This is a genomic window from Polyangiaceae bacterium (assembly GCA_015075635.1).
Taxonomy (GTDB): Bacteria; Myxococcota_A; Polyangia; order Polyangiales; family Polyangiaceae; genus JADJKB01.
The window spans coordinates 2,687,601-2,743,532 of the sequence record JABTUA010000001.1 but is presented as its reverse complement, the minus strand read 5'-3'; the positions used below and the strand labels follow the sequence as shown (position 1 = coordinate 2,743,532).

The window sequence follows — 55,932 nt, the reverse complement described above, 5'->3', positions numbered from 1 at the left end:
GCCGGGTTCGGGTAGGCGAGCTCGACGCTGGGCCAATAGGCTGGGTTGCCGCTCGGATACTCGACGCGACCGAAGACCTTCTCCTGGTACGGCGCGGCGCCGCCCACCGCGGGGTTGTAGACGCCGCGGCTCGAGCTGTAGGTGGGATTGCTCGGGTTGTTCGAATAGGCCAGGCCGTTGTACGCCCAGACCGCGGTGTACCAGTTCTCGACGATGCTGGGCTGGTTGTCGCCGACGCACTTGGTCGCGCGCCACTTGCTCGCCAGGATCGAGGCCCCGGTCGCCATGTTGTACGTGGGCTCCGCCGCGACGCGCTTCTGGTCGAACGCCGGCGTCTCGCCCTTGTGCATGCCGCTCGTGACCTGCCCCACGCCGTAGCCGCAGTCGAAGGAGATGATGGTGCGGGACGGTCCGCCCACCTGATCGGCGGGCATGTCGGGCACGCAGAACTGGGTCCAGCCGCTCTCCGCCATGGCGATGGCCTTGAGCAGCTCGCAGGGGAAGCGCGCGGGGACGTCGTGCATGGCCTCGGGCTTGCCGCAGCCCTGGCCGATGTCGGCCACAGCGGGGCCTTGGTTGCCCCAGGCGGGCGGTCCCTTCGCGACGACGTCGAAGATGGCCTGCCACTGGGTCGGCGTCGGGTTGGTGCCGTTGACCGCCTCGACTCCGCAGTTGTAGGTGTTGTTCGAGCTCGAGAGCGTGTAGCTCGGGCAATACGCGCCGGCCGCGCTGGAGCAGAGCAGAGCGGCGAGGCCGAGCCCGAGAGGGGCGCGCTTCATGGCAAGAACCCCGCGATCTCGAGGCGCGCTCCAGCGGGAGCCGCCACGCGCGTGACGCGCCCGCCGTCCGCGCTGCTGACGAAGGCCTCGGCGAAGCTCGATGGGACGCGGTGGAGCAGCGCGACGTGGAGCCCGTCCGGGCTCACGCTGCGCACCTCGTCGAAGCCGGGACCGAGCGCACGGCTCGGGCCGGCGCCGCCGAGCACCACTGCTCCGCGCCCATCGTTGACCAGCACGCCGCCGCTGGGCCAGACGCTTGGGGTGATCCACATGCCGCCGGCGCGCGCGAGCTCCTGACGCGCGCCGGAGTCGAGGCTCAGCCGCTCGACCAGCCAGCCCGAGCCGTCGTGGTTCGTGTAGACGAGCGAGCGGGCGCTCCGGTCCACGGAGAAGTCGCGAGCCAACGCCGGGATCGGGCTCAGCAGCACCCGGACCGCGCCGCTCTCGACGTCCACCGCGACCAGGTCCGCCGCCTCGGGCGCCACTCGGTAGAGCAGGACCTCGCCGTCGAAGAGACCCGCGAGGTGGGTGATGTAGCCCTGGAAGGTGTGGATCTGGCGCAGCGCGCCGGTCTCCGGATCGAGCTCGTCGACGCTCAGCGAGTCGACGCGCTGTGCGCTCGGCAGCTCCGGACCGGGGGCTCCGCGCTGCACCAACACTCGCCCGGTCGGCAGCAGCAACGGACGGCTGGCGTGGTAGCAGCCCTTCGCGAGCACCTTGGGCTCGCGGCCGGGCTCGACGGTCAGCAGCCAGGCGCCGAAGGACGGGTCGCGACGGCGCTCCATGTCCGCCACGACCACCACGCGCTCGGTCCCCGGCACGAGCGCGCCGCGCACTTCGCCGTCCGGCGCATGGGCGAAGCGGACGGCGGCGGGCGCGGCGCCCGGCGCTCCGGGCAGCGCGAAATGGAGCGAGGTCTCGCTCGAGCCGGGCCGCGTCGAGAGCAGCGCCAGACGCGGCGGCGCCGGCTCGCTCGGCGAGAGCGCCTGCGCCCGCGTCGGCGCGCGCCCCGCGGTCGGGCTCTCGGCTTCGCAGGCGACGAGCGCGCAGACGAGGGACAGGCCGAGCGAAGCGAGCCGCACGATGGTTCGAAGATAGCACCCGCATCCCAGGCGAAGAAGCGGCTTTTCAGGAACGCCGCCCGTCACGCTAAGATGAGGCCTTCCGCCCGATGGCCTACCTCGCGGTCCTCGCCAAGCTCGACGCCGAGAGGAAGCGCACGCTCGGCGCGGTCGCGACGGTCACCCGGCTCGAGCTGGCTCCCTTCGAGAAGGTCGAGGCGGCGCTAACTTGGCTCGACGCGCACGAGCCCAAGGTGGTCGTGTTCGACGCCGGTGTGGTGCAAGCGGAGAAGCTCTGCCGCAAGGTGCGCTCGAAGAAGAACCTCGCGAGCGTTCCGATCATCGCGTTGGTACCCGAGCCCACGGACGCCTTGGTGGAGCGCCTGTACGCCCAGGGCGCGGACGACGTGGTCCCGAGCGCTCTCGGCGCCTCCCTGATCGCGCGGCTCAAGGCGCTGCCGGAGCGCGAGACGCTGTCGGCGGCGACGCACGGCATGGCCGTGGTGGCCGACAAGGATCACGCGCGCTGCGACATCATCGGTCGCGTGCTGATGAACGCCGGCTACGACGTCAAGTTCGCCCTCGACGACGTGGCGCTCCGCTATTACACGCAGCAGAACAAGCCGCGGGTCGTCGTGCTGAGCGCCGAGCTCGGGGAGCCCCGCCGATTCGTCGACGAGGCGCAGAGGAAGGCGCTGGACGCCGCCTGGGTGGTGATGGCGCCGCGGCGCGAGATCGTGAAGCACGCCGAGGCGCTCGAAGGCATCGAGCGGCTGACGGTGGTGGTCAACACCACGGCCCCCGAGAACGTGCTCTTCGCCTCGAACGAGCTGATGCGGCAGGGAGGACCGCCGAGCCGCGCCGACGAGCGCGTGCTCTACGGCACGATGGTCTGGTACAAGCCGGCGGGCGGGGACGCCGAGGACGTCGGCTTCACCTACAACATCAGCCTGGGCGGGCTCTACGTGCGCACGCTGTCGCCGCCCGACGAAGCGGAGGTCTGGCTCGAGCTGCGTCCGCCCCGCGGCAAGCGCCGCGTTCGCCTCGAGGGCAAGGTCGCGTGGCGGCGCTCGTACGATCCTGCGTCGGGCGCGCCCGTGCCGCCGGGCTTCGGCGTGTCGCTCACAGACGGGCTCGGTCCGAGCCTCGCGCTGTGGAAGGAGCAGGTGGACGCCTTCGTGCGCTCGACGCGACGCGGCCCCGCAGCCGTGGCGCGCTTGCTGGAGGACGCGCTGAGCGACCCACGCGCGAGCCGTCCGGAGCTCGATCGACCGAGCGAGTCCCACATCGCTGCGGTCCCGGTCTCGTTGCCTCCTTCGGCGATGGAGCTGCTTCCCGCGGCCGCGCCTCCGCTACCACCCGCGCGGGTCATCGACGAGGAGCCGCCGAGCCTGGGCCTGGAGACGCGCCGCGCGCCCTCCGTGCCGGAGCTGCCCAGGGTCGAGGTTCCGGTCGCGCCGAAGCCGCCGGCGCTGCCTGCGCCAGAGGCCGTCGCGGCGGAGCCGCTCCCCGTGCCGGAGCCGACTGCGCCTGCGCCCGCCGCAGCCCGCCCGCGACGACGCTCGCCGCTGCTCGGGCTCGGCCTGGGCGTGCTGCTCCTGGCGGGCGGCGCCACCGCCGCCATCGTGCTCGAGCTCGGCCCGTTCGCTCGGGCGAAGCCCGCGGGCTTCACCGTCCCCGCCCCGGCGGCATCAGTCACGCCGCCACCGGCGTCCGCGCCGCCACCGGCGTCCGCGCCGCCACCGGCGTCCGCGCCGCCGACCGTGTCCGCGCCGCTCCCCGAGGCTCCGAGCGCCGCCCCAGTCGCGAGCGCGCTGCCGCCCGTCGAGGGCACTGGCACAGGCGACGGCTCCGAGCTGAGCTGGGACGAGGGCTACCTCACGGTGCGCTCGCCGGCGGCCGTGGACGTGTACGCGACCGGCTTCAAGCTGGGCCCCACCAACCGCAAGAACAAGTCGAAGTGCGGGCTGCGCTTCGTGCGGCTCGGCGAGAAGGATCCCCCGCGCTGGCTCTCGAAGGGGCGCACCGTGGACGTGAAGTGCAAGAGCGTGACGGAGCTCGAGCTCACCCCCGAGTGAGCGCCGCGATGGTCCGCGCCATGTCCTCGGGGATCGGCGCCTCGAAGCGCACCTGCTCTTCGCTCCGCGGGTGCACGAAGCCGAGCTCACGAGCGTGCAGCATGAGGCGGGGTGCCTCGAGCACCGCGCCGGAGAGGCCGCGGCTGTAGACCCGCTCGCCCACCAGCGGGTGTCCGGCTTCGGCGAGGTGGATGCGGATCTGGTGCGTCCTGCCGGTCTCGAGCCGGCACTCGACCAACGTCGCGTTTCCGAAGCGCTCCAGCACAGAGACGTGCGTCACCGCCGGCTGCCCGAGCCTGGGGTTGTTTGTCGAGCCGCGCAGGCCGTCGCCGCGATCCTCGACCAGGCGCGAGCGGAAGCTCTGCCCCTCGAGCTGGCCGTGGACCAGCGCCACGTAGCGCCGAAACACGCTGTGGAACCTGAGCTGCTGCTTGAGGTGACGCTTCGCGGGCAGCGTGCGCGCGAACATGACCAGGCCGCTCGTCTCCTTGTCGAGCCGATGCACCACGCCGAGCGGTGGCAGCGCGCGCTGCTCCCTCCGGGAGAGCTCGGCTCGAACCAGGTCCACTAGCGTGTCGCGCTCGCCAGCGTCGAACGGCACGCTGCTGACGAGGGGCGGTTTGTCCACCACGACGACGTCCCGATCGGCGTGCACGATGCGGAACGCGCAGCGCGGCGCGGCCGCCGTCGCGCGGGCGGCGACGCGGAGCTCGACGACCTGCCCCGCGCGAACCCGCGCCGTCGGGTCGGTGACGCGCTGACCGTCCAGGCTGACCTTGCCGGTCTCGACGGCGCGCCGCACCCGGGACCAAGCGGCTCCGGGCAGCGCGTCGCGCACCACGCGGTCCAGACACGCGCCGTCGGAGCCTTCCGGGACCGCGAACGTGGCGTTCTGGAGCGGTTCTCGGGGTCTCTCCTTCACGGCTCGTCCGGCAGCGCACCGAACAGGCGGGCGGCGAGCTTCTTCTTGTGGTGGGGTGCGTCGCCGAAGCTCGCGCGGGTGGCCAGCAGGCGCTTGAAGAAGAAATGCACGTCGGCGTCCCAGGTGAAGCCGAAGCCTCCGTGGAGCTGCACTCCCTTCTTGACCGCGTGGGCGAGCACGTCGGAGGCGTGTGACTTGGCCATGCGCGCCGTGACCGCTCCGTCGTCGAGCCGCCCTTCGGCGAGCAGGCTCGCGGCGCCGTATGCCAGGCTGCGCCCCAGCTCGACCCCGATCATCAGGTCGACCAGCGGGTGCTTGACCGCCTGGAAGCTGCCGATGGCCCTGCCGAACTGCTGGCGGTCGCAGGAGTAGCTCCGGGTCATCTCCAGCACCCGATCGGCCGCCCCGAGCATCTCCGCAGAGACCAGCAGCGTGCCGAGCGCGCGGAGCTCTGCGAGCGCCGCGCGGGCGTCCTTCTCCAGGCGGTAGCGGACTGGGAGCTTCGCAGCGTGGAAAGCCAGACGCGCGGTGCGCCGCGTGCTGTCCAGCGCTACCTCCGCCTCCACGACGACCCCGGTCGTGGGCAGCGGCACCGCGTACAAGCCCAGGCCGCCACCGGGCTCCTTGGCGCTCACCACCACCAGGCCTGCTTGGCCGCCCCAGAGCACGTGGGACTTCTCGCCGGAGAGCAAGCACTGGTCGCCTTCGCGCTCGGCGCGCAGCGAAGCAGGCTCTCCATCGAAGCCGCCCCGCGGCTCGTCGAGGCCCAGGCTGCCGATGCGCGCGCCGCTCGCCAGCTCGGGGCAGAGCTCTCTGCGCTGCGCGTCGCTCCCGCCCGCGTCGAGCGCGAGCAGGGCGAGCAGTGTAGCGAAGTAGGGCGATGGCAGGAGCACGCGCCCCATCTCCTCGAGCAGCACGGTGAGGTGCACCGGGCCGAGGGCGTCCTTGCCCAGGCCGAGCCAGCCGAGCTCCGCGAGCTGGCGATACAGGTCGGGATCGTAGCCGACCGGGTCGTCCACCAGACGGCGCACGGCGCGGAGGTCGCTCTTCTCGGCCAGCAAGCGGCGCGCGCTCTGGCGCAAGAGCGCGTGCTCCTCGCCGTAGCTCATGTCGGTCGGCAGCGCCGGCAGGCGCAGGAGATGTTCGCTCGGCGGGGCCAGGGTCGGGTCGATGTCGGTCATGGCGCTCTTCACTTGCTCTTGGGCAGGCCGAGCACGCGCTCGCCGATGATGTTGCGCAGGATCTCGCTGGTCCCGCCGCCGATGGTCATGCCGAAGGAGTTCATGAACGCCCGGGGCCACTCGCCGCGATCCGGCGCGCGCGGGTCGTCCACTCCGAGCATCGCGTCGGGGCCGAGCATCTCACAGGCGAGCTCCGCGAGGCGCTGGTTCCACTCCGACGCCGCCAGCTTGTTCATCAACGGCAAGGCCAGCGGCCGCTCGCTCGTGAGGTCCGAGACGCCGCTGCGGAGGCCCGAAAGACCCATCGCCGAGGCTTCGATCCAGAGCTGGGCGATGCGCTCGCGGAAAACCGGATCGAGGGATACGGGCCGCCCGCTCCGCTGAGTGCGCTGAGCCAGAGCGACCAGCCGCTTGAGCTGCTCGAGCAGGGCCGACGCTCGCTCCCGCGAGCTCGATTCGGCGGCGCCGCGCTCGAACATCAGCGTGGTGAGCGCGATGTTCCAGCCCTGGCCCTCTTCGCCCAAAAGGCAGTCGGAGGGCATCGGAGCGCGCTCGAACAGCACCTGGTTGAAGCCGCCCTCGCGGGTCATCTTCAGGAGCGGTTGCACCGTGACGCCGGGCGCGTCCATCGGGAACAGGAAATACGAGAGCCCCGCGTATTTGTTCACGTCGGGATTCGTGCGTGCGAGCAGGATCATCCACTTGGCGAAGTGCGCCAGCGTGGTCCACACCTTGTGGCCGGTGACCTCCCAACCGGTGGCGGTCTTCACTGCGCGCGTGGTCAAGCTGGCCAGATCGCTGCCGGCGTTCGGCTCGCTGAAGCCCTGGCACCAGATCTCGTCCCCGCGCAGGAGCGGCCGGAGCAGCTTCGACTTCTGCGCCTCGGTCCCGAAGGTCAAGAGGGTCGGCGCGACCCAGGTCAGCGCCAGGAAGTTCACGAAGAACGGCGCCCGCGCGCGGCTGAGCTCCTGCTCGACGATGCTCTTCCTCTCGGGCTGGATGCCTCGCCCGCCGTACTCTTCGGGCACATCGAACCCCAGGTAGCCGGCGTCGTACACCTTCGCCTGCCAGTCACGGTGGTAGGCGAGTTGGTCGGCGTTCTCCACTTCGAGGAACGTCTGCGGCAGCTTGAAACCCGGCACCGCCGGGCGGTTTCTGGCGATCCAGCCCTGCACCTCGGCGCGGAAGCGCCCGAGCTCTTCGGAATCCGTCATCCGGCTGATCTTTACCTGAATTTCGCGCCGCGCCGGGGCTAGGCTGGACGGAGCAGGCTGGCTCGCGCAGATCGCAGTCGGCAAGAGTAGCGGCGAGCCACGAGAACGACCCGCGAGGCCGGGAGGAGCCTCCTCGTTGCGTAGGGAGGGTCGCCCCGCCTTCACGGGTCACGCCGGTGGGGCGAGCTCGAAAGGCGCGAGGATCCGACGAGATTTCCGGGGCGCCGCCGGGCACCACCCGAGGCTAAGATGCCCGGCGCGGCGGCACGACCGCGTAGAGCTCGGAGAAACCCACATGATCGAATGGGGCGAACAACACCTGGCCATCCGTGACTCCTTCCGGCGCTTCGTGGAGGCGGAGATCAAGCCGCGTCGCGAGGAGCTCGAGCACGGCGACACGCCACCCTACGAGGTGCTCCGGAAGATGTTCGCGACCTTCGGCCTCCGAGACATGTCGCTGATGCGCTACGAGGCCGAGCTGGCGAAGGCGGAGAAGAAGGGCGCTGCCGACGACGAGCCGCGGGAGGCCAAGCCGAACCCGATGGCCGGCGAGATGGCCGCGATGCAGATGATCCCGATCATCGAGCTGTCGCGCCACAGTCCCGGTATGGTCACGGCGCTCGGCGTCAGCGCGGGCCTGACCGCCGGCACCATCATGAGCCGCGGCACGCTCCGGCAGAAGGAGCGCTGGGCAAAGGACCTCCTGACCCTGGACAAGATCGGCGCCTGGGCCATCACCGAGCCAGGCTCCGGCTCGGACGCTTTCGGGGCGATGAAGGCCAGCGCTCGCCGCGTCGAAGGCGGCTACCTGTTGAACGGCAACAAGACCTTCATCACGAACGGGCCCTGGGCGGACACCATCGTCTTCATCTGCAAGCTCGACGAGGGCAACGATCCGCGGGATCGCAAGGTGCTTTCGTTCGTGCTGGAGAAGGGCATGAAAGGCCTCGAGCAGACCAAACCTTTGCGCAAGATGGGCATGCACTCGTCGCCGACCGGCGAGCTGTTCTTGAGCGACGTGTTCGTCGACAGCGAGCGGCTGCTGGGCGAGACGGAGGAGGTCTCCTACCGCACCGGCGCCAAGGACACCTTCAAGTCCGAGCGCACCGGCGTGGTGGCGATGGCCTTGGGCATCGTGCAGCAGTGCCTGGATCTGTCCGTGGAGTACGCCAAGACGCGCGTGCAGTTCGGGCGCCCGATCGGCGAGTTTCAGCTGATCCAGCTCAAGCTGGCCAAGATGGAGGTCGCGCGCATGAACATCCAGAACCTGGTGTTCCGCATCATCGAGCTGGCGGGCGCGGGCAAGGCGATGACGCTCGCGGAGGCCTCGGCTTGCAAGCTCTACTGCGCAGGGAGCGCGATGGAGGTTGCCCTGGAGGCCGTGCAGCTCTTCGGCGGCAACGGCTACATGTCGGAGTACCAGGTGGAGCAGCTCGCCCGTGACGCCAAGGTCTTGCAGATCTACGGCGGCACGGACGAGATCCAGATCTCACAGATCGCGCGCAGCTTGATGAGCTGAGCCGCTGCCCTATGCGCTGCCGCCCTTCTGGCACTCGGGCGCCGGAGCGGTGCATGCGCAAGGTTCGGTGGCGCAATAGCAGGGCGCGCCGCACGAGAACTTGGTGATGTCGGCCTCGATGTCATTGCCGCTCTTGGTGGTGGTGAGCGGGGACATCGACGTGCTGTTGTCAGTCGTCCAGTAGACGTTGCTGGACGAGGGCGGAGCCGACGGGAGCGCGAACTTGACGTGCGCCGGCTTCGAGAAGGTCAGGAGCGGCGGGTCGAACTTGTATACTGGCGACAGGAAGGCGCCGGTGCCGGCTTTCGCCACCGAGGTGATGGTGATGTCCGTGTCGGCGGCGAGGGCGCCGGCCGGGATCGTCAGCGTGACGAGCTCGAAGGTGATGCTGCCGCCGGCCGCGCCGATCTTCTGAGACTTGCTCTGACCCGAGCCTTGCTTGCCGCCGGCGCCGCCGGTGCCCGCGCCGCCGGTGCCCGCGCCGCCGGTGCCCGCGCCGCCAGTGCCGCTGCCAGCGGTCCCGCCGCTGGCCGAGCCAGCGCTGCCGCCGGTACCGCTGCCTGCCGCGCCGCCGGTACCGCTGCCCGCGGTGCCGCCGGTACCGCTGCCGCCGGTACCGCTGCCGCCGGTACCGCTGCCGCCGGTACCGCTGCCGCCGGTACCGCTGCCGCCGCTGCCGCCGCTGCCTCCGCCGTCGTCATCCGAACCGCAGCCGGGAACCAGACAAGCCGAGACCAACAAGCCCAATGCCAAAGATCGACGCATGAATTACCCCACAGGTTGCGCGGCGCAAATCGGCGTCCGCGTGACCGGAGAAGCTACCAGATCTCCGGGCCTAGCGCATGACGGACGTCAACACTCTGCGCGCTCGACGTCCTGGAACAGGCCGAGGCGCGTATCGAGCGCGACGTGGGTGTCGGCGGCGCCGAGCTCGACGATGCGCAGCGCCTCGGGCTCGTCGTGGCCCATCAGTACGAGCAGCGTGCCGGTCTTCGTCCGTAACGCGCCCCGCAGGTAGAAACCCGCGTGCTGTGCGACGGGGTGGTCGAGCTCGTCCACGATCAGCACGTCGCGGCGCTCTTCGCTGCAGCTCGGAGTGACGAAGCGGAGGACGTTGCGCTCCACGATCTCCTGGTCGACCTCGGGAAGCGCCCAGCGGTGCAGCCACACCTCGCTCTCGCCGAGCTGCCGGTCGGCGGTGCCCTGTGCTTCGTCAACGTGCGCGGGGTGGATCCACGCGGCGCTGGGGTCGTCGCCGTCGAGGGCGATCAGGAAGGAGTGGTCGTGGGTCAACGCCTCGCAGCCCTCGAGCTCGAATCCGGAGTGCTTCGGGCCGGGCAGGGAGGTGCCAGCGTACCCGCCGAAGTCCAGGCTCAAGCGCACGGCGCGGGTGGCGCGGGCGCTGCAGCGTCCCTCGGGGCCGACCAGAGTGAAGCGTCGTGAGATCTTCGCGCCGGTGGCGACCTGAAGCGCGAAGCCCCCGGGCAAGAGCTCGCGCTCGCCTTGCACCTCGACGCCCGAGAGCGGCGCGGAGAGCACGAACGCGCGCCTCCCGGTGGAGAGCACCGCGTGGGCGCCGGGCTTCGAGTCCGAAGCTGCTGCAGGCTTGGGCGTGCCCGCCGCCGAGAGCGGAGGCGCGGGCGCGACCTTCGCGGGCGCCGCCGGCGTCGAGGAGGCGCAGGCGCCGAGCAGGAGAGGGAGCACGACGATACACAGACGACTTGGACCGTTGGACATCGTCCAGGCCAGGAGCAAGCCACGTGCCGTGGGCATTTCCAGGAGCTTTCGCCGAAGAGCTCCGCCAAGGCGTGGCTCGCCGCCCACGCCTCAGGGTTTGCCTGTCTTCACCTTGGCGAGCTCCGCTTTCGCCGCGTCGAGGCGGCGCTTGGCGGTGATCATGCGCTGCGGTTTGGCGGCCTGACGCTTGGCCTGGGCTTCGTAGCCGGCCACGGCGTCTTCCAGAGCCTTTACCTGTCCCGCGTGGTCGCCCAGGCCCGCCAGGATGTCCGCCTTGATCTCCAAGAAGCGCAGCCGGCGTGGCCCCTCGGAGTGCTTGAGCGCGCGCTCCACCGCGGCCAGCGCCTCCGGGTACTTCTTCAGCGCGAGCAGCACCCCCGCCAGGCGCCCCGGCGGCTCGTAGGAGCTCGGCAGCTGCTTCTCGCGCTGCTCGAGCAGCTTGATGGCGTCGGCTGGTCGCCCCATCGCCAGGAAGGCGTTGGCCAGCGCCGCGTCGTAGGTCTGGGCGGCGGCAGGGGTAGGAGCTTCCTTCGAGGCCTGCTCGAGAATGGCCAGGCGGTCGACCAGCGCCTTCTGCACGCCTTGCTTGTCGCCGAAGCTCGAGAGCACGTCGGCCAAGACGTCGAGCGTGTCGGCTCGGTCGTCCGGGGTGGCCTCGGGGTGAGGGGACGCGGCGATGGCGCTGAGCCGCGCCTTGACCGCCTCCCGCGCGGCCTTGCGCTTCTGCGCGTCTTTGGCGTGCTCGGCGCAGTCGAGGAGCACGCGGGCGATGTCGGTGGGCTTCGCGGCCCCACGCACCTCGCCGAGGTGTTTGTTCCCGGCTTCCAAGCACTGGTCCGCCCGCCCGGCGTTGAACAGCGCGCTGACCCAGCCCGCGATGGCCTCGCTGCGCCTGGGCCAGTCCGCCGGCGCGCGCTCGACGGCCGTCTTGTAGTGCTTGGCCGCCTCGTCGTACGCGGAGCGCGACTGGGCGCTCTTGCCCGCGAGCAGCGCCGCGAGGGGGGATTTGGGGTCGAGCTTGTCGGCCCGGCGCGCGTCGCGGGCCGTGATGGCCTCGCGCACGAAGTCGTCCATCTCCTTGACCGAGCCGGACCCCGGCCAGTAGCCGAGCACGTCGCCCTTCTCGGGGTCGAGCACGAAGAACGTGGGCCAGACGTCGATGGCGTGTTTGTCGACGAACGCCGCGTTCTTCTCCTTCTCGGTGTCCAGCGCCACGAACACCACGTGCTCGCCCAGCGAGCGCAGGGCCGGCGAGTCGAGCACGTAGTGCTTCATGCTGATGCAGGTGTGGCACCACTCGGCCCAGGTATCGACGAAGACGAGCTTGCCTTCCTTCTTCGCGCGCTCGAGCGCGGCGGGGACGTCGTCCTCGATCCAGGTCAGGGGCGGGTGCGTGTCGGTCGCCACGGCGTCTGCCGCCGCCGTCGCGCCCGCATCGGGGGCGGTGCTCGCGACCGGTTCCGAGGTCGGCGCATTGGGCACCGACGGCGAGGGAGCCGGAGCACAGGAGCAGGCGGCGCAGGCCAAGAGCGCGACGAGACGCATCCTGCGGAGCGTAGTCCGGAGAGCGAGCGTCGTCGATCAGCGCGCGCTCGGCGCAGGCGCCGGCGCCCTGCTCGGGCCGCCGGACAGGCTGACGTACGCGACCGGCACCGCGGCGCCGATCAAGGCGATCACCGCGCCGCGCCCGATCAGGCCTTTCCTCCCCGGGATCATGAACAGCCCCGAGAGCGCCAGAAACAAGAGCAGGACCGCGTAGGCGTCGGCTATCAGCGTCCAGGCTTGCTTGCCCCGGTTCAAGTGCAGCCAGTTGGCGAGCCTGAGGAAGAAGCGCGGGCTCTGGCCCTCTTCGACGACCTTGCCGCTCCGTGTGTCCACGTGGAAGGTGCGCTGGTCGAACACCAGATCGAGCTGGCTGTCGTCGGCGCGGTACACCTCCCGCGGGGTCTCCGTCACGCCGAGCGACGCCAGCACCGAACGCGCGGCTTCGTCGTCGTCATCGGGGAGGGGCGTCGTCACCTGATGCGTGCGCTCCAACTGGCGAAAGCTCGGATCCCAGTCGGCGATGTGGTTCACCGCCAGGCCGCTCACGGCGTAGATGACCGTGAGCCCGATCACCAGGTAGCCGAAGTCACGGTGCAACGCCCGGAGCCACGGGCGCCAGCCCGGCTTTCGCTTCGGCTCGCTCAAGCGTGGCGCTCCTCTTTCCACGGGTCAGCGTGGTCGTGGTAACCGCGCTGCTCCCAGTAGCCTGGCTCGTTCCTGCGGGAGAAGCGGATCGCCGTGACCCACTTCGCGCTCTTCCAGAAGTACAGATCCGGGAGCACGATGCGCGCCGGCGCTCCGTGGGCGCGGGGCAGGGGTTTGTCCTCGAGTCGATGGGCGACCAGCACGCTGGGCGCGAGCGCGTCAGCGAGCCGCACGTTGGCGGTGTAGCCGTGGGCCGCCTCGAAGATCACGTAGCGCGCGCTCTTCTTCAGCTTGGCCTTGGCCGCCAGATCCTTCACCCGTGCGCCCTTGACCCGCACGCCGAGCGCGGACCAGCCGGTGACGCAGTGCACGTCCACGGCCAGATCGGCTTGGGGCAGCGCGAGGAGCGCGGCCATGTCCAAGCTGAAGGGGCTCTCTACCTCGCCGTAGACCTTCAGCCGGAAGGCGCCGGGGCTCGGATCGCCGGCGTCGCCGCCCATGGCCTTCCAGCGCTTGAGCACGCGCTGCCCCGGCGGCAAACGCGGGCGGCCGTCGGCGCGAGTCTGGGCGCGGGCCTGGCGCGTCAGATCGTCGGCCAGGAGCCAGACCCCGCCGCCCAGGGCCAGGACGGCGGTGCCGGTGACGGCGGTTCGGATCAGCTCGCGGCGGGACATCAGGGCCGCGAGCGCGGCGCGTTTCTCTGAGTCGAAGTCGGTCACGTAGCGGGGACTACGAGCGGCGGAGCCGGTCGGTTTCCTGCGTTCTTGCCCACCTTGTGGCATGCTCACCCCGCCCGCATGTGCCGCCTGTTCGGCTTCCGCAGCGTGATCCCGAGCCAAGTCCACCGCTCGCTGCTCGCCGCCGAGAACGCCCTCGGCAAACAGAGCAACCAGCACCCGGACGGCTGGGGAGTGGCCTTCTACGTGGACGGCTCACCACACGTCACCAAGAGCGCGGAGCTGGCGCTGGGCGATCAGCTCTTCCACCGCCTGAGCGGCGTGGTCGCCAGCGAGACCGTGCTGGCCCACGTGCGGCGGGCGACCCAGGGCGAGAAGAGCGTGCTCAATTGCCACCCGTTCCAATACGGACGCTGGGTGTTCGCGCACAACGGTGACATCCCCGGCTTCGAGCGGCACCGCGCGGCGCTCACCGCGGAGATTCAGCCGAAGCTCCGGCGCTTCGTGCTCGGTGACACTGACAGCGAGCTGGTGTTCCTGATCTTCCTGTCGTTCTTGAGCGCGAACGGCCCGCTCGGTCGGCGCCACACCGTGGACGACGTGTCCAGCGCGCTCCGCGCCGCGATCCAGCGCGTGCGAGCCATCTGCGACGAAGGGACCGCGGAGCGCGCGTTGCTCACGCTGATGGTCACCGACGGCGACACCATGGTCGCCACGCACGGCGGCAAGGAGCTGTACTGGTCGAGCTACAAGACGCGCTGCGCGGATCGCGACGCTTGCCCGAGCCTGTCCGCGGAGTGCGAGGCGCCGTCGCGCACTGGGTTCGTCAACCACTTCATCCTGTCCAGCGAGCCGCTGTCGGGGGAGAACGTCTGGGAGGCGCTCTCGGACGGCGACGTGATCGGCGTGGATTGGCGTATGCGCGTGCTCAAGACGCACATCGATCGGGTGGCGCTGCCCATCGCGGCGGCGCAGTGACGCGCCCTCCCAGAGCCCCGGCCGAGCGCGGAGAGACTGTCCGCCAGTCGATCGCGGCGGCGCTGCACGGCCCCGCGCTCTCGGCCCGGGAAATCTCCGAGGTCGTGCGCATCCCCGAGCGCGAGGTGGGCGAGCACTTGATGCATCTCGAGCGTTCGCTGGCCGCCGAGGGCGAGCGCTTGGAGATCGAGCCCCCGGCGTGCAAGGCCTGCGGCTTCGTGTTCGAGGCGCGGGTCGGGCGCCCGAGCCGCTGTCCCAAGTGCAAGAGCGAGCGGCTGAGCGTGCCGCGGTTCCGGATCCCGAGTTGATGGGTCCAGCGCTCACAGCTGGAGGGACTTCGTCTCCAGGTACTCCTCGAGCCCGTGCCGGCCGCCTTCGCGCCCGATGCCGCTCTGCTTGTAGCCGCCGAACGGCGCCACCGGGTTGAAGGCGCCGCCATTGATGTCCACCTGGCCGGTGCGCAGCCGGCGCGCCACGCGCTCCGCTCGGGCCGCGTCCTTCGACCAGACGCCGCCGCCCAGGCCGTAGATGCTGTCGTTGGCGATGCGGATGGCGTCCTCCTCCGTGTCGTAGGGGATGATGCAGAGCACCGGGCCGAAGATTTCTTCTTGCGCGATGCTCATCTCGGGGCGCACGTCGCTGAACACCGTGGGCCTGACGAAGAAGCCGCGCGGCTGGTCTGCCGGAGGCTCGGCGCCGCCGGTGACCAGGGTCGCGCCCTCCTCGATGCCCCTTCGGATGTAGCCGAGCACGCGCTCGCGCTGAGCCGCAGAGACCAGAGGGCCGAGCCGGCCCTTGCCCTCGAGGGCGTTGCCCAACGTGAACTTCTCGGCGGCGGCCTTGGCCAGCTCCGTGGCCTCCGCGAGGCGAGCGCGCGGCACCAGCATTCGAGTCCAGGCCGAGCAGGTCTGGCCCGAGTTCAGGTAGCAGTTGCTGACGCCGGCCTTCACCGCCTGGCCGAGATCGGCGTCGTCCAGGATCACGTTGGCGCTCTTGCCACCGAGCTCGAGCGCCAGGCGCTTGATGCTCTTGGCCGCCAGCTCCGCGACGCGCCGGCCCGCGCGCGTCGAGCCGGTGAAGCTCACCATGTCGACCTTGGGGTGTGCGGCCAGCACCTCGCCCACCGTCGGGCCATCCCCCGAGACCAGGTTGAACACGCCGGCTGGCGCGCCGGCGGCGTGCATCACCTCCGCCAGCACGAACGCCGAGAGCGGCGCTACCTCGCTCGGCTTGAGCACCACCGTGCAGCCGACCGCCAGCGCCGGCGCCACCTTCGCGAGCACTTGATTCAGCGGGTAGTTCCAGGGCGTGATGCAGGCGACGACGCCCACCGGCTCGCGCACGACCAGGGAGTTTTCCACACGCTCCTCGAGCACCAGATCCTGGGCGGCGCGGGCCGTGGCCGCCAGGTTCGACACCGGCAGGCCGACCTGGATGGGCCCGGCGAGCTTGAGCGGCATGCCGACCTCCGAGGCGATGAGCTCGGCTATCTCGCTGTGTCGCGCGCTCAGCCCCTCGGCGACGCGCAAGAGGAGCGCGGTGCGCTCCTCACGCGGGGTGCCGCTCCAGGCGGGGAAGGCCTGCGCCGCCGCCAAGACCGCGCGCTCGGCGTCGCCGGCGCTGCCTGCCGGGACGCTGCCGATCTTCTCCTCGGTGGAGGAGCAGACGACGTCGAAGCTGCCCTCGCCGGTGGAAGGGACCCACTCGCCAGCGATGTAGTGTCGCTCGAAGACCCTCATGCCGCGAGCTTTGGAGCCGGCCGAGACCCGAGTCAAGGCACGCTGGCACGGACCAATGGCTCAGGGCATAGTGCGCCCCCGGATGAAGACGCTGACGAGGCGACTGGGTGTGTGTGTCGGGCTGGCGGGGCTGCTCTACGCTTGTGACAAGGGCAGCGGCGCTGCGCCAACCGCGGCGAGCGTGGCACCGAGCCCGGAGGCGGTGAGCATCGCCTCGGCGCTGGCCATCCCCAGCGCGTCGAGCGCGCCGGCGCCGAGCGTCTCGGCAGCCGCTCTGGAGGAGGACTCGGGGGCCGCGCCGGATTCCGGTAAGCCGAGCGCCGAGGCCGCCGCCCCAGAGCCCAAGGCCAAGGCCGATCCCCAGGGCGTGAAGCTCGTCGAGGCCGGCAGCGAGCCGCGGCAGAAGCTCCGCTACAAGTTCGTCGTCGATCGCACCGACCGGCTCCAGATGACGACGACCAGCAGCATGAAGATGCAGATGGGGGAGCAGAAGGCGGACGTGCCCACCGCTCCCGCCGTGCGAGTGGTGGCGGCGCTGACGGTGAAGGAGGTGGCCGCCGACGGCAGCGCGCGGCGCACGCTCCTGCTCGAGGACGTCGGGCTCTTGCCCGGGCCCGGTCTGAGCAAGGAGCAGCGCGACCAGGCCGAGAAGAACCTGAGCGCGCTCGAGAAGCTGACCGGCAAGGACCGGGTGGACTCCCGGGGCTTCGTGCGCCAGGTCGAGCTCGACTCTTCCAAGATCGACAACCCGGCGCTGAAGCAGGCGCTGGCGTCGATGCAGCAGACTTTCGATCAGATGGGTGCGCCTTTCCCCGAGGAGGAGGTCGGCGTCGGCGCGAAGTGGCAGGTCAAGTCACGGCTCGATCAGATGGGGATCAAGCTGTCTCAGGTCGCGGACTACGAGCTCGCGGAGATCTCCGGCGACAAAGGCAAGATCAAGGTCAAGATCCAGCAGACCGCGCCGGGCGGCACGATGAACCTCCCTGGTCTGCCGCAAGGCGCCACCGCAAAGCTCGTGAGCATGAGGGGCTCGGGCAAGGGTGAGCTCGGCTTCGATCTCGGCCGCAGCATCCCCGACGGCCACATCGACACCAAGAGCGAGGTCAAGGTGAGCGTCACGCTCGCGGCGGAGAAGCAGGAGATGCGGACCAAGATGGAAGCGCGGGTGGTGTTCAAGCCGCTCACGAAGTGAGTCAGCTCTTCTCGAACGAGAGCACGAAGTCGAACGCCCCGAGCGCGCGCTTCTCGGCCTCGGCGTCGCCTTGGGTCACCGCGCGCACCGAGACCACACGGGCGGGCAGGCGCCGGAGCACGCGCCCCGGGATGGCGTCCCTGCGGCAGTGCCCGGCACCCGCCATCACCACGAGCTGACGGCCCGGGAGCTTGACCCCGAGCCAGCGAGCGGCGCTCTCCGCCATGGTCTCGTCCCAGACCACCTGCGCCGCGTACAGGTGGTGCGGGTTGCCGTGCGGGTGACCCCGCATGGTCTCGTCGAACCAAGCGCGATGCTCGCGATCCCCGAGATCCAGCTCCGGAAGCTCACGCTCGAGCTCGCGCTCCAGGGAGCCCACTCCTTTGCGCGCGACGGCGCGGGTCAGCCGGCGCGGCGCGTTCAGGGCGACCAGCGGCAGGCCGCGGTGTCGGGCGAGCTCGAGCTGCGGCCGGTAGTAGGCGAAATCCCAGCCCCAGCGCTCCGACCAGTGGCTCTCCTCCAGGAACTCGTGCTCGTCCAGCTCGAGCTTCGCGTAGCCGTCGAGCGCGCTCTGCTCGGGACGCGCCACCATCTCGAGCCCCAGGCCGACCTCGCGGCCGCTCATCCCGCTCCGCTCGACCAACCCCGCGAGCACCACGAGCTCGGCGTAGTGCGAGAGCGGGTCGGCGTGGTCTTCGCCGACGCAGACCAGGTCCGCGCGGGCGAGCTCGTCGAGCAGCCCCTCCGGTGAGAGCAGCTCGCCGCCGTCGGCGCGTACGCCCACGAACGGGGCGGCGGCCCGCTCGACCACGTCGGGGGGGACCGGCGGCCGGCTGCCGTGCGGGTTCTTCTCGCCCGCGTGCTCGGCGGCGAGCTCCGGCGCCGACGCGCTCTCCGCCGGGAGTGGCGTGCGGCCCGCGCACGCGGCGAGAGAGAGCGCGGTCGCTCCGAGCGCGAGTCGTGACCCGATCATGGTGTCGTCAGTACCCCCGTTCGCGTAGGGACTCCGGCAGGAGCGAGCTCGGCTTGCCGCTCGCGACCACCCAGAGCTGGTGCGCGGCGCGGGTGGCGCCGATGTGGAGCAAGTGCCGGGCCTCCTCTTCCTTCGGATACGCGGCATCGCTGACCTCGACCAGGATCACGTAGTCGAACTCGAGGCCCTTCACCTGACGCACGTCGGTGACGTCGATGCCGGCGCGGAACGGGAAGTCCTGATCGGCAATGCGGCGCAAGTACGGGACCTCGGCCTTGCGCAGCCCGTCGTAGTAGAGATCCGCTTGCTCCGGGTAGCGCGCCACTACGGCGACGGAGGCCCGCGGCTCGAGCCGCATCAGCTCGCGCAGGGCTTCGCCCAGGAAGCCGACGGCGTCGCCGGCGTGGGCGAACACGAACAAGTCGACGGGCGCGCCGCTGCGTGTCGCTCGCGGGGCGTCCTCCGGAGCCAGGGGCCCCAGCGCCTCACGGGCGAAGTCGATGATCTCCTGCGTGGAGCGGTAGGCGAGCTTCAAGGGCTCGACCGCCACGTGGGACAGGCCGAGCTCCCCGAGCACGGTCTTCCAGTCAGAGAAGCCGTTGTCCATCAACAGCCGCTGAGCGACGTCGCCGGCCAGGGTCACGCTCCGCGCCGAGCTCACGGTGTCGAGGACCACCGCTAGCTCCACCGGGGACAGATCCTGAGCCTCGTCCACGAGCACGTGCTCGTACACCAAGGCGTCCTTGCCCTTCACGTTGCGCATGAGCGGGCCGCGCAGGCGCTGGCAGAGCCTGAGCAAGAGCGCGTCGTCCTCGCGGTCGAGGTGGACGTGCTCGTCCAGCTCACGGCCGTCCACGCCGCGGCCGAAGTCCTGCTCCTCCTCGGCGTCGCGGATCTCGAGGTGCTCCTCGTCCCCGGTCTTCTCCGGCTTGTCGCCGCCGCCGCCGCCGTGGGGCCCCTCAGCGAGCAGCTCCATGTGGTGGACCAGCTGGCTGGCGTGGGCCGCGCACCAGTTGTGAGCGCGCTTGAGCTCCGGCTCGCTCAGCTCACCGGGCGCCCACTTGCGGAAGGCCGCCGTGACGGCGCCCTCGTCGCTGACGAGATCGGCCCACGCTGCGACCACGTCGCGGGCCTCGCGCACGCCCTCGCGGGTCAGGCGCTCGAGCGCAACGCGGGGGTCCGTCGGCAGGCTGCGCCCGCTCTTCTCCAGCCACGCGCCGACGCTGAACACGCGGTGGGCGAGGGGACGCTCGGGAGCGCGGGTGAAGGTCGCGAGCAGAGCGGCGCCGCCCTCCGTGTCCTTCGCTTGGCCCAGGGCCTTCTCGATGCGCGCCTCGAAGCGCGCGGCCATCTTCGTCACGTGCTCGTCGATGGCCTTCAGCATCGCGGGGTGCTTCTTCAGCCGCGTGACCACCGCCGGGGTGTCCTCGCTGTAGCGGTTCGGGACCGACGGCAGCTGGATCTCGCGCACGCGCTCCGCCCAGGCCTCGTAGGTGCGAATCGGGATGCCCTCGACGCCGAGGGCGGGCAAGACCTGCGAGATGTAGCGGGCGAGCGCGGCGTTGAACACCACGATCAACATGCGATCGGGGCGGAAGCGCCGCGGGTCCTGGAAATTCAGGTAGGCCAGCCGGTGCAGCGCGATGGTGGTCTTGCCGCTGCCGGCGCCGCCTTGGATCACGACCAGGCCGGAGTTCGGCGCGGTGATCAGCTCGAACTGGCGCTTGTCGATCAGCGCCGTGATCTCCTTCAGGTGCTTGTCCTCGGTGAGCTCGTCGCCCCCGATGCCGAGCTTGCCCGGACGGTGGAGCTGGTCCGCGCGCGCCGCGGTGCCTTGCCCGCCGTGCAGCTTCAGCGCGTCGGTGCCGAGGCGACGCCACGTGCCCGCAGCGGTGCGCGCGAAGGTGCCCTGCGGAGCGGTGATGCGCCGGAGCGTCCGGTCCACGATGCTGACGCTGCGCCGGATGACGACCTCGCCGTTGACCTCGCGGCCGCCGAAGACCTCGTCGTATTCGTCGCCCTCGTCGTAGCGGTAGTACAGGCGGCTGACGGGCGCGTCGCGCCAGTCCACGATGCGCACGCCGCTCTTGGTGTCCAGGTAGGTGCCACGGCCGATCAGCACCTCGCGCCGGCGCTCGCCTTCTTCGAGCACCATGCGGCCGAAGTAGGGGGATTTCGCGTCCACGTAGCTCTCGGTGGAGGTGCTCTGGTGTGCTGCCAGGACCTGCAACCGTTCCATCTGTTCGACCAGCGGGGGCACGTCTTCCAGACGCGCGACGGCGATCTCGTCGCGCAGCGCCAGCATCTGCGACTCGTAGTCGATGGGCGGGCGCTCGGACTCGCGGGCCTTGCGCCCGTCGAGGTGCCCGAGCACGCGCTCGAGGCACTGCTCCTCCTCACCGACGATGGGGCTCTGTTCGGGGTCCTTGCCCTCGGGCTCGACGCTGCTCTGGCTTTGCACGGGAAGCGAGCACGACTAGCACGAAGTTTTGGCTCGTCCCAGGCCCTTCAGGGAAGCGGCTCGAAGGCGCCGACGCTCGGGGGAGAGGCGTAACACTTGCCGGTGAAATCCCCGGCCACCCCGGTTCCGGTGCTCCCCTTGCCGGCAGCGGCGCTGCTCTGCGGGATGCTGTAGTCGCCGCCCGCCGGGTTCGTCAGCGCCGGATCGGTGCCGCTGATTCCGCCGGTCTCCGCCGCCGGCAGGTTGGTGGGCTGCGACTGGGCGGGGTTGTCGTGGGCGTACCAGAGGTTGTTCTGGAACTGGAACGACGCGGCGTCGGTGTTGGCGCCGACGTTGACCCAGGTGGAGAGATCGCTCCGGTCGAAATAGACCAGGTTGTTCACGAAGCGCCCCTTCTGCGCGGGTAAGAACGTGTAGCCACCGCCGGTGGTGGTCTCCTGCAGGATGCGGAAGAGCCAGTTGGTCGGATCGACGATGGTGTTGTGGGCGGCCAGGCACTCGACGCAGCCGACGAAGGCAAGCGCAGCGGTCGAGCCGCTGATCACGTTGGCGACGACCCGGATGTTCTTGGCCTCGAAGTTCGGCGCGCTCGTCGAGAGCGGCGGGCGGAAGAACTGAAGGCCCGTCGAGCCGCCCATGTTCACCGCGCGCTCGCCGGCGTCCTTCATGCGACAGGCCCGGATCTCGATGTCCTCGCTGCCGCCCTTGGCCTGTACGGCGTTGCCACTGATCTCCTCGAAGCTCGAGCGGGCGATCAGGCCCTTGTGGCAGCCGACGTGATCGATGCCGCTGCCGGAGCCGCCGCCGCCGCAGCGCGCGAACTTGCTGTCGAGCACCCAGAAGTCGTTCAGGCCCGAGAGCTTCAAGCAGTCTTGGTTCCCGCCGGAGCCGACGTCGTGCACGTTCAGGTTCCGGAACAGGACGTAACGGGTGGCGTCCGCGTTCGCGTACTCGCCGCCGTCGTCAACGTTGACGCCGTTCTGCGTGCTGTTCTTCACCTCGAGGTCGTGCAGCACCAGGTAGCGTACTTTGGTGAGGTGCAGGCCCTCGCCGCCGCCGTCGAGCACCGGCGTCGCCTCGCCGGGGGCGCCGCCGATCCAGATCGGGGCGCTCGCGCTGCCCGAGAGGTTCGAGAGGTACGCGCCGCCGGCGTACGTCCCGGCGTGCAGGCGGATGGCGGTGCCCGCCGTGACGCCCTGAGCGGCCTTGCCCAGCGTCTTGAAGGGCTTCTGCGCGCTGCCGTCGCCGCTCGCGTCGTCGCCGCTCGGCGCGACGTGGACCTGCTTGGTTGGCGTGAGGCCGTCGGCGAAGGTCGTGATCGCGCCGCAGGCGCCGGGCGTGCCGCCCGTGCCGCCCGTCGCGCCGCTGCCGCCGCTCCCGGCGGCGCCGCCGCTCGCGCCGCCCGCGCCGCCGCTCGCACCACCTGCGCCGCCGCTCGCACCACCTGTGCCGCCGCTCGCACCCCCCGCGCCGCCGCTCGGAGTTCCCGCGGACCCTCCGCTCGAGCTGCCGCCGGTACCGGACTTGCCCCCTCCGTTGTCATCGGAGCCACACGCGAGCACGAGACACGCAAAACCGATGCAGATGGATCGAGTCATCGCTTCCCTCGCGCCCAGGTTAGCGTGGCGCCACGCACTTGCCACTGACCGCGGCGGAGGTGTTGTTGTCGTCCCGGCACTCGCGGGTCGGCAAGGGCACGGTCACGGTCGCGTACACCGGCGTGGCGCCGCTCTTCACGTCGGCGGGTGCGCTCGGCAACTGAAGGACCACCTGCTCGGCCTGCGCCGGCCCGAGCGCCACGCTGGTCGTGGCCTCCCCGAGCTTCGTGCCCGAGGGCGGATTGCCGGAGAAGAACTCCACCTTCATCCCGGCGGGCAAGAGCGCCTGGCCCAGGTTCCGGACCGTCGCCACGAGCGCGTAGGCGCCGGTGCAGACCGGCTTCAGATCGACCACGGCGTCCACCGCGGCGAACTCGCTGCCGGGCTGGCGGTTCAGCCGGAAGTTGTTCAGCCCAGGCACCGTCCAGTTGGCGGGCTCCTTCGCAGGGATGGTGCCGTCCTCCTGCGTGCCGGTGATGGCATAGGCGTGCTGGTTCCAGACCCTCCGCGTGCGCACCCAGTCCCCGCCCGTGCTGCCGAAGACGCGGATGCCGCTGGTCTTCTGGCCGCCCGGGCAGCTGATCGACGAGTAAGCGTTGGAGCCCACCACGATGTCCGCCTCGCCGTCGTTGTCCACGTCGGCGACCAGCGGGTACTCGCTCAGCGTGCCGCTGGTGTTGCAGGTCTCGAACAGCACGTTGCCCGTCGCGCCCTCGTAGATGTGCAGCGTGTACTCGTCGGCGTAGACCACCTCGGCCTTGCCGTCGCCGTTGAAGTCGAAGAGCGAGCTGCCGGTGCCGGCGCTCGAGCAGTCCACCGTCTGCTTGGTCCAGAGGAAGGTGCTGGGCCCGGCGACGGTGGTGTCCATCAGCTTCTTGCCGTCGAAGACCGCGTAGCCGACGCCGCCGGCCAGGGCCACGTCGGGGAAGGTGTCGCCGTTGAAGTCGCCGACGGTGGCGGGCCCGCCGCCCCACTGCGAGCCCGCGGAGCCCGGGTTGCAGAGCGCCGGGTTGAGCGTGCCGTTGATGTCCACGCCGGCGCGGATGATCTTCGCGTTGTTCGCCTGCGTCGTGTCGTATTGCCAGACCGTGAGCTGGTGCTGCAGGAAGTAGACGCCGATGATCTCGGGCTTGCCGTCCTTGTCGAGGTCGGCCACCGCCGGGCCGCTCTTGAAGTGCGTGCCGCCGGTCCAGGCGTGGGCCGGGCCGCCGTTGGTCGCGATCTGCGCGCCGTTCGCGTCGAAGACCTGCGTCGCCGCCACGATGTCGAGCTTGCCGTCGCCGGTCACGTCCGCGACCGCGAAGGTCCCGATCATCGCGGGCGAGAAGCTCTTCTTCAGCGCGCCGGTCGCGCCGTCCAGGATGCCGCCCTCCACGATCACCTCCGGCACGCCGTCCTGGTCGAGATCGGCGATGGCCGGCTGATTGCAGAGCAGGCCGCTCGTGCTCCAGAGCTGCTTCCCCGCGCCGTCGTAGGCGCGCACGGTGTTGCCGTCCACGGGGCAGGCGACCACCTCGTTGCCCGGCTTGCCGTCGATGTTGCCGCCGGCGAGCTGGCGCGAGGCGCTGATGCCGGTCACCGACCACTTGTCCACGACTTGCTTGGCGACGATCGAGATGGCGTGGAGCGTGCCGGTCGCGACGTAGCCGCCGCTCGCGAAGCTGGTGAACAGGATTTCCGGGATGTCGCGCTCGGTGATCTTGCCGTCTCAGTCGTCGTCGTCCAGCTGCACGACGATCGGGGTCATCATCACGTCGCTGGCCGTCGGTGCGGTGATCTGCCCGCCCCAGGCGTACTTCTGTTGCGGAGCGAAGGTCGTCGTCGTCGGCTTGACCTCGCAGAGCGGCAGGCAGTCGATGCTGCCGCCGTCGCTCGCGCCGGCGTCGGCGCCCGTGGCGCAGATGGGCGGGGTGGGCAGGCACTTGCCTTGCTGGAAGGTCGCCCCGCCGATGCACGTCCCGCCGTCGGCGCCGGAGTCCGGAGCGCCGGCCTCCCCGGGTGTGCCCAGCGAGTACTCGCAGTACTCGCTCGGGGCGCAGTCCGCCGAGTCCGTGCAGGTCGCTCCGGGCGTCACGCACTTGCCGAAAGAGCAGACGTCGGCGCCGCCGCAGCAGCTCGCGCTGCACGCCTTGTCGGCCGCGCAGCAGACGTTGCCGGCGCAGATCCCGCCGTCGCAGGGCTGGCCCTGGGGGCAGGTCGAGCCGTCGCTCACGATCAGCCCGCCGCTGCCGCCGGAGCTGACGTCGCTGCCCGCGTCGCCGCCGCCGGATCCGCCGGAGACCGAGCCGCCGGTGTTGGAGGACGTCCCGCCCTCGCTGTCGCCGCCGCAGGCGGCCGCCCAGAGCGCCGGGAGCACGCACAGTCCCAGAGCCAGCCCGAGGTGGGTCTTCCGCATCCGCCGAGGCTACGCGATTTGGTCAGCCTCGTGGAGTGACGAGGGTCGCGCGCAGGAACTGGTCCAATCCGTCCAGGGCGCTGCCCGGGATCTCGTGCCCGCCGTTGAACGGAATGAACTTCACGGGGAGGCCGGCCCGCGCGAGCTCGTCCCGCAAGCGCTCGGCGATCGCGAAGGGGAGCAGGGGGTCGAGCCGGCCGTGGCTCTGGAGCACCGGCAGCCCGGCGCGCTTCGGCATCAGCGGGAGCCACTCGTCTTCGGCGAGCAAGGTGCCGGAGAGCAAGACCAGCCCGGCGAGCGGTCGCTCGCTGCGGAGCGCCACGTCGAGCGCGAGCATCGCACCCTGGGAGAAGCCGCCGAGCACGACGCGGGAGCCCTCGACGCCGAGCTCGCGCTCGAGGCCGTCGAGCATCTCGCTCACGAGGGCGCGAGCTTCCGCGATACCGTCGGGTACATCGCGGGTGAGATCGCGAAGCTCGCCGCGGCTGAGCGCGGCCTCGAGCTTCAGCATGTCGATCATCCACCACGCGCGTGCGTCGTCGAGCCCGAGCCCGAGCGGCGCCTCGGGGAACGCGAAGCGCGTCCCGGGTGGCGGTGAGAGCTCGCGCCAGAGGGGCACCAGATCGCTGCCCGGCGCGCCGAAGCCGTGCAGGAGCACGACCAACGGGCCCGACCCGCCGCCCTCGCGATCGCTGCCGCCGGCCAGCCGTACCCTGAGCGAACCGAACACCGCCTCGCGCATCGGGCGCTAGCCATAGCGGTTCGAGGTTTCTGTTGCACGGTGACGATTTCGTTCGGCCCTCGGGCCGGATTCGTGTACACTCTCACTGGAACGGAGGCTGGTCATGCTCGGGGATCTGCGGAAGGCCTGTTTTCTTGCGGTTTTCGTGATCGTGGGCTGTAGCGCGGACGACGGCGGCGGCGCCGGCTCCGGCGGCGGCAGCAGTTTCGGGGGCAGCGCGGGGGCCGCCGGCTCGGCGTCGGGCGGCGCTGCGGGAGTCGCCAGCGGCGGCGCAGCGGGGAGCTCCGTCGGCGGCTCAGCCGGACAGAGCACGGGTGGCACGGCAGGGTCGAGCAGCGGCGGCACTGGCGCGGGCGGCACTGGCGGCACTGGCGGCAGCGCCGGCAGCGCGGCGCTCACCAGCGTGGGCTCGCTGGTCGTGCTCGGCGACTCGATGAGCGACGGCGGCGGGACACCGCCCTTCTACTACAACCTCTTGCAGCAAGACTTGAAGGTGAAGTTCCCGACGCTCAGCTACAAGAACAACGCCCAGAGCGGCTCGAAGACCAGCGCGCTGGTAGGACAGATCAAGAACCTGCCGGCGACGTTGCCGGGGCCCGTCGCGGTGTGCATCACCAGCGGCGGCAACGACATGAAGGCCGAGCTCGCCGCCATCATCGGCGGGCTCGACGGCCCGGCGCGCGCGACCATGGGCGCGAACATTTCGGCGGCGCTCGACGCGCTGCTCGCTCCCGGGCGCTTCGGCGCCGGCGTCGCCGTGCACGTCTTCGAGGCGAACATCTACGACGCGAGCGACGGGCAAGGGAACTTCGGCGCCAACAACTGCGCCTTCGGCAAGGGCCTGCCGGCCATCCCCACCACGACCTTCTTCGCCAACTGGAACGGCGAGATCGCCAAGCAGGTGGCCGCGAAGGGACAGTACCTGACCGACATCCACGGGCTGTTCCTGAACCACGGCTTCAACCACCCGCCGAACTGGTACGCCAGCGACTGCACCCACCCGAACAGCACCGGGCACGATCAGCTGCGGCGCCACTTCTACTTCAAGATCACCGGCGAGACCCTGCCTTGAGCTTCCGCCTCGGCCGCTCTCGACGTAGGCTTCGGCCATGCGAGATCGACTTCCTTTGGGGTTTCTGGCCTCGGCTTGCGCGCTGGTCTTGGTCGCGAGCGCGTGCGGCGGCGACGACGAGGGCGGGGGAGGCAGCGGCGGCGCCGGTGGCGCGGGCGGCAGCGGCGGCACCGGCAACGTCTCCGGCAGCGGCGGTAGCGGCGGCACCGGCAACGTCTCCGGCGGCGGCAGCGGCGGCAGCGGCGGCGCCGGCGGCGCGCCCTCGCCCTTCGACTGCTCGGCCCCGAGCGGCAGCCTGAACCTGAAGCTGACCGAGATCGCGTCCGGCTACGACCGCCCCATCTTCGTTGGCAGCCCGCCGGGCGACACCGAGCGGCTGTTCGTCGGCGAGCAGGACGGCGTCATCTCGATCATCAAGAGCGGACAGAAGGTCGCGACCCCGTTCTTGGACATCGACGCCAAGATCCAGAGCGGCGGCAACGAGCAGGGCCTGCTCGGCATCGCCTTCCACCCCGACTACGCGCAGAACGGGCGCTTCTTCGTGCACTACTCCAAGCAGCCGAGCGGCGACACCGTGATCGCCGAGTACGCCCGCAGCGCCGGCGATCCGGAGCTGGCCGATCCGAACAGCGAGAAGATCATCCTGGAGCAGGACCAGCCCGAGGGGAACCACAACGGCGGCGCCATCCATTTCGGCCCCGACGGCATGCTCTACATCGGCCTCGGCGACGGCGGCGGAGGCGGCGACAACCACGGCAGCATCGGCAACGGTCAGGCGTTGAACACGCTGCTCGGAAAGATCCTGCGCATCGACGTCGGCGCGCCCGCCGGCGGCAAGGCCTACGGCATCCCGGCCGGCAACATGACCAGCGGCGGCGCGTTGCCGGAGATCTGGAGCTACGGCCTGCGCAACCCCTGGCGCTGGTCCTTCGACGCCTGCACCGGTGACATGTACATCGGCGACGTGGGCCAGAACGCCTGGGAAGAGATCGACGTCGAGCCGAAGAGCAAGGGCAGCGGCACCAACTGGGGCTGGCGCGTGATGGAGGGCAACCACTGCTTCAACCCCTCGAGCGGCTGCGATCAGACCGGCCTGGAGAAGCCCGCCGCGGAGTACCCCCACAGCGACGGCTGCTCGGTCACCGGAGGCTACGTCTACCGCGGCAAGAACATCCCGGCGCTCCGCGGCAGCTACCTCTACGCCGATTACTGCTCGAGCAAGTTCTGGCGCTTCAGCTACTCCGGCGGCGCGGCGACTGGCCTCGCGGAGATCACCAGCGACATCACCTCCGCCGGGGGAGTGGGCTCGGTCTCCTCGTTCGGGCAGGACGCGGTCGGCGAGCTCTACGTCACCGACTTCGACGGCAAGATCTGGCGCATCGACTCCGAGTAATGGACTCCGACGTCGCAAGGCTCAGGGAGCTACTGGCGCGCTCGAGCCGCGTCCTGGTGTTCACCGGCGCGGGGATCTCGACCGGCAGCGGCATCCCGGACTTCCGCGGGCCGACCGGCGTGTGGCAGAAGCGCACGCCGGTCTACTACCAGGAGTTCATCGCCGACGAGGACGCGCGGCGCGAATACTGGGAGTACAAGCTCGAGGGCTACCACGCCTTCCGCGACGCGCGCCCCAACGCCGCGCACCTGGCGCTGGCCCTGCTGGAGCGGCGCGGCAAGCTCGAGTGCCTGGTCACTCAGAACATCGACGGCCTGCACCAGGCCGCCGGGACGAGCCGGGAGAAGCTCATCGAGCTCCACGGCACGAACGCCGAGGTCGAGTGCATCGGGTGCGGGCGCCGCGAGAGCCCCGAGCGCTGCATGCGCGACTTCGAGCGCACCCGGGAGCCCCCGACCTGCTCGGACTGCGGTGCGCTGATGAAGCCCGCGGTGGTGATGTTCGGTCAGGCTCTCGACATGGTGCTGCTCGGCGCCGCCAAACGCGCCGCCGGGCGCGCCGATCTGGTGCTCGCCCTCGGCTCCTCGCTGGTGGTCACCCCGGCTGCCGACGTGCCCCTCGCCGGCGCTGAGCGCGGCACGCCCTACGTGATCGTCAATCGCGGCGAGACGGCGCACGATCGCCTGGCTACGCTGCGCATCGACGACGACGTCGTCAGCGTCTTGCCGGCGGCGCTGGGCTGAGGAGCTACTTCGGGATGTTCAAGGTGGCGCAGCCGAACACCACGTTCATCTTGCTGCCCTGGGCCGCGCCCGTGACCAGGTTGCAGCTCGCCGGACAGAGCTTGATGGTCGTGGGGTTCTGGTTGTCGTTGTAGTACCAGCCGCCCAGCGTGGCGTCGCACTTCGAGGCGTCGTCCACGTGGTAGATGGTCTCCGGCGTGCCCTTGGCCTGATCGACGAACTCGACGTTGACCTTGTTCGGATCGAGGGTCTTGCCCGGCTCCGGCGGCGGAATGGTCCACTCGCAGGCCAGGGGCTTGCTGCCGGTGATGATCTTCTTGGCCAGCTCGTCGAACACCTTCTGGAAGGTCTGAGCGCAGGGCCCGACCTGGCCCGGCGGGCAGTTGCAGATGTCGCCCTCGACGCCGCCCGTGGCCGCGACGATCTGCTTCCAGACCGTGCCGACGTTGGCGGCGTTCGCGCACTGGGTGAACGAGTAAATGGCCGAGAGCTTCCAGGTCCCGTTCATCATCGGGTCGAGCGCGTTGAAGTCGTTGATGAAGCCCGTCGGGTTGTTGTCGTATTTGCCGGCGTCGCCCGAGCTGCCGGTCGCGTTCTTCGAGTCGTCGTCGGTGACCACCACGACGTATTTCTTCACGCCGGCGCGCAGCATGAACTTGTAGTCGGGGAAGAACTGCACGAGGCGTAGCGCGGCATCGACGCTCTCGATGACCGCCGTCGGGTGGTGCCAGAAGTTGGGCAGCAAGGTGTCCGAGCCGTTCGGCGGGCAGAGGCCGGAGCCCAGCGGGGCCGGCACGCAGATGCCGGGCAGGAAGAAGAACGGGTAGGACGCCAGCATCACCACGTGCACGTCGATGCCGCTCGCGCCGATCTGCTGGCTGAAGGCGTTGATGTTGGTCTGAACCGCGGCCGCCTCCTCGATCATGCTGCCGGAGGTGTCCACGGCCCAGATGATGTCGGCGGGCTCGTAGGTCTGCTTCGCCTCGTCGGTGTAGGTCGAGCAGCCCGAGTCACCGACCGGGTTCGAGCCGCCGGAGCCGGAGTCCAGGTTGATGGCGCCGCCGTCGCCCGAGCTGCCGCCCAGGCTCACGCCGCCGCCGTCGCCCGCCGTCCCACCGGACGCGCCTCCGCCGCCGGCGCCGTCGTCGCCGGCGCCGCTGCTGGCCGAGCACGCCGCGATCAGGCCGATACCGAACAGACCAGCTCCGATCCGCCAAGACCTCGCCATGCCGGGACTCCCTTCCGCCACCGGGATGCTGACTCACGCCGGGGCCGCTGTCATCTGCTGTCATCTGGGGTCGGTTTGACGGCCCCCCCGGAGCGTGATTTCGTCGTGGGCGATGGATCTCAACGATCTGGTCAAGGGGCTGCTCTCCGAGCTCAACAAGGTCTCCAAGAGCGACGCCGTCGTGGGCACGGTCCGCGACGCCGGCAAGGCCAAGGTGGTGCCGCTGAGCAAGATCAGCATCGCGTTCGGCGCGGGCCTCGCGGGAGCGGGAGGCAAGGCCGAGAAGGAAGGGGGAGGCAGCGACGCGGGCCTCGAAGGCGGGGGCGCTGGCGGCGCGCTGATGGTCGAGCCCAAGGCGTTCGTGGTCGTGGGTGAGGACGGCGTGCCGCACATGCTGGCGCTGAACAAGGGCAAGCATGCCGTCTTGCGCAAGGGCCTCGAGATCTTGCCGGAGACCGGCGCGCAGATCGCCGCAGCGATCCCGCCCAAGCTCTCCGACGGCAAGAAGAAGTAGCCCGGCGTGCCTTCGTGAGCACGCTGCTGCTCGTCGCGCTCGTCGCGGCTCTCGTCGGCGTGGGCCTCGTGCTCTTGCCGCTCACGCTGCACTTCAGCCTGCAGGCGCGCGGCGAGCCGAACGGGTTCTGGGCGCTCGGCGGGGGCGTGCAGCTCGGCCCATTCGCGGGCAGCGGCGTGGCGGCGAAGGGCGTGCCGGCCCAGCTCGCGCTCCACGCCTTCGGCAGGAAGCTCTGGAGCAGAAAGCTCGGCGAGCTCGGCGCCGAGCGCGCCGAGCCCGAGGAGCCTGCCGAGCCGCCAGCGAAGACGAAGCTCCGCGAACGCTTTGCGAAGCTCGAGCGCTGGTTCGACCCCGTCGATCTGTTCTTCTTCCTGGTGCACGAACGCCGGCGCATCGAGCTCCTGCCCACGATCGTGGACCTGGAGTACGGCTTCCGCGACATCGCCACCACCGGCAAGCTCCTGGGCGCGATCTACGCCATCTCGCCGCTCTTGCCGGCCCCGATCCTGGTGCGCCAATCGCCCTCCTGGGAGAGCCTGGATCGGGCTTCTCTGGCGAGCTCCGGGGCAATTCGGCTCTGGCCAGGCCTGCTGGTCGTTGACGCGGCCTGGTACTTGATACGAAATGTGAAAGTCCGCAGGCCGAACGGCGCTGCTGGAGGAACCCGGGAAGCCACATGAGCGACGACATCACCAAGATCGTGAACAACCTGCTCGACGGCGTGCACGGCATCTCCAAGAGCGAGACCATCATCGGCGAGCCGCAGCAGACCGGCGAGGCGGTGGTCATCCCGGTGCACCGGCTGAAGGTGGCGTTCGGCGCGGGCTCGGCCAAGGCCGGCGCGCACCGCGGCAAGGCCGGCGCCGACACCGGCGGGCAAGGCGCCGGCGGCGCCGTCGAGCTCGATCCGGTGGCGGCCATCGCCATCGGCAAGGACGGCCACGCGCACCTGCTCACGGTGGACTCGGACGCGGGGAGCCTCTGGGCGAACCTCCTTTCCGAGGTGCCCGATCTGGTCGGCAAGCTCGCGCACACGCTGTCGAGCCGCGTGAACTGGGAGCTCGCGCACCGCGGCGTGAAGGCCGAAATCGAAGAGAGCGCGACGGAAGAAAAGGCGCTCCCCAAGAAGGAAGAGTGAGGCCCTCGGGCCTCCCTAACTCACCGCTTCGCCGATCGCCTGACCCAGGCGGCGCACGCCCTCGGCGATGGCGTCCGGGCCGACGGTGAGCGTCGGGCGGAAGCGGATCGAGTGCGAGCCGCACTTCAGCACGATCATCTCGTCCTCGAAACAGCGCCGCACGACACGGTTGCGGAGCTCGGTGCTCGGCAGGTCGATGGCACACATCAGTCCGCGGCCGCGCGCGTTGGTGACGACGCTGGGGTACCTCGCCTCGAGCCCCTCGAGCCCCGCGCGGAGCTCCGCGCCCCGCAGCGCCGCGTTCTCGACCAGGTTCTCGTTCACGATGACCTCGAGGACGTGGGTGGTGCGGACCATGTCCACCAAGTTCGCGCCGAAGGTGCTGTTGATGCGGCTGGGCACGTGGAACACGTTGTCCGGCACCTCGTCCAGGCGCCGGCTGGCGAAGATGCCGCCGACCTGCATCTTCTTTGCGAAGCACAGGATGTCGGGCACCACGCCGAAGTGCTCGTAGGCCCACCACTTGCCCGTGAGCCCCATGCCGGTCTGCACCTCGTCGAAGATCAGGAGCGCCTCGCGCTCGTTGGCGATGCGACGCAGGTGGTGCAGGAACTCGGCGCGGAAGTGGTTGTCGCCGCCCTCGGCCTGGATCGGCTCGATCAAGATCGCCGCGATGTCGTCGGGACTCTCGTCGAACGCCCGCTCGATCTCGCTCACTGCCCGCTGCTCGGCGTGGATCACCGCGTCCAGGCTCTTGCCCTCGAGCGGGAAGCGGATGGCCGGGCACGAGATGCGCGGCCAGGGAAACTTCGGGAACAGATCCGTCTTGACCGGATCCGTGTTGGTGACCGACAGCGTGTAGCCGGTGCGCCCGTGGAAGGCGTTCGTGAAGTGCAGGATCTGACTGCCCCGGTCCCCCGGCTTGCCCGCGGCGCGGTTCTTCTTCACCTTCCAGTCGAAGGCGGCCTTCATCGCGTTTTCCACGGCCAGCGCGCCGCCGTCGATGAAGAAGTAGTACGGCAGCTCCGGCCGGCCGGCGCTGCGCGACAGCGTGTCCACGAACTCCGCCATGTAGGTGGTGTAGTAGTCGGCGTTCGAGACCTTCTGCACCGCCGCCTTGGCGAGCCGCGCCGTCACGTCGGCGTCGAGCATGCTGGGGTGATTCATGCCGATGGGGTTCGAGCCGAAGAAGCTGAAGAAGTCGAGGTACAGGCGGCCGGTGACCAGATCGCGGATCCAGCTCTCCTTGCTGTGCTCCAGATCGACGACGATGGGGTAGCCGTCGACCAGCATGTGCTTCCGGAGCGTGGAGTGGACCTCGGAGGCTTGGATCTCTGAGCGGCGAAACATGGCACGTTCCCGGTTACCGCGGGCGCGGGGGGTGTATACTGCTGCGCCATGCCAGACAAGAAGGCGATGGTCGAAGCCGCCGGAGCATACCTCAAGCGTCACCCGGAGGAGCTGCTTCGTGCGCTGAAAAACGCCGCAGGGCTCCGCGTCGGCGTGCCCATCGACGCGCTGCGCTGGTTGGCCGGGCAAGTGAAGGGACGAAAGGCGCCGAAGGACGTGAACGTCGAGGCGGTGCCGCCCGGAATTCGCGCCAGCGCCATCGTGGATCTCGCGGGCACCTCCGTGCGCGCGGCGGCCACCGTCTTCATCGAGCGCGTGCACCTCGGCTCCGACGAGCTCCGCTTCGAGCTACGCCTGAAGGACGTGAAGCTCGAGCTCACGGATCCGAACGCGGAGACGCCGGTAGCCACGCTCCTGAAGAGCGGCGCGCTCGATCTGAGCAAGCCCGGCAACCTGGCGGCCTTCATGCCCAAGCGCCCGGCGATGCTGGTGGACGCTCACGACGACGTGATCGTGCTCGACGTGATGAAGCACCCGAAGCTGGCCGAGAACGCCAAGGCCCAGCGGCTGATCGACGCCGTCACCTCGTTCGTCACAGTGAAGGGCATCGAGACGGATCGGGAGCACCTGGACGTGCTCCTCTCTGCCTTCCCGCGCGGCGTGGCCGGTGCCGTCGCCGCCGTCCGTCCGGCGCTGTAGCCGCGCTGCCGCTCACTCCGCCGGCAGGGGCGGCGGGTCGGGCGTCTTCGCCTTGGGCTCCGGCTTGCCGTTCCACCAGGCCGTGAGCCGCTCCATGCTGAACGGGCGCGAGTAGCCCCAGAGCAGGACCAGGCTGAAGATGCCGAAGAGCCAGGCCTGCGCCGTGAACTTGTCGTCCACCCAGTAGTAGCTGAGCAGGAGGATTTGGCTCGCGCCGCTCGTGACCAGCACCACTGGCCCGAGCGGACGTCTGGCCTTGGCCAACGCGGCGCACAGGATGAACATCGAGTAGTAGTAACAAGTCAGGTTCGTCATGCTCATGACGAGCGGGGCGGCCAGGGCCTGCCCGATCCAGAGCGCCTTGGTGCGGCGCAAGGCCCAGGCGGTCCAGAGGAAGAGCGCGCCGATGATGGCCACGTGCGCCCACTTACGCTGCTTGTGGCGGTCGATGCGGCCCTGCTTCCAGCCCTGAAACGGATCGTCCAGGTTGTCGTCCCGGGTGAAGCGCATGCGGCCGTCCCAGTCGTGCACCAGCATGGTCTCGAGCCCCATGTGGTTCGTGAGCGGCGTGTTGTTGTGCGTCTTCAGCGTGTGCGAGACGAACTCCTTGTAGGAGTCGCCGCCGGCGACGATGACGCTGGCGGGGATCAGCGTGGCCGAGGCGATGATGCAGCCGGCGAGGAGCTTGCGGTGGTCGGGGTGCAAGAGGCCCATCAGGCCCTCGCCGTTGCCGCTCCCCGCACGGCGCGCGCGGATTTCCTGTAGGACGTGGAACACGATGATGATCGCCCAGCCGGCGAAGAAGATCATCGGGAACACCCGCAAGAGGCTGGACCAGGTCAGCGCGAAGCCCGCCAAGAAGAACTTGCGCTTGCGCGCCAGGGCCAGGCTCGCGACCAGGAAGAAGAACCAGTCCTGTCTGAGGAACGCGCCCCCGGTCCAATAGAAATTGGCGGGCGCGTTGCAGCCCCAGAAGACCGTGGCCAGGGCGCCGATTCGCCAGCCGAAGGCCCAGTACAGGAGCAAGACCACTCCGATGTGGAACAGCACGTCGATGGCCGACAAGAGCTTGAAGAACCCGTCCCCGGCCACGCCGAAGCTGCCGAAGAACTTCCCCGTCATGGTCCAGACCGGCGGCGGGTTGTAGCCGTGGTCCTTCATCATGTTTTCCCAGTAGGAGCCCCGGGCCGTCGACCAGAACCAGTTGACGTCCTTCTTGAAGGCCTCCCACTTCGCCGCCGAGAAGTGCTTCTTGCACTGCGACGGATCGGTCACCACGAAGGTGTCCGAGACGGGCTTGATCAGGTTCACGCGCAGATCGCGGATCTCGCGCTTTCGCACCTCGGCGCCGCGCCCGAGCTCGATCTCGGCGATGGCGCTGCACTCGTAGAGCCGGGTGTAGCTGAGCTCCTGCGAGTACTTGGAGCCGAGGTAGTAATGGTAGAACTCGTGCCGGTGGTAGTACTCGGGGTAGCGGACGTTCGGGTTGAAGAAGTCGAAGTAGGCGCCGAACGACAGCACTGTGAGCACGATCGCGACGCGCTTGCGCGTGCGGAGCGGGACAGCTTCGCCCAGCCGGCGGGCGCGGACCTCGTAGATCAGGAGTAGCGCGCCACCCAGGGTGAGCCCGATGCGCAGGCCGTTCATCAGCCGCGACCAGGTGTCGTTGGCGAAGATGGGGCTGTCCCAGAAGAAGCCGGCGGCGCCGAGCAGCGCCGCGACCGGCGCGACGACCAAAGCGGAAAGCGTAGTCAGCACGGCCGGGAGGCTAAACGAAGGCGTCCCAGCGACGAACCGTCTTTTATAAAAAAACGGCCGAACACGGGGTTCCCGCGTCCGGCCGTCCTGCCCATACCCCGGCGTATCGCCGGCCTGGGCCCAAGGAGGGGGCCTAGGTCCTCGCGACCTCCAGGGTCAGGGTCCTGTGGTTTTTCATGTCGATCCACCTCCTCCGGCTCTGCCGGACGTCTCGGGGGTCAGGCCACACAAGAGCCACGACCTTTTCGGACGACTGCGATTGCTGCCCTGCCGTGCGAGACGTTTTCGATACGTGAGACCCCGAGGGGCCTCGGGCCAAGTGAGCCGTGGGAGTGTGCTCCCCCACCGGAGGATCCCGGGACTTAGCGTCCGTGCGTCACGGGTAGAGAGAGCTAGCACGCTGGGCGCACGTGGGCCAACTCGGGGCGGGGCGTCCCTGGTTCGGTGGGACAAAGCGGCTCGATACGCGCCCTAGTCCCCGGTTCGGGCGGCCTTCATGGCGTAGGTCATCTCGCAGGGCAGGGCATGAAATCCGCCCTCCACGGCCAGGAGGGGCTGGCAGTCGGAGCCCGCCAGGGGCTGGAAGCCGTAGCGCAGGGTGCCCTGGAAGCCCTCCACTGGGGGCGCGGCGCTCGAGAGCTGCCCGCTCCCAGTGTCGGTGCGGGCCATCGAGCAGCCGGGTTGACCCTTGGCCGGCTCGATCACGGGGACCACGACGTGGGAGTCGAAGCCGAACGAGACCCCGTCGGCCGCCAGATCCCCGGCGATGGCCTCGGCGCCGTTCAGCCAGTACAGGTCGTGCCCGTCCTGGGACAGCTTCACCTGGAACTCCCAGAGATCCGAGGAGCCGAGGGCCCCGGGCCCGCAGCTGCTGGAATCGAGGCTGGCGACCACCGAGTAGGTGCCCAGGGCCTCTCCCGGCACCTTCGGATCCTTGTTGCCGGAGCAGCCGGCCAAGCACACACACAGCCCGAGCAGGGTACGACGCATGACCCGGCGCTAGCGGGATAGCCGCATTTCGGGCAACTATCTGGCAGCGATGCACGCCTTCGATCGCCTGCTCTGGCGGCGCTGCCTGGGGCTCTCGCTCCTGCTCTCGCTGCTGGTGGCTGGCGTCTCCGCGGCGACGGACGAGCCCGGCAGCACGCTCGGAATGCGGCTGTCACGCCTGGCGGCGTTTCTGCCCGCGGTGGCGGTGATCGCGCAGCAGATTGTCCTCGCCCAGTGCCGGGCGCGCGGGGAGCTCGCCGCGCTCGCCGCGCTCGGCGCGTCGCCGCTGTCTCAGGTGCGGGGCGCGATCGTCGCCGGGCTCTCCCTGGGAGCGCTGGCCGTCGCCGCGGTGCTCTCGCCCCTGAGCGACGTGAGCGCGCTCTTTCCCGTCGTCGGCGGAGCGTCGAGCTTCACGCCGACCGACGGGGGGCTCTGGGATCCGCGGAGCGGTGTGATCTACGCGCCCGACGGCGGCGTGAGCTTCGGCGCGGCGGCGGAGCCGAGGAGCCTCGCCCCGCCGACTCGCGACGTCGCCGTCGGCTTCGTGGCGCCGCTCGCCTTGGTCGCGCCGGTGTGGGGCGCGGCTCCGCTCGGCCTCGGCGCTCGCGGCGGCGGCGCTTTCCTCGCGTTCGCGCTCTCCGTCCTGCTCCTGCACGGAGTAGCCGCGGCGCGCGCGCCCGCGCTCTGCCTCGGGCTCGGAGCGCTGCCGCTCGCGCTTCAGGCGCTCATCGCCTTTCGCTCGCGGAGACCCGGGTGAGCGTCACGGCCTCGTGGCAGGCCGCCGGCGGGAGCTTCGCTCTGCTCGTCCACGGCGGCGCGGGCGACGTCCCCGAAGCGCGCGTCGAGCGGCACGTGGAAGGCTGCCGCCTCGCAGCCGCGGCGGGCCGCGCGGTCCTCGCCGCTGGGGGCAGCGCGCTCGACGCCGCCGAAGCCGCGGTGCTCGTCCTGGAAGACGACCCGGTCTTCAACGCGGGGACCGGCGCGTGCTTGACCTCGGACGGCACGCTGGAGCTCGACGCCTGCGTGATGGAAGGCACCGAGCTCCGCGCCGGCGCGGTGTGCGCGCTGCCGCCGTTCAAGAACCCGATCGCCATCGCTCGGGCGGTGCTGAGCGAGGGTGGGCACGTGCTCTACGCGGCGGAAGGGGCGCGCGCGTTCGCGCTCCGCGCCGGGTTCGCGCCCGCGGCGCCCGAGAGCATGATCACGGAGCTCGCTCGCGCGAAGCTCGCGGAGGCCGTCGCTTCCGGCAAGGTCAGCGGCTGGGCCGGGGGCACGGTCGGCGCGGTCGCACGCGACGTGCACGGCCACGTCGCGGCGGCGACCAGCACCGGCGGCATGGTCGGCAAGCGGCCGGGTAGGGTGGGGGACAGCCCGCTGGTCGGCGCCGGCACCTACGCCGACGACCTGGGCGGCGCGGCCAGCGCCACCGGCCACGGCGAAGGGATCATCCGTGTCGCGTTGTGCGGGGCCGCCGTGGCCGCGCTCGGCGAGGGGCGTGAGCCCGAGGGCGTCGCCGTCGCGCGCATCGCGGCCATGCACGAGCGCGTCGGCGCGACCGGCGGCCTGATTCTGGTCACTCGGGACGGCAAGCTCGGCTGGGCGCGTTCCACGCGCACCATGAGCTGGGCGGCCGCGTGGGACGGCAGCGAGGGTCAGGCGGGTGCCTGAGAGCGGCGGCTCAGCCGGCCGCGGGCTCTGCCGGCGGGGCTACCTTGGCGCGCTTGCGCTCCAGGGCTTGCTCCAGGCCGATGCGGAGGCGCTTGCGGCGGGTGAGGCGCTTCTTCTTGAGCGGCGTGCTCAGCCACTCGTGGCGCTTGCGCACGTTCCAAATTGCACGGTTGGCCATGTCAGGAGGGCGGGCTATTAGCGAACCTTGGGCGCCAAGGCAAGCGACGTCGTAAAATACCCGGTGATTCCGTGACCCAATACCTGAGCGGCTCGCTGGCCTTCCCGATGACCGGGGGCGTGGTGATCTCCCCGCGCGGCTTCAGCTACCTGCTCGGCCACCTGATCGGGGACGGCTCCTTCGGGGCGGTGTTCGACTGCGTCGGGCCCTTCGACCAGCAGTTCGCGCTGAAGGTGTTCCAGCCGGCGAACCGCCCGTACCTGGAGGTCCGCGAGGAGTGGATGCGGGAGGCTGAGCGCCTGTACCGGCTGCGCCACCCGAACATCGTCTACGTGTTCGACTTCTTCGAGGCCGGCGGCCTGTTCTACCTGGTGCTCGAGAAGTGCGACCACGCCCTCGAGGACATGATCGGCACGCCTTTCACCGATCGCCTGGTGGTCGAGGTCATGCGCCAGCTCCTGTTCGCGGTGCAGTACCTGGCCGACAACGAGCTCGTGCACAACGACCTGCACGCCGGCAACATCCTGATGGTCCAGGGTGAGAAGCTGATCTGCAAGGTCAGCGATCTGGGCATCGCGCAGGAGATGTACGGCCAGCACGCGGTCCGGCCCAAGGTCGTTCACCACCGCATCATGGCTCCTGAGGTGCTGGCCAGCGGCTACACGACCAAGCAGAGCGATCTCTACCAGCTCGGCATGCTGATGTACGCGATGCACACCGGGGAATACCCGATCGATTTCTCGGCGGGCTACGAGGACGTGATGCGGCAGATCCAAGTGGGAACGCCCCGCGCCCGCGCCGAGGCGCTGGGCACCCCCATCGGGCAGATCGCCAGCGTGATGCTGCGTCGCCACGAGCAGTACCGCTACACCTCGCCGGGGCAGGTCTGGGAAGATCTGCGCCGCCTCGACGTGTGGAGCGACGAGCGCGGACCGCGCAGCCAGCCGGACGTGGCCGTCGATTCGAAGCCCGGTGACTGAGCCGCGGCTTGCGCACGCCGGGGTTCGATGAGAAAAAGCCAGGCGTGGGTCGAGGGGTGCTCTTGCTGCTCGCCGTGCTCGTCACCGCCTGCGGCGGTGACGACGAAGGCGGCTCGCCTGCCGAGACCGGCCCGCACCGCATCGTGGTGCTCGGCTCCTCGACGGCGGCCGGCATCGGCCCCAGCGATCCGGCGAACACCTGGGTGAGCCGCTACCGGCAACACCTCGTGAGCGAGTGTGCTCACTGCGAGCTCGAGAACCTCGCGGTGGGCGGCTACACCACCTACCAGATCCAACCGGATGACTACGCGCCGCCGCCCAATCGGCCCGGGCCTGCGGCGGAGCACAACATCACCCACGCGCTCGGCCTCGAGCCCAGGTCGATCGTGATCAACCTGCCGAGCAACGATCAGTTCTTCGGCTTCACCACGGCCGAGCAGCTCGAGAACTACGAGCGCGTGGCGGCGCTGGCCGCCGAGCGGAAGGTCGCGCTCTGGGTGACGACCTCGCAGCCGCGAAACTTCGCGCAGCAAAGCCAGCTCGACGCGCTCTTCGAGGCGCGGGACGCGATCGCCGCGCGCTTCGGCGACAGGAGCATCGACTTCTGGACGGATCTGGCGGCGCCGGACGGCAGCATCCTCCCTGAGCTCGACTCCGGGGACGGCATCCACCTGAACGACGCGGCGCACGCCATCCTCGCCGACCGCGTGATCGCGGAAGACATCCCGAGAAAGTGAGAGAAGACATGCAACGACTCATCGACGGATTCACTCGGCTCATCGCCAAGAACCAAACGGCATCGCGCGGTCGCGCCGTCGGCGTGGCGCTCGGCGCTGCTCCGCCGTGCGTGCAGGCGCTGGCGAAGGCGCTCGCCAGTCACGACTACAACATCGACCTGGGGGAGCTGAGCATGTACGCGGTCGGAGCGGAGGGCGTCGTCCCGAGCCTCGGGTCCACCATCGAGATGTCTTGCGAGCATGGCGGCATCGATCTGGAGGAGGTGCGTGCCCGGGGCGGTCCCGGAGGCAGCGCGTTCGATCCGGAGCAAACCCTCCAGCTCGGCGCCGACGGCGGCGGCATGAGCTACTTCGGGGTGACCTGGGCCGGTGACCAGCTCGCGATGCTGGTCGTCGAGTTCGACGATCCGACCGAGGACAACCTGCTCCGCTTCTTCACGACGCCCGCGGAATTCTTCGCCTTCGTCGATCATCTGAACCGCCGGGAGACCGAGCCGCTGCCCGCGCTCGACGCGCTCAAGGCTGCCGCCGGGGTCGCGCCGCCAGCGCCTGCGCCGGTCGCCGCGGCGGCGTCCGGGCTCGCGCCGCTGACCGGCAGCGCGCCCGCGCACCCGTTCGCGCGGGCGATGGAGCACTTCGGCGTGACGCGGATGGTATTCCAGGCTGGTCCGACGCCGGCGGGGCGCTACCTCTTGGCGCGCCGCTTCACGGCGGGGGCGCCGCCGACGCCCGCCAGCATCGTCGTCGTCGGCGCGGCCGGGGCGGAGCACACGCTGGAGTGGGCGGTGCCGCGGGACGTGTTCGGCGTGTGCGCGGTCCCTGGAAAGGAGCGCGCGCTCTTGTGCACCGGATCGCCCGGTGCGCTGGTCGAGCTCGACCTGGTGAGCGGAGCCGAGCGAGAGCTCCTTCCGGCGGTGCGCTGGACCTGCGGGTTCCTGGATCCTGACCACCTCGCGGTGCTCGGCGACGGCGAGCTGCGGGTCTACCGCTACGCGGACGGCCCGCTGGGCGCGCCGACAGCGGCGCTGCCGGCCGATTGCTTCAACATGTTCGCGGGCCACGGGCGCGTCTTCCACCGCACGCGCGATGCCGAGGCGAGCCTGCGCGTGCTCGCCTGGAACGGCCGCGAGCTCGCGGAGGAGGGGATCTTCCCCGTCGACTCCGGGATGTTCACGCTCCACGCCGCCGCCGAGCAAGACGGGCAGAGGCTCGTCGGGTTCGTGGACACGGCGGGCAAGCCCAGCTGGTTCGTCTACCGCTGAGCTCCGAGCCTCAGCCTTCGGCCACCACGCGGTTGCGCCCGCCGTGCTTGGCGGCGTAGAGGCGCCGGTCGGCGATGGCGACCAGGGCGGTGGTCGAGGGCTCCGGGCAGTCGCTCAGCGTGGCGCAGCCCACGCTCATGGTCACCGGGAAGGTCTTGCCGTCGAACTCGACGGGGGTCGCGGCCACGGTGCTGCGCAGGCGCTCGCCCACGCGGCGAGAGCCCTCGAGGTCGATGCCGCGCAGGATCACCGCGAACTCCTCGCCGCCGTAGCGGGCGAAGACGTCCTCGGTGCGGAGGCCCTTCTGCACCCGCTGCGAGACGTAGATGAGCGCGGCGTCGCCCGCGGGGTGGCCGTAGTTGTCGTTGATCTTCTTGAAGTGGTCGAGGTCGAACATCACCAGCGATACCACGGTGTTGTGGCGTCGCGCGTAGGCCACCTCGACCTTGAGGCGCTCCTCGAAGTGCTCGCGGTTGTAGGTGCCGGTCAAGGCATCCCGCACCGACGCCTCGTAGAGCTTGTTGAGCATGCGCTCCTGGCTCGCGTCGGTGTAGGTGTAGCGGAACATCACCGTCGGCCCGAGCTGGAACACGTCGCCGTCCGTGAGCACGTGGCGGTCGACCTTCTCCCCGCGCACGAAGGTGCCGTTGGCGCTGCCCTGGTCCTCCAGCACGTAGCGGTCGCCTTGGCGCACGATGCGGGCGTGCTTGCGGCTCACGCCGTCGTCGGTCAAGACGATGGTCGACTGGGTGTGGCGTCCGAGCGTCCACTCCTCGGAATCGAGGGCGAAGACCTGGCCCACGTTGGCGCTGTCCATGCGCACGATGATGTGCCGGTCGGGCCTGGCGGGTAGCGACGACCGCTTGAGGTCGCCCAGGTGCACCACCGCTGTGCGCTCGTCTTCCTCCGGTTCGTCGAAGGAGTCGATCTCTTCGTCGTGCTGCGCCAAGTCGAGCAATCATGCCCGTATCTCCTCGCGCCGTCGAGGCTTTGCCGGGGGCCCGGCGGCCGGTTCAACGGCCGAGCAGCGAGGCGTACAGCGAGGCGGTTTTTTTCGCGACCTCCGCCCAGCTGAACTCCGCGAGCGCACGCGCCCGTCCGGCCTCGCCCATGGCGCGAGCACGCTCCGGGCTCTCGACCAGCGTGTTGACCGCTGCGGCGAGGTCCCGGGCAAAAGCCTCCGGATCGGCTGGGCCCGCCGAGGCGCCTTCCGCCGCCGCGAACTGCACGAGAAACCCGGTCCGTCCGTCCTCGACGATCTCCGGGATGCCCCCGACCGCCGAGGCCACCACGGGGACTCCGCAGGCCATGGCCTCGACGTTCACGATGCCGAAGGGCTCGTAGACGCTCGGGCAGACGAACGCCCGGGCGTGGGCCAGGATCTGGATCACTTCGGAACGGGCGATCATCTGTTCGATCCAGATTACTGGCTCGTTCCGCTCCTCGAGCTCGCCCACCAGGCGGCGAACCTCCAGGGCGATCTCCGGCGTGTCCGGCTCGCCGGCGCACAAGACCAGCGTGGTGCCCGGGCTGAAGTGGCGCGCCGCCGAGAGCAGGTGCACCACGCCTTTCTGCCGCGTGATGCGGCCGACGAACACCACGTAGGGGCGCGTCGGGTCGATGCCGTAGCGTCGAAGCGCGTCGGTCTCGCGAGTAGGGAAGTACTCGTCGGGGTCGATGCCGTTGTGGATCACGTGCACGCGCTCGGGCGACACGCTCGGGTAGGTCGAGAGGATGTCCGCGCGCATGCCCCGTGAGACCGCGATCACCGCGTCGGCGGCCTCGATCGCCGTCTGCTCGATGAAGCAGGAGAGGCGGTAGCCTCCGCCGAGCTGCTCTTCCTTCCACGGGCGCAGGGGTTCCAGGCTGTGGGAGGTCATCACGTGGGGCACGCGGTGCATGAGCTTGGCCAGGTGACCGGCGAAGTTCGCGTACCAGGTATGGGTGTGCACCAGATCCACTGCGTCGAGGTCGGTGGCTATGGCCAGATCCGTGCTCAGCGTGCGCAGCGCTGCTCGATACGGCTCTCCGCCGGCCAAGGCCTCCCACGCCGCGTAGGCCCGCACGCTCGGCTCCGAGCGCGGCGCGCCGAAGCAGTGCACCGAGACCGAGACCAGCTTCGCGAGCTCCCGCGCCAAGTACTCCACGTGGACGCCGGCGCCGCCGTATACGTCCGGCGGATACTCGCGAGTGATCAGCGCGGCGCGGAGCGCGGGCGAGCTCATCGTCACTTCGGGGCCGGCACCTCGTCGCCCTTGCCCAGGACGACGATGCCGTTGTCGCTGAAGGTGTAGCCGCGGGCCTTGTCCTCTTCCAGGTCCACACCGATGCGGGCCCCGGCGGGCACGCTGACGTTCTTGTCCAGGATGGCCCGCCGCACGATGGCACCGGCGCCGATCCGAACGCCCTGCATCAGCACGCTGTCGGTCACCTCCGAGCCCGGCTCGACGCGCACGCCGGGGGAGAGGATGCTGCGGCGCACGACGCCGCCGGCCACGATGGTGCCGGCGCTGACGATGCTGTCGATGGCCATGCCCCGGCGCCCTTCCTGGTCGAACACGAACTTCGCCGGTGGCAGCGAGCCGTACCAGGTGTGGATGGGCCAGTCCTCGTTGTAGAGGTTGAAGACCGGGTGGACGCTGATCAGGTCGCGGTGGGCGTCGTAGTAGCTGTCCAGCGTCCCGACGTCGCGCCAGTAGCCGCGATCGCGCTCCGTCGAGCCGGGCACCTTGTTGGTGGCGAAATCGTAGACCGCCGCCTCGCCGCGCTCGACGAGCATCGTGATGATGTCGCCGCCCATGTCGTGGTGGCTCTCGGCGTTTTTGGCGTCCTCGACCACCGCGTTCTCCAGCGTGCGCCGCGAGAACACGTAGTTGCCCATGGAGGCGAAGACCTGGTCCGGGGCGTCGGGCAGGCCCTCCGCGTCTTCGGGCTTCTCGCGGAAGCGCTTGATGCGCCCGCTGTCGTCGGGCTCGATCACGCCGAAGCGGTTGCACTCGGCCCGCGGCACGCGGATGCCGGCCACGGTCACGCCGGCGCCGGACTTGACGTGCGCCTCGACCAGCTGTGAGGCGTCCATGCGGTAGATGTGATCGGCGCCGAACACGCAGATGTACTCGGGGTTCTCGTCGCCGAGCAGGTTCAGGTTCTGGTAGATGGCGTCCGCCGAGCCCTCGAACCAGCGCTTGGCGATGCGCATCTGCGCCGGCACGCTCATCACGAAGTTGCCGAACAGGGGCGACATGCGCCAGGTCTGGGCGATGTGCCGGTCCAGGCTGTGGCTCTTGTACTGGGTGAGCACCGCGATGCGCAGGTAGCCGGCGTTGACCAGGTTCGAGAGCGCGAAGTCCACCAGCCGGTAGGTGGCGCCGAAGGGCACGGCGGGCTTGGCGCGATCGCGGGTGAGGGGCCAGAGCCGACGGCCTTCACCGCCTGCGAGCACGACGCCGAGAACGTGGGGACGCTTGCGCATGCGACTCGGCGGCATTTTCGCCTCGGGTCCGGCCCGGGGCCAAGTGCTCCGGAGGCGCACGGATTGCGTCTCGGAGCGATACGGCGCTTGAGTCCAGCCAAAACCCCGGATACTCCGCCGAACCGCATGCGAGACCGGCTGGTCAGCGTCCTGGGCATCCTGGTGATGATGGCCCTGGCCTACGCCCTCTGCCCCAAGGACCGGCGCCGGGCGGTCAGCCTGCGCACCGTGGGCTGGGGCCTCGCGCTCCTGATCGGGTTCGCGGTCCTGGTCTTGCGCACGCCGGTGAGCCGAGGCTTCGCCTGGGCCAACGACGCGGTCGAGGGGCTGCTCGGCTTCAGCCGCAAGGGCGCCGAGTTCGTGTTCGGCAGCCTGGTCTCGGATCCGAAGAGCTTCGGCTTCATCTTCGCCTTTCAGGTGCTGCCGACCATCCTGTTCTTCTCGTCGCTGATGGCGCTGCTCTACCACCTGCGCGTCATGCCGTTCGTGATCCGCAAGACCGCGCACCTGCTCGCGCGCTTCCTGGGCACGAGCGGCGCCGAGACGTTCTCGACGGTGGCCGACGTGTTCGTCGGGCAGACCGAGGCCCCCTTGGTGATCCGCCCCTACATCGCGCGGCTCACGCAGAGCGAGCTCATGGCGTGCATGACCGCGGGCTTCGCCACCACGGCGGGGGGCGTGCTCGCGGCCTACGTCGCCATGCTGAGCGCGTTCGTGCCGGGTATCGCCGGGCACCTGATCGCGTGCAGCGTGATGAGCGCCCCGGCCTCGCTGGTGATCGCCAAGCTGATGCTGCCCGAGACCGAGACCCCCGAGACGCTGGATCACGCACCCAAGGAGCTGCCGAGCGAGAGCGTGAACGTGCTCGACGCCATCGCGGCCGGCGCCAGCGACGGCATCAAGCTGGCGGTGAACGTAGCCGGCATGCTGATCGTGTTCCTGGCGTTCACTGCCCTGGTCAACGCCGCCCTCGGCTGGTTCGGCACCCACGCCCTGGGCCGCGCGCTCTCCCTGGAGCAGCTCCTGGGCTGGCTGTTCTCGCCGCTGGCCTGGGTGATGGGCGTGCCGAGCGCGGACGTGACCAAGGTCGGCAGCCTGCTCGGGCAGAAGACCGTGCTGAACGAGTTCGTGGCCTACACGAACATGTCCACCGCGCTGAACGACGATCCAGCCTGGCTGAGCGAGCGCGGGAAGCTCATCGCCTCCTACGCCCTGTGCGGCTTCGCGAACTTCGGCAGCATCGGCATCCAGATCGGCGGCTACAGCGGCCTCGCCCCCGAGCGCCGCCACGATCTCTCGCGCCTGGCCTTCCGGGCGATGCTCGGCGGGCTGCTCACGACCTGCCTTGTCGCGTGCGTGGCGGGCGTGCTGCTCTAGTTCTCGGGGTGGTGGTCGGGGTGGAGGGATTTGAACCCACAACAGCCGGCACCCAAAGCCGGCCCTCTACCAGGTTGAGGTACACCCCGTAAGGGAGCGGGACCATAGCACAACAGAAGCGCTAGACTCGCCCACGATGAGCGAGCGCAGCGCGAGCCGAACCGCCCTGATGGTGGCTGCCTACCGGGCCCGCGCGAGCGAGCGGCCGGACGCGCTGATCTCGGACCCGTGGGCGCGCGCGCTGGCGGGCGCGGAAGGCGAGGAGATCGCCGCGGGCGTGGACCGCTTCCTCCACGACCGCGAGCTCTGGGTCGCGCTGCGCACCGCATGGCTCGATGACCAGGTGCGGCGCTTCACCGGCCCGACGCACGGCTACACGCAGGTGGTGGTGCTTGGCGCGGGGCTCGACACGCGTGCGGCGCGCCTGGCGGCGCCGGGCGTGCGCTTCTTCGAGGTGGATCACCCCGCCAGCCAGCGCGAGAAGCTCGAGCGCCTCGGCAAGCTCCCGGGCTACCCGGTGGAGGCCGCGACCTACGTCGAGTGTGACTTCGAGCACCACGACTTCCTCGAACGCCTCGGGGCCGCCGGCTTCGACCCCACTCGCCCCTCCGTCGTCACTTGGGAGGGCGTCACCATGTACCTGAACGAGAACGCCATCCGGCACACGCTCTCGCGCGTCGCGTTCGGATGCGAGCCCCACACGGTGCTCCTCTTCGATCACCTGATGAAGAAGATCGTGGACGCGAGCCGTCGCCACGAGCGCGAGGAGGTCACGCGGGCCTACCTGGTCGATCTCGGCGAGCGCTTCGTGTTCGGCACCAACGATCCGTTGCCGATGCTCTACGAAGAGGGCTTTCGCTACGTGCTGAGTCTGTCGTTCGACGAGCTGTGCCTGAACCTGACCGGTAGCTACGACCGCGCGCGGGAGTTCCGCTTCCAGCGCTTGGTGCTCACTTCGCGCAAGCCGCCGCTCTAACCACCGAGCTCCTTGCGCACGAGCTGCGTGCCCAGGACCAGGCTCCTGAGCTTCTCCCGGGCGCAGGTGCGCGGCAGCTGCTTCATGCCGCAATCGGTGGTGATGGTCAGCCGCTCCGCCGGCACGAACGCGAGCACCGCGCGGATGCGTTCGGCCACCTGCTCCGGGGCCTCGATCTCGAGGGTGCGCACGTCGATCACGCCGATGGCGACGGACTTGTCCTTGGGCAGGTCCTTCAGGATGGCCGCGTCGGCCATCTCGCGACAGGCGAAGTCGAGCACGTATTCGTCCACGTTCACGTCGTAGTAGTGGGGCAAGATGGCGCCGTAGCCCTGCGCGGTCAGGCCCTGCATGCGGTTGCCCCAGGCGTTGCCCAGGCAGAAGTGCCAGGACTTCCTCACGCTGACGCCCTCGAGCGTGCGGTTCACGATGCGCTTCACCCAGGCGTAGTCCGCTTCGCCGCTCAAGGTCGGGATCCAGGCGCCCAGATCCTCGAGCTGCACGTGCTGGCAGCCGGCGTCCACCAGCTCGCGGATCTCGGAGACGAAGACGTCGGCCAGCGCCTCGGAGAGCTGGTAGCGGTCGCGCACGGGGCCGGAGCGGAAGTGCGCGAGGGTCGAGAGCTGCACGGGGCCGGCGCCCACGCAAGCCTTGATCGGGCGGCGGGAGTGCTTCTGGGCCAGGGAATACAGCGCTGCCAGGCGGATCGGGCCGCGCGTGATGGGGCCGACCACCTCCACGCCGCCGGCTTCGTCGAGCGCCCACTCGTCGCGGCCTCGGGCCTTCGTGCGCGCCGGGTGCGGCACCTTCGCCGTGCCGAAGCCTCCGGTGCGCTCGAGCCAGTACCAGAGAAACGACCCGATCCCCATCTCGTAGTCGTCGAACCACATCTGGCCGTCGGTCAAGAGGTCGAGACCGGCGTAGTCCTGATCGCCGATCACGGCGCGCACGGCGTCCTCGAACGCCTCCTTGTGCCGAGCGTCCTTGAAGGCGTCGAACACGTCGCGGCCGGAGAGCTGCTGATGGAACCACCCGGGGCGCGGGTAGGAGCCGACCATGGTCGTTGGCAGGAGCGGGAGCGTCATGACTTGTTCCGTTGGAAGAACCAGGCCGTCTCGAACACGCTGGGTGAGAAGCTGTGGGTCTGATCTTTGTACTCGACGCTGAGGCGTCGCTTGAGCACGAAGTCGAAGAGCAGCGGATTGTGCGCGTAGATCTCGTTCAGGCCGGCGCGGTCTTCGGCGGCGATGAAGCCGTTCTTCTCGAGCATCCGCGTGCTGATCAGCGGGTCGATGCAGGGCAAGGGGTAGTCCGAGCCGTTGAGCAGTCGCTTGTGCAGGCTCGTGGCCGTCAAGAGCTCTCGGAGCGGGGTCGAGAGCCGGTGGAACTGCGTCAGCGCCGAGATGTCGGCGAAGAGCAGCTTCTCGTAGCGCTTGTCGCTGAACAGCCGCATGAAGGCGTCGAAGGACTGCATCTTCGAGCGCTCCGGGGCGTCGAGGTCCTCCACGACCCCCAGGCTCGCCGCGTGGGCGACCACCACGCGCACGCCGTGCTCGAGCGGGCGGCGCAAGCGCAGCGGGTTGCCGAGCTCCTGCGCGTCCGGCGAGTGCACGGCCATCTCGTGACCCGCGTGGGTGATGAGCGGCAGGTCCAGGGCCTTCAGCCGGTCGTAGAAAGCGTCACAGCGCGAGCTCGCCGGATCCATGCCCATGGCGTTGGGCAGCCACTTGATGGCCACCGCGCCGGCCTGCGCCGCGCGGTTCAGCCGCTCCAGGGCGTCGTGTCGATAGGGGTGGATCGACGCGCACGGCAGGATCTCCGGGTGCTGCTTGGCGAGTGAGAAGACGTAATCATCGGGAACGTAGAGCTCGCTCCGCGACGGGCGCTCCGCTCCGGCGTCGTCCACGAAGTAGTCGAAGGCGTAGGTGATCAGCTTGCCCTCGGGGTTCGCGAGGCGGTGCAGCGCGATCAGGCGATCCACGTACTGCTGGTCGGCCCGCGCGAGATCGGTGATGCCCGCGGCGTGCCGGTAGACGTCGAACTTGAAGTGCCGCCAGGGGGACAGCACCTGGCGCATTGCCGGGTTCACCCAGCAGCCGGTGCCGCCGGTGCCGAGGCCGGTGACGTGCACGTGGGCGTCCCACATGCGCGCGCGGTCGAGCCCCTCGAAGGCCTCGTCGGCCAGCGCGCGCGCTCGGCCGCGCAACTGCCGAGGAGCGCCGGGCGCGAGCGCGGCGGGCAGGCCCATGCGCGCGCCGATGGTCGCGCCCAGGCCGAAGCAGGCTCCGAGCGCGAGTAGGCCACGGCGGGACAGCGCCATCGAGGAAAGGATGGTACTCGCGATCAGTCCGGGATGGGCTCCAGATCCACGTCCAGACGCACCGCCTCGCGGTCCGCCACCACCAGCCGATCCCAGGGGAAGAAGCCGTCCTTCTGCACCGTGATGCGGTGCTCCCCGACGGGTAGGCGGACGCCGTGGGCGGCGACGTACCCCAAGGGGCCGACGTACTCCTCGTCGATGAACACCGAGGCGTCGCCCGGGGAGCGGGCGGAGAGCTTCACGCTCATGCTGACCGCCGCGCGGCCGACGCCGCTCTGGCAGGCCAGGGACAAGAGAGCGGCGAGCAGCACCGCACGCGCCTGCATCACTCCCACTCGATGGTCGACGGCGGCTTGCTGCTGATGTCGTAGGCGACGCGGTTGATGCCGCGCACCTCGTTGGTGATGCGTGCGCTGATGGTCGCGAGCACCTCGTGCGGCAGCCGGGCCCAGTCCGCGGTCATGCCGTCGCTCGACTGCACCGCGCGCACGACGCAGGTCTCCTCGTAGGTGCGGTCGTCGCCCATCACGCCCACGCTCTTGACCGGGAGCAGCACGGCGAACGCCTGCCAGAGCGACTCGTAGAGGTTCGCCGCGCGGATCTCCTCGTCCACGATGGCGTCGGCTCGTCGCAAGACGTCCAGGCGCTCCTCGGTGAGCTCACCCAGGCAGCGAACCGCGAGGCCCGGGCCGGGGAAGGGGTGGCGCCAGAGCACGTCGTGCGGCATGCCCATGGCCTCGCCGGCCCGCCGCACCTCGTCCTTGAACAGCTCGCGCAGCGGCTCGATGAGCTTGAGCTTCATGCGCTCGGGCAAGCCACCCACGTTGTGGTGGCTCTTGATGACGGCGCTCGGCCCGCGCACGCTGACGCTCTCGATCACGTCCGGGTAGAGCGTGCCCTGCACCAGCCACTTGGCGTTCTCGACGTGGGCAGCGTGCTCGTCGAACACCTCGATGAACTCTCGGCCGATGATCTTGCGTTTGGTCTCGGGATCGGTCACTCCGGCGAGCGCGGTCATGAAGCGCTGGCGCGCGTCGGCCACCACCAGGTTCAGGTGGAAGCTCTGGCGCATGGTGTGCTCCACGCTGTCGCGCTCGTGGGCGCGCAAGAGGCCGTTGTCCACGAAGATGCACACCAGCCGATCGCCCAACGCCTTGTGGCAGAGCACCGCCGCCACCGACGAGTCCACGCCGCCGGAGAGCCCGCAGATGACGCGCTCGTTCGGCCCCACCTTGGCCGCGACGGCTGCCACGGCCTCCTCGACGAAGGAGCCCGGCGTCCAGGTCGGCTCGAGCCCGGCGACGTCGAACAGGAACGCGCGCAAGATCTCCGAGCCCCGCGGAGTGTGCGCGACCTCCGGGTGGAACTGGATGCCGTACAGATGGCGCGCCGGATCGCCGATGGCCGCCAGCGGCGCGTTCGGGCTCTCGCCGAGCGCGCGGAACCCGGGGGGCAGCGCCGTCAGCCGGTCGCCGTGGCTCATCCAGACGCCCAGCTCCTCGCCGGGCTTGAACGGTGAGAGCAGGCCCACGGGCTCTCTCACCGTGAGCTTCGCCGGCCCGTACTCGCGGTGGCTGCTCGCCTCGACCTTGCCGCCGAGTTGCTGCCCCATCAGCTGCTCGCCGTAGCAGATGCCCAACACCGGAACGCCGAGCTCGAACACGCCCGGATCGCTCTTCGGCGCTTCGTCCCCGTACACGCTCTGCGGCCCGCCGGACAGGATGATGGCTCTCGGCTCGAGGGCGCGGATCGCCGCCAGCGAGAGCGTGCCCGGGTGGATTTCGCAGTAGACACTCGACTCGCGGATCCTACGGGCGATGAGCTGCGTGTACTGCGACCCGTAGTCGAGGATGAGCACGGCCTGACGGCTCGACATGGGCAGAGCGTCTACAACACCACGACCGAGGCGGACAGGGGTCAGCCCTTGGCCTTGGCGTGAACGACGATTTCCTGCGCGGTCGAGAGGGCTTGGTGGAAGCGGCGGAGGCTCTCGAGGTCGCTCTTCGGCGGCCCGGACCCGCGCCACAGCTCGACCACGCGCGCGCGCGGCTCCAGGGCGCGCTCGGCATCCCGCGCTTCGAAATGGCGCCGCGCGATCTCAGCGTCCGCCGCGCTGGCCTCGCCCTTGCCCAGGCGCTGCCAGAGCCCGCGGATCCGCCCGAGCGCCGCGCCGCAGTCGGACTCCTCGCAGCGAAGCTCGACGAGCAGCGCGGCGGCGCTGCTGCCGCCCAGGGCGGTGGCCCGCGCATGACTCTCGCTCAGGCCGCCGAGGGCCTGCTCGAGCCAGCCCCCCGGCCGGTTCGCCAGGTAGACGGTCCACTCGGCGTCGCGAGATCGGCTCGGGGCGATGGGGTAGGTCAGGTAGATCCGCGCCTGGTCGGGGCTCGGAACCTCCACGTTGACCTCGCCGCCCTGCGGGGGCTTGCGGCTGCCGGCCGCGCACGCCGTCGGCGCGCTGCGTAGCGGGCGGAGCCAGCGTTCGAGCACGCTGCTCACCGCCTCCGCCTGCTGGTCCTTGGCGTTTGCCAGGACGGCGAGCCGGAGCGGGCCGGAGAGCAGCAGGCGCCGCCGGGTGTCCGCGGTCAGGGTGAGGCTCTGCGAGACCGCTCGCCAGGTGCCGCGGGGGTCGAGCCACGACGGATGACCGCCGCTCGCGGCGTCGAGCGCCGCGAAGTACCCCCGCTGGCCGCCGCCGAGCTCGCCGAGCAGCTCGTTCTTTGCTTCGGCGATGTCGCTGCCGTTGAGCTTCGTCGCGACCAACGCCCGCCCGAGCGCGTCGCCCACTCTGCGTGCGTGGTCCTCGGCGCTCTCGCTCGCGCCGGCGCGCGGCGCGTGGGCGAGCAAGCCCACGGAGTCCGGGCTGACCCATGGCTCGATGTGCACGCCGAGGAGACCGCTGCGCCGCTGCGCCAGCGTGCGCCCGAGCAGCTCGTGGATGCCGGCGTCGTCGCTCGACTCGGAGCTCGTGCCGCAGGGGCTCGCGACGAGCGCCCAGAGCTCGCCTTGGCCGCTCTCGACGCGCACGCGCCGCTCGAGCGTGCGAGTGTTGCGGGCGGCCTCCAAGCCGGCCAGCGCACGACCGAGCTCGCTCTCGCTGGTCGCTGCTCCCAGCCACGACACCGCGCGGCGCGTGGGGCCGCCGGCCGCGCGCGTGGTCAGGACGCGCCAGGCCGCGGCGCCGGCCGCGTCGGCCGGGTGCGTCGGGCGCAGCACGGCGTCGTCCAGGGCGCTCGGATGTCCCTTTCTGGAGTCGAGCTGCAGGCGGGTCTCCTCGTCCACGACGCTGGCGGCCCGCGCGACATCGAGGGGCCCGGTGGACGGCGAAGGCGCCCGCACGTCGACGCGCAGGCACGCCCCGCGCACCCGGGTGGTCGCGACCACCCGGTCCAGGCGGAACGCGCCGTCGAGGGCGCCGAGGCGCGTCGCGAGCACCGAGCCTGGCGTGCCCAAGGTCTCGGCCACCTCGAGCGCGCGGGCGGCGTCCGCCACGCGGAAGGCGACCGAGAGGCGCCGCTCGCTCGAGCTCGCGCTGCCGATGCTGTCGGCCTCGGGCCACCGGTCGATCGGCCCGGGCCCGCTCGGCCACTTGTCGCCGCTGGCCACCGCGGAGGCCAGGGCGTCGAGCACGGCGCGGGGTCCGACGGCGGCGAACGCGACCGAGCTCGCGCCGCCGAGCTGGCTCCGCCACTGCTCGAGCGCCTGCGCGTCCGCGGGCTCGGGGGGCGTGTTGCCGGCGCCGCTCTCCGTCACGCCGAGCTCACCGGAGCACGCCTGAACGGCGGCGTCCGCCGCGCCGCGCACGCGGGGCGCGCGGAGGCGTCCTCGCGACCGGTCGCCCTCCTGGACCGGGCTGCCGAGGGCAGCCGTCGCCGCCCGTACGAAGCGCGTGGCGTCCGCCGGCGTCGCCACCAGCGTCGAGAGCACCACGCCCAGCCCGTGGGCTTGTGCGCGTACGTCGCGGAAGCCTGCGCGGCCGAGGCGCGCTTCGAACAGCTCCGCCAGCGCGAGCGAAGCCTCGGAGCCGAAGTCGTGGGCCACGCCGACCGCCACCGCCGCCATGGGGTCGCCGTCCCGCTGCACCAGGCCGATGGCGGGGCGGTCGTCCAGCGTCCGGAGCTCGAGCACGGCGGCGCCAGGGGATGCCGCGCTCGGGCTCGGCGTCTTCGCAGGCTGAGCGTGCTGGCAGGCGTACGCGAAGACGAGGGCAGCGAGCGCGCCCAGGGTGCGCCCCGGTCCGCGCCTCACAGCTGGATGTCGTCCTTGGTGCGCGGCGAGATCGCGAAGTTGTAGAAGTACTGCACGACCCCGGTAACCGACTTGTACTTGGTGCCGGTGGCGAAGGGCAGGTTGGTGCCCTCCACGTCGAGGAGCGCGTTGTTGATGGTCGGGAGCTTCTTGGCGTCGCTGACACCGGGCACGTCGAGACGCACCGAGTAGCGCCCGCTGGTGGCCTTGAAACCCTCCGATTGCGCGCTCACGTTCTCGACCCGCACCAGCATCCCGATCCACTTGCGTCCGGTCTCGTAGCTGGCGAGGTCGCCGAGCGGAATGACGATGGGCTCCGGCACCTGGTACTCGAAGCGCAGCGATAGGGTGCCGCCCACGATCTCCGGCAGCGACTCGCAGCTCTCGGCGTCCGCGGGATCGGCGCAGGTGAACGGGCTCGACGACGGCCCCTCGAACTCGTCGTAGGTCCCGCGCACGTCGACCACGTCGCCGGGAGCTACCCGCAGTGTGGGCGGGCTGAAGCTCGAGTTGAACAGCGTGATGCCGCCGTGGGGCGGGGTCGCGCCGCCGACGGGCAAGTCCTGCGCGTACAGGTTGCCGAAGCTCGCGCCGTCTCCGGTCTCGTCGTAAGTGTCGAGCGCGAGCACGCTCACTCCCGTCACTTGCACCAGCGTGCCGTCCGGAGGGTGGGCCCCCGCGCGATCGTTGATCTGGTGCAGGCGCTGCCCGCTGCCCAGGATGTCGCTCTGGCCCGGCGGGACTTTGTCCAGGTCGCCGGGCGCGCCCTCGCCGCAGCCCAGGGCGAGGGGAGCGAGGCACAGAGCGAACAGGGCCTTCACGCCCTCAGGGTTAGCACAGGCTGGCCACCCGAGATCAAGCCGCGAGCCGGCGCTGGACCAAGAGAGCCTCGAGACGGCTGCGGATCTTGTGCTTCTTCGAGTAGACGGTCTTGACGCTGATCCCCATCTGGAGCGCGATCTCCTCCGGCTCCAGGCCCTCGCCGTAATAGTGGGTGATGAACTCGCGGTCCTTGTCGCTGAACTCGCTCAGGATCTCGCTGACGATGCCGACCTGCTGCCTGAGCACGCAAACATCGTGGGGATCGGGCATCTCGGAGCTGAGCCCCTCGGCCTCGCTCAGCGTCCCGCGCTTCGGTTCACGCTTCAGCGAGCGCAGGTAGTCGTAGGCGCTGTGGATGGCCAGCATGCCGATCCAGCTGCCGAGCTTGTTGCCGCGTCCCGGCTCGAAGCTGCGCAGCTTGCGTTTGTCGTTTGCGAGCAGCTGCACGCACAACATGGCGTAGATTTCTCGGACGTCGTCCGGCCCGACCACGGCCGAGAAGCGGGCCGTCACCCGGGTGATGCAGCGGTAGATGAGTCGCGCGTAGCGGTCGTTGAAGTCACGCCAGGCGCGCTCCTGGTCGGCGATCATGCCGGCGAGTAGGATCGCCTCGCTCTCCACCTCGCTCGGGTCGGCGGGGCTGTCGGTGGGGACGCAGGCGAACTCGGGGCTCATCATCGCTCGGCTCCTTCGGGGTTTCGAGCCGGCCTAGAGCACGCCGCGTGCCAGCGGATTTTCTCCTAGTTTCAGCTAGTTACAGGCCGTAACAGGGCGTCACAGCGTCACGCTCGGGTGTCACAGCGTTACGCGCGAGCGGCATCGTGGCCATGATACGCGGGCCCGCTCGCGAGCCTCCCCGCCTCGGCGAAACTGGCGGATGGCTCGCTGCGTCATGGTACGGTGACGCGCCGTGCCGCCCCGTGTGAAAGCGATCTTGCTGCTCGCGTGGGCGCTGTTTCGCACGGTGCTGCGGCTCACATTCGGCAAGAAGGTCGACGGGATCGCGCGTTTCCGCGAGAACTACGCGGCCGATCGGCTTCCCCCGGTGACCCCGCCGGAGCGCGAGGAGCTGGCCTTGTTCGGGCGCTGCATCGCCTGCGGGCTGTGCGATCGAGGGGAGGGCGAGCGCATCGTCGCCTCCGGGGGTCGCTACCGCGGCGTCATGCCGCTGATGCTGGCCGCGTCGCGCAGCATGCCGGACTTCCACGCGGCGCGGATGTCCTTTGCGTGCGTCCCCGAGGAGGTGCTGGCGGACAAGGAACAGCTCTGCCCAACGCGGGTTCCGATGAGGAAAATCGCGCGCTTCGTCCACGACAAGGCCGAAGAGCTCACACGCTCGCTGCCGCCTCCCTCCGTCCGGCCCGAGCGACCTGCTCGCAAAAAAGCTCCGCCGCGAGGGCGAAAGCCGTCTCCCCAAGCCGAAAGCCTGTAGTAGACAGGCACGGCGATGACCAACGGCGAGGACGTACCTCTCCCCCCGCTCGACGGGTGGGCACTCATCCTGGGGGCCTCGAGCGGCTTTGGCGAGTCCGCGGCGCTGGCGCTCGCGCGCGCGGGCGTGGACATCATCGGGG

At 70.2% G+C, this 55,932-nt stretch carries 53 protein-coding genes and 1 tRNA gene (2 of these 54 running past the window's edge); 21 read left to right on the top strand and 33 right to left on the bottom strand.

Annotated elements, in window-relative coordinates:
• A protein-coding gene (locus tag HS104_12360; protein MBE7480762.1) for a hypothetical protein crosses the window boundary here: on the bottom strand, positions 1–779 show its 5' portion. Its footprint begins 457 nt before the window's first position; 779 of the gene's 1,236 nt are visible here — the first part of the coding sequence; its start codon is at positions 777–779; the stop codon falls past the left edge of the window.
• Positions 776–1,861 carry a hypothetical protein gene (locus HS104_12355; protein ID MBE7480761.1) on the bottom strand — a complete coding sequence of 362 codons (1,086 nt, stop codon included), beginning with the start codon at positions 1,859–1,861 and terminating at the stop codon, positions 776–778. Before HS104_12355 ends, HS104_12360 begins: the two co-directional genes overlap by 4 nt.
• 89 nt (positions 1,862–1,950) lie before the next feature.
• Here HS104_12355 and HS104_12350 point away from each other — a divergent pair, with 89 nt between their 5' ends.
• A complete protein-coding gene (locus HS104_12350; protein ID MBE7480760.1) occupies positions 1,951–3,918 on the top strand; it encodes a hypothetical protein in 1,968 nt (655 codons plus the stop codon).
• On the opposite strand, the gene HS104_12345 is transcribed toward HS104_12350, so the two are convergent.
• The 3 genes from HS104_12345 to HS104_12335 are packed head-to-tail and all read right to left on the bottom strand — an operon-like array spanning position 3,905 to position 7,235.
• Positions 3,905–4,840, bottom strand: a complete 936-nt coding sequence (locus tag HS104_12345) for an RluA family pseudouridine synthase (GenBank protein ID MBE7480759.1) — start codon at positions 4,838–4,840, stop codon at positions 3,905–3,907. The two genes, HS104_12350 and HS104_12345, sit on opposite strands and share 14 nt — an antisense overlap.
• A complete protein-coding gene (locus HS104_12340) occupies positions 4,837–6,021 on the bottom strand; it encodes an acyl-CoA dehydrogenase (GenBank protein MBE7480758.1) in 1,185 nt (394 codons plus the stop codon). Before HS104_12340 ends, HS104_12345 begins: the two co-directional genes overlap by 4 nt.
• Before the next feature lie 8 nt (positions 6,022–6,029).
• The gene (locus tag HS104_12335) at positions 6,030–7,235 is read right to left on the bottom strand and encodes an acyl-CoA dehydrogenase family protein (protein MBE7480757.1); all 1,206 of its coding nucleotides are present in this window, start codon (positions 7,233–7,235) and stop codon (positions 6,030–6,032) included.
• 295 nt (positions 7,236–7,530) lie between these two features.
• On the opposite strand from HS104_12335, the gene HS104_12330 reads away from it, so the two are divergent.
• The gene (locus HS104_12330) at positions 7,531–8,754 is read left to right on the top strand and encodes an acyl-CoA/acyl-ACP dehydrogenase (protein ID MBE7480756.1); all 1,224 of its coding nucleotides are present in this window, start codon (positions 7,531–7,533) and stop codon (positions 8,752–8,754) included.
• 9 nt (positions 8,755–8,763) lie between these two features.
• On the opposite strand, the gene HS104_12325 is transcribed toward HS104_12330, so the two are convergent.
• The 5 genes from HS104_12325 to HS104_12305 all read right to left on the bottom strand — a co-directional run bounded on the left by HS104_12325 (position 8,764) and on the right by HS104_12305 (position 13,355).
• Positions 8,764–9,519 (bottom strand): hypothetical protein, encoded by a 756-nt coding sequence (locus HS104_12325; protein ID MBE7480755.1) that lies wholly within the window; start codon positions 9,517–9,519, stop codon positions 8,764–8,766.
• Positions 9,520–9,606: 87 nt separating this feature from the next.
• Positions 9,607–10,527, bottom strand: coding sequence for a hypothetical protein (locus tag HS104_12320; GenBank protein MBE7480754.1), 921 nt, complete (start codon positions 10,525–10,527; stop codon positions 9,607–9,609).
• A gap of 54 nt (positions 10,528–10,581) precedes the next feature.
• Positions 10,582–12,036, bottom strand: a complete 1,455-nt coding sequence (locus tag HS104_12315) for a thioredoxin family protein (GenBank protein MBE7480753.1) — start codon at positions 12,034–12,036, stop codon at positions 10,582–10,584.
• A 36-nt stretch (positions 12,037–12,072) separates the two neighbouring features.
• Positions 12,073–12,702, bottom strand: coding sequence for a PepSY-associated TM helix domain-containing protein (locus HS104_12310; GenBank protein ID MBE7480752.1), 630 nt, complete (start codon positions 12,700–12,702; stop codon positions 12,073–12,075).
• Positions 12,678–13,355, bottom strand: a complete 678-nt coding sequence (locus HS104_12305) for a molybdopterin-dependent oxidoreductase (protein ID MBE7480751.1) — start codon at positions 13,353–13,355, stop codon at positions 12,678–12,680. Before HS104_12305 ends, HS104_12310 begins: the two co-directional genes overlap by 25 nt.
• A 123-nt stretch (positions 13,356–13,478) precedes the next feature.
• On the opposite strand from HS104_12305, the gene HS104_12300 reads away from it, so the two are divergent.
• Positions 13,479–14,336, top strand: coding sequence for a class II glutamine amidotransferase (locus HS104_12300; GenBank protein MBE7480750.1), 858 nt, complete (start codon positions 13,479–13,481; stop codon positions 14,334–14,336).
• A complete protein-coding gene (locus HS104_12295) occupies positions 14,333–14,644 on the top strand; it encodes a transcriptional regulator (protein ID MBE7480749.1) in 312 nt (103 codons plus the stop codon). The genes HS104_12300 and HS104_12295 overlap by 4 nt, the downstream gene beginning before the upstream one ends.
• A gap of 12 nt (positions 14,645–14,656) precedes the next feature.
• Here the strand turns inward: HS104_12295 and HS104_12290 are convergent, their stop codons facing one another.
• Positions 14,657–16,075 carry an aldehyde dehydrogenase family protein gene (locus HS104_12290; protein MBE7480748.1) on the bottom strand — a complete coding sequence of 473 codons (1,419 nt, stop codon included), beginning with the start codon at positions 16,073–16,075 and terminating at the stop codon, positions 14,657–14,659.
• An 82-nt stretch (positions 16,076–16,157) separates the two neighbouring features.
• On the opposite strand from HS104_12290, the gene HS104_12285 reads away from it, so the two are divergent.
• Positions 16,158–17,267, top strand: a complete 1,110-nt coding sequence (locus HS104_12285) for a hypothetical protein (protein ID MBE7480747.1) — start codon at positions 16,158–16,160, stop codon at positions 17,265–17,267.
• Between the two features lies 1 nt (position 17,268).
• Here HS104_12285 and HS104_12280 read toward each other — a convergent pair whose 3' ends face one another.
• The 6 genes from HS104_12280 to HS104_12255 form a co-directional block, all read right to left on the bottom strand.
• Positions 17,269–18,240, bottom strand: coding sequence for a ChaN family lipoprotein (locus tag HS104_12280; protein MBE7480746.1), 972 nt, complete (start codon positions 18,238–18,240; stop codon positions 17,269–17,271).
• 7 nt (positions 18,241–18,247) lie between these two features.
• Positions 18,248–20,701 (bottom strand): ATP-binding domain-containing protein, encoded by a 2,454-nt coding sequence (locus tag HS104_12275; GenBank protein MBE7480745.1) that lies wholly within the window; start codon positions 20,699–20,701, stop codon positions 18,248–18,250.
• Positions 20,702–20,748: 47 nt separating this feature from the next.
• Positions 20,749–22,299, bottom strand: coding sequence for a DUF1565 domain-containing protein (locus HS104_12270; GenBank protein ID MBE7480744.1), 1,551 nt, complete (start codon positions 22,297–22,299; stop codon positions 20,749–20,751).
• A gap of 19 nt (positions 22,300–22,318) precedes the next feature.
• Positions 22,319–23,893: a VCBS repeat-containing protein gene (locus HS104_12265; GenBank protein ID MBE7480743.1), complete on the bottom strand. Its 1,575-nt coding sequence runs from the start codon at positions 23,891–23,893 to the stop codon at positions 22,319–22,321.
• Positions 23,894–24,007: 114 nt separating this feature from the next.
• A complete protein-coding gene (locus tag HS104_12260) occupies positions 24,008–24,694 on the bottom strand; it encodes a hypothetical protein (protein MBE7480742.1) in 687 nt (228 codons plus the stop codon).
• A gap of 22 nt (positions 24,695–24,716) precedes the next feature.
• A complete protein-coding gene (locus tag HS104_12255; protein MBE7480741.1) occupies positions 24,717–25,436 on the bottom strand; it encodes a hypothetical protein in 720 nt (239 codons plus the stop codon).
• A gap of 103 nt (positions 25,437–25,539) precedes the next feature.
• On the opposite strand from HS104_12255, the gene HS104_12250 reads away from it, so the two are divergent.
• The 3 genes from HS104_12250 to HS104_12240 all read left to right on the top strand — a co-directional run bounded on the left by HS104_12250 (position 25,540) and on the right by HS104_12240 (position 28,644).
• Positions 25,540–26,508 carry an SGNH/GDSL hydrolase family protein gene (locus HS104_12250; GenBank protein ID MBE7480740.1) on the top strand — a complete coding sequence of 323 codons (969 nt, stop codon included), beginning with the start codon at positions 25,540–25,542 and terminating at the stop codon, positions 26,506–26,508.
• A 295-nt stretch (positions 26,509–26,803) separates the two neighbouring features.
• Positions 26,804–27,901, top strand: coding sequence for a PQQ-dependent sugar dehydrogenase (locus tag HS104_12245; protein ID MBE7480739.1), 1,098 nt, complete (start codon positions 26,804–26,806; stop codon positions 27,899–27,901).
• A complete protein-coding gene (locus HS104_12240; protein MBE7480738.1) occupies positions 27,901–28,644 on the top strand; it encodes an NAD-dependent deacetylase in 744 nt (247 codons plus the stop codon). The genes HS104_12245 and HS104_12240 overlap by 1 nt, the downstream gene beginning before the upstream one ends.
• A gap of 4 nt (positions 28,645–28,648) precedes the next feature.
• Here HS104_12240 and HS104_12235 read toward each other — a convergent pair whose 3' ends face one another.
• Positions 28,649–29,872 (bottom strand): hypothetical protein, encoded by a 1,224-nt coding sequence (locus HS104_12235; GenBank protein MBE7480737.1) that lies wholly within the window; start codon positions 29,870–29,872, stop codon positions 28,649–28,651.
• A 94-nt stretch (positions 29,873–29,966) separates the two neighbouring features.
• Between HS104_12235 and HS104_12230 the strand changes: the two genes are divergently transcribed.
• From HS104_12230 to HS104_12220, 3 genes are read left to right on the top strand one after another with little or no spacing between them, the layout of a single operon-like run.
• Positions 29,967–30,386 (top strand): hypothetical protein, encoded by a 420-nt coding sequence (locus tag HS104_12230; protein ID MBE7480736.1) that lies wholly within the window; start codon positions 29,967–29,969, stop codon positions 30,384–30,386.
• 14 nt (positions 30,387–30,400) lie between these two features.
• Positions 30,401–31,066: a DUF2953 domain-containing protein gene (locus HS104_12225; GenBank protein ID MBE7480735.1), complete on the top strand. Its 666-nt coding sequence runs from the start codon at positions 30,401–30,403 to the stop codon at positions 31,064–31,066.
• Positions 31,063–31,524 (top strand): hypothetical protein, encoded by a 462-nt coding sequence (locus tag HS104_12220; protein ID MBE7480734.1) that lies wholly within the window; start codon positions 31,063–31,065, stop codon positions 31,522–31,524. The genes HS104_12225 and HS104_12220 overlap by 4 nt, the downstream gene beginning before the upstream one ends.
• Positions 31,525–31,539: 15 nt before the next feature.
• Here the strand turns inward: HS104_12220 and HS104_12215 are convergent, their stop codons facing one another.
• Complete coding sequence (locus tag HS104_12215) at positions 31,540–32,874, bottom strand: L-lysine 6-transaminase (GenBank protein MBE7480733.1); 1,335 nt, start codon at positions 32,872–32,874, stop codon at positions 31,540–31,542.
• A gap of 48 nt (positions 32,875–32,922) precedes the next feature.
• Here HS104_12215 and HS104_12210 point away from each other — a divergent pair, with 48 nt between their 5' ends.
• Positions 32,923–33,573, top strand: a complete 651-nt coding sequence (locus HS104_12210; protein ID MBE7480732.1) for a hypothetical protein — start codon at positions 32,923–32,925, stop codon at positions 33,571–33,573.
• A gap of 12 nt (positions 33,574–33,585) precedes the next feature.
• Here the strand turns inward: HS104_12210 and HS104_12205 are convergent, their stop codons facing one another.
• Together HS104_12205 and HS104_12200 are read right to left on the bottom strand one after the other, a co-directional pair.
• Positions 33,586–35,331, bottom strand: a complete 1,746-nt coding sequence (locus HS104_12205) for a hypothetical protein (GenBank protein ID MBE7480731.1) — start codon at positions 35,329–35,331, stop codon at positions 33,586–33,588.
• 471 nt (positions 35,332–35,802) lie between these two features.
• Positions 35,803–36,321 (bottom strand): hypothetical protein, encoded by a 519-nt coding sequence (locus HS104_12200; protein MBE7480730.1) that lies wholly within the window; start codon positions 36,319–36,321, stop codon positions 35,803–35,805.
• Between the two features lie 49 nt (positions 36,322–36,370).
• Between HS104_12200 and HS104_12195 the strand changes: the two genes are divergently transcribed.
• Both HS104_12195 and HS104_12190 read left to right on the top strand, forming a co-directional pair.
• A complete protein-coding gene (locus tag HS104_12195) occupies positions 36,371–37,078 on the top strand; it encodes a hypothetical protein (GenBank protein ID MBE7480729.1) in 708 nt (235 codons plus the stop codon).
• A complete protein-coding gene (locus HS104_12190; protein ID MBE7480728.1) occupies positions 37,075–37,989 on the top strand; it encodes an isoaspartyl peptidase/L-asparaginase in 915 nt (304 codons plus the stop codon). The genes HS104_12195 and HS104_12190 overlap by 4 nt, the downstream gene beginning before the upstream one ends.
• A 10-nt stretch (positions 37,990–37,999) precedes the next feature.
• Here HS104_12190 and HS104_12185 read toward each other — a convergent pair whose 3' ends face one another.
• Positions 38,000–38,167 carry a hypothetical protein gene (locus HS104_12185; GenBank protein MBE7480727.1) on the bottom strand — a complete coding sequence of 56 codons (168 nt, stop codon included), beginning with the start codon at positions 38,165–38,167 and terminating at the stop codon, positions 38,000–38,002.
• A gap of 107 nt (positions 38,168–38,274) precedes the next feature.
• On the opposite strand from HS104_12185, the gene HS104_12180 reads away from it, so the two are divergent.
• From HS104_12180 to HS104_12170, 3 genes are read left to right on the top strand one after another with little or no spacing between them, the layout of a single operon-like run.
• Positions 38,275–39,147, top strand: coding sequence for a serine/threonine protein kinase (locus HS104_12180; GenBank protein ID MBE7480726.1), 873 nt, complete (start codon positions 38,275–38,277; stop codon positions 39,145–39,147).
• 44 nt (positions 39,148–39,191) lie between these two features.
• Positions 39,192–39,884 (top strand): SGNH/GDSL hydrolase family protein, encoded by a 693-nt coding sequence (locus tag HS104_12175; protein MBE7480725.1) that lies wholly within the window; start codon positions 39,192–39,194, stop codon positions 39,882–39,884.
• Between the two features lie 8 nt (positions 39,885–39,892).
• Positions 39,893–41,146 (top strand): hypothetical protein, encoded by a 1,254-nt coding sequence (locus tag HS104_12170; protein ID MBE7480724.1) that lies wholly within the window; start codon positions 39,893–39,895, stop codon positions 41,144–41,146.
• A 10-nt stretch (positions 41,147–41,156) separates the two neighbouring features.
• On the opposite strand, the gene HS104_12165 is transcribed toward HS104_12170, so the two are convergent.
• The 3 genes from HS104_12165 to glgC are packed head-to-tail and all read right to left on the bottom strand — an operon-like array spanning position 41,157 to position 44,618.
• Positions 41,157–42,104 carry a diguanylate cyclase gene (locus tag HS104_12165; protein MBE7480723.1) on the bottom strand — a complete coding sequence of 316 codons (948 nt, stop codon included), beginning with the start codon at positions 42,102–42,104 and terminating at the stop codon, positions 41,157–41,159.
• Positions 42,105–42,159: 55 nt separating this feature from the next.
• The gene (gene glgA, locus HS104_12160) at positions 42,160–43,371 is read right to left on the bottom strand and encodes a glycogen synthase (protein ID MBE7480722.1); all 1,212 of its coding nucleotides are present in this window, start codon (positions 43,369–43,371) and stop codon (positions 42,160–42,162) included.
• Positions 43,372–43,373: 2 nt separating this feature from the next.
• Positions 43,374–44,618 carry a glucose-1-phosphate adenylyltransferase gene (gene glgC, locus HS104_12155; protein MBE7480721.1) on the bottom strand — a complete coding sequence of 415 codons (1,245 nt, stop codon included), beginning with the start codon at positions 44,616–44,618 and terminating at the stop codon, positions 43,374–43,376.
• A gap of 126 nt (positions 44,619–44,744) precedes the next feature.
• Here glgC and HS104_12150 point away from each other — a divergent pair, with 126 nt between their 5' ends.
• Positions 44,745–45,995, top strand: a complete 1,251-nt coding sequence (locus HS104_12150; protein MBE7480720.1) for a NupC/NupG family nucleoside CNT transporter — start codon at positions 44,745–44,747, stop codon at positions 45,993–45,995.
• A gap of 12 nt (positions 45,996–46,007) precedes the next feature.
• On the opposite strand, the gene HS104_12145 is transcribed toward HS104_12150, so the two are convergent.
• Positions 46,008–46,084 (bottom strand) — tRNA-Pro (locus HS104_12145).
• A gap of 47 nt (positions 46,085–46,131) precedes the next feature.
• Here HS104_12145 and HS104_12140 point away from each other — a divergent pair.
• Positions 46,132–46,971 (top strand): class I SAM-dependent methyltransferase, encoded by an 840-nt coding sequence (locus HS104_12140; protein ID MBE7480719.1) that lies wholly within the window; start codon positions 46,132–46,134, stop codon positions 46,969–46,971.
• Here HS104_12140 and HS104_12135 read toward each other — a convergent pair.
• The 7 genes from HS104_12135 to HS104_12105 are packed head-to-tail and all read right to left on the bottom strand — an operon-like array spanning position 46,968 to position 55,033.
• A complete protein-coding gene (locus HS104_12135; GenBank protein ID MBE7480718.1) occupies positions 46,968–48,056 on the bottom strand; it encodes a hypothetical protein in 1,089 nt (362 codons plus the stop codon). The genes HS104_12140 and HS104_12135 overlap by 4 nt on opposite strands.
• Entirely contained in the window at positions 48,053–49,291 is a 1,239-nt protein-coding gene (locus HS104_12130; GenBank protein MBE7480717.1) for an amidohydrolase family protein, read from the bottom strand. Before HS104_12130 ends, HS104_12135 begins: the two co-directional genes overlap by 4 nt.
• A 23-nt stretch (positions 49,292–49,314) precedes the next feature.
• Positions 49,315–49,617, bottom strand: coding sequence for a PEGA domain-containing protein (locus tag HS104_12125; protein MBE7480716.1), 303 nt, complete (start codon positions 49,615–49,617; stop codon positions 49,315–49,317).
• Positions 49,617–51,167, bottom strand: coding sequence for a glutamine-hydrolyzing GMP synthase (gene guaA, locus HS104_12120; GenBank protein ID MBE7480715.1), 1,551 nt, complete (start codon positions 51,165–51,167; stop codon positions 49,617–49,619). Before guaA ends, HS104_12125 begins: the two co-directional genes overlap by 1 nt.
• A 41-nt stretch (positions 51,168–51,208) precedes the next feature.
• Positions 51,209–53,536 (bottom strand): hypothetical protein, encoded by a 2,328-nt coding sequence (locus tag HS104_12115; GenBank protein MBE7480714.1) that lies wholly within the window; start codon positions 53,534–53,536, stop codon positions 51,209–51,211.
• Complete coding sequence (locus HS104_12110) at positions 53,533–54,357, bottom strand: hypothetical protein (protein MBE7480713.1); 825 nt, start codon at positions 54,355–54,357, stop codon at positions 53,533–53,535. The genes HS104_12115 and HS104_12110 overlap by 4 nt, the downstream gene beginning before the upstream one ends.
• A 34-nt stretch (positions 54,358–54,391) precedes the next feature.
• Positions 54,392–55,033, bottom strand: a complete 642-nt coding sequence (locus HS104_12105; GenBank protein MBE7480712.1) for a sigma-70 family RNA polymerase sigma factor — start codon at positions 55,031–55,033, stop codon at positions 54,392–54,394.
• A gap of 235 nt (positions 55,034–55,268) precedes the next feature.
• Here HS104_12105 and HS104_12100 point away from each other — a divergent pair, with 235 nt between their 5' ends.
• Entirely contained in the window at positions 55,269–55,790 is a 522-nt protein-coding gene (locus HS104_12100) for a hypothetical protein (protein MBE7480711.1), read from the top strand.
• Positions 55,791–55,805: 15 nt separating this feature from the next.
• A protein-coding gene (locus tag HS104_12095) for an SDR family oxidoreductase (protein ID MBE7480710.1) crosses the window boundary here: on the top strand, positions 55,806–55,932 show its 5' portion. The gene runs 689 nt beyond the window's last position; only the first 127 of its 816 coding nucleotides appear in the window; its start codon is at positions 55,806–55,808; the stop codon falls past the right edge of the window.

Coding starts and splice junctions, on each gene's coding strand:
- HS104_12240 (MBE7480738.1), top strand. CDS start 27,901: ATGGACTCCGACGTCGCAAGGCTCAGGGAGCTACTGGCGCGCTCGAGC.
- HS104_12285 (MBE7480747.1), top strand. CDS start 16,158: ATGAAGACGCTGACGAGGCGACTGGGTGTGTGTGTCGGGCTGGCGGGG.
- HS104_12250 (MBE7480740.1), top strand. CDS start 25,540: ATGCTCGGGGATCTGCGGAAGGCCTGTTTTCTTGCGGTTTTCGTGATC.
- HS104_12215 (MBE7480733.1), bottom strand. CDS start 32,874: ATGTTTCGCCGCTCAGAGATCCAAGCCTCCGAGGTCCACTCCACGCTC.
- HS104_12185 (MBE7480727.1), bottom strand. CDS start 38,167: ATGGCCAACCGTGCAATTTGGAACGTGCGCAAGCGCCACGAGTGGCTG.
- HS104_12200 (MBE7480730.1), bottom strand. CDS start 36,321: ATGCGTCGTACCCTGCTCGGGCTGTGTGTGTGCTTGGCCGGCTGCTCC.
- HS104_12130 (MBE7480717.1), bottom strand. CDS start 49,291: ATGGCGCTGTCCCGCCGTGGCCTACTCGCGCTCGGAGCCTGCTTCGGC.
- HS104_12290 (MBE7480748.1), bottom strand. CDS start 16,075: ATGAGGGTCTTCGAGCGACACTACATCGCTGGCGAGTGGGTCCCTTCC.
- HS104_12300 (MBE7480750.1), top strand. CDS start 13,479: ATGTGCCGCCTGTTCGGCTTCCGCAGCGTGATCCCGAGCCAAGTCCAC.
- glgA (MBE7480722.1), bottom strand. CDS start 43,371: ATGAGCTCGCCCGCGCTCCGCGCCGCGCTGATCACTCGCGAGTATCCG.
- HS104_12135 (MBE7480718.1), bottom strand. CDS start 48,056: ATGACGCTCCCGCTCCTGCCAACGACCATGGTCGGCTCCTACCCGCGC.
- HS104_12270 (MBE7480744.1), bottom strand. CDS start 22,299: ATGACTCGATCCATCTGCATCGGTTTTGCGTGTCTCGTGCTCGCGTGT.
- HS104_12235 (MBE7480737.1), bottom strand. CDS start 29,872: ATGGCGAGGTCTTGGCGGATCGGAGCTGGTCTGTTCGGTATCGGCCTG.
- HS104_12280 (MBE7480746.1), bottom strand. CDS start 18,240: ATGATCGGGTCACGACTCGCGCTCGGAGCGACCGCGCTCTCTCTCGCC.
- HS104_12170 (MBE7480724.1), top strand. CDS start 39,893: ATGCAACGACTCATCGACGGATTCACTCGGCTCATCGCCAAGAACCAA.
- HS104_12330 (MBE7480756.1), top strand. CDS start 7,531: ATGATCGAATGGGGCGAACAACACCTGGCCATCCGTGACTCCTTCCGG.
- HS104_12105 (MBE7480712.1), bottom strand. CDS start 55,033: ATGAGCCCCGAGTTCGCCTGCGTCCCCACCGACAGCCCCGCCGACCCG.
- HS104_12315 (MBE7480753.1), bottom strand. CDS start 12,036: ATGCGTCTCGTCGCGCTCTTGGCCTGCGCCGCCTGCTCCTGTGCTCCG.
- guaA (MBE7480715.1), bottom strand. CDS start 51,167: ATGTCGAGCCGTCAGGCCGTGCTCATCCTCGACTACGGGTCGCAGTAC.
- HS104_12140 (MBE7480719.1), top strand. CDS start 46,132: ATGAGCGAGCGCAGCGCGAGCCGAACCGCCCTGATGGTGGCTGCCTAC.
- HS104_12305 (MBE7480751.1), bottom strand. CDS start 13,355: ATGTCCCGCCGCGAGCTGATCCGAACCGCCGTCACCGGCACCGCCGTC.
- HS104_12180 (MBE7480726.1), top strand. CDS start 38,275: ATGACCGGGGGCGTGGTGATCTCCCCGCGCGGCTTCAGCTACCTGCTC.
- HS104_12220 (MBE7480734.1), top strand. CDS start 31,063: ATGAGCGACGACATCACCAAGATCGTGAACAACCTGCTCGACGGCGTG.
- HS104_12325 (MBE7480755.1), bottom strand. CDS start 9,519: ATGCGTCGATCTTTGGCATTGGGCTTGTTGGTCTCGGCTTGTCTGGTT.
- HS104_12260 (MBE7480742.1), bottom strand. CDS start 24,694: ATGCGGAAGACCCACCTCGGGCTGGCTCTGGGACTGTGCGTGCTCCCG.
- glgC (MBE7480721.1), bottom strand. CDS start 44,618: ATGCGCAAGCGTCCCCACGTTCTCGGCGTCGTGCTCGCAGGCGGTGAA.
- HS104_12340 (MBE7480758.1), bottom strand. CDS start 6,021: ATGACCGACATCGACCCGACCCTGGCCCCGCCGAGCGAACATCTCCTG.
- HS104_12210 (MBE7480732.1), top strand. CDS start 32,923: ATGCCAGACAAGAAGGCGATGGTCGAAGCCGCCGGAGCATACCTCAAG.
- HS104_12335 (MBE7480757.1), bottom strand. CDS start 7,235: ATGACGGATTCCGAAGAGCTCGGGCGCTTCCGCGCCGAGGTGCAGGGC.
- HS104_12320 (MBE7480754.1), bottom strand. CDS start 10,527: ATGCCCACGGCACGTGGCTTGCTCCTGGCCTGGACGATGTCCAACGGT.
- HS104_12195 (MBE7480729.1), top strand. CDS start 36,371: ATGCACGCCTTCGATCGCCTGCTCTGGCGGCGCTGCCTGGGGCTCTCG.
- HS104_12350 (MBE7480760.1), top strand. CDS start 1,951: ATGGCCTACCTCGCGGTCCTCGCCAAGCTCGACGCCGAGAGGAAGCGC.
- HS104_12150 (MBE7480720.1), top strand. CDS start 44,745: ATGCGAGACCGGCTGGTCAGCGTCCTGGGCATCCTGGTGATGATGGCC.
- HS104_12125 (MBE7480716.1), bottom strand. CDS start 49,617: ATGCAGGCGCGTGCGGTGCTGCTCGCCGCTCTCTTGTCCCTGGCCTGC.
- HS104_12255 (MBE7480741.1), bottom strand. CDS start 25,436: ATGCGCGAGGCGGTGTTCGGTTCGCTCAGGGTACGGCTGGCCGGCGGC.